This window comes from Paraburkholderia sp. FW306-2-2C-D06C, from assembly GCF_058781505.1.
In genome coordinates this window covers 1-47,177 of record NZ_JBYSWU010000065.1, presented here as the reverse complement: position 1 = coordinate 47,177, position 47,177 = coordinate 1, and the positions used below count along the sequence as shown (strand labels likewise).

General features: G+C 62.3%; 43 protein-coding genes and 3 pseudogenes. 18 read left to right on the top strand and 28 right to left on the bottom strand.

Annotated elements, in window-relative coordinates; all coding sequences use genetic code 11:
• Window positions 1-211 precede the first annotated feature (211 nt).
• The 15 genes from AC3WLT_RS32865 to flhD all read right to left on the bottom strand — a co-directional run bounded on the left by AC3WLT_RS32865 (window position 212) and on the right by flhD (window position 15,220).
• Complete coding sequence (locus AC3WLT_RS32865; RefSeq protein ID WP_492595782.1) at window positions 212-1,450, bottom strand: DUF3443 domain-containing protein; 1,239 nt, start codon at window positions 1,448-1,450, stop codon at window positions 212-214.
• A 15-nt stretch (window positions 1,451-1,465) separates the two neighbouring features.
• Entirely contained in the window at window positions 1,466-2,008 is a 543-nt protein-coding gene (locus AC3WLT_RS32860; RefSeq protein WP_492595781.1) for a DUF2844 domain-containing protein, read from the bottom strand.
• Between the two features lie 269 nt (window positions 2,009-2,277).
• Window positions 2,278-2,988, bottom strand: coding sequence for a protein phosphatase CheZ (gene cheZ, locus AC3WLT_RS32855; RefSeq protein ID WP_492595780.1), 711 nt, complete (start codon window positions 2,986-2,988; stop codon window positions 2,278-2,280).
• Between the two features lies 1 nt (window position 2,989).
• Window positions 2,990-3,385, bottom strand: a complete 396-nt coding sequence (cheY, locus tag AC3WLT_RS32850) for a chemotaxis response regulator CheY (protein WP_115101674.1) — start codon at window positions 3,383-3,385, stop codon at window positions 2,990-2,992.
• Between the two features lie 178 nt (window positions 3,386-3,563).
• The gene (locus AC3WLT_RS32845; protein ID WP_492595779.1) at window positions 3,564-4,655 is read right to left on the bottom strand and encodes a protein-glutamate methylesterase/protein-glutamine glutaminase; all 1,092 of its coding nucleotides are present in this window, start codon (window positions 4,653-4,655) and stop codon (window positions 3,564-3,566) included.
• 5 nt (window positions 4,656-4,660) lie between these two features.
• Window positions 4,661-5,515 carry a chemoreceptor glutamine deamidase CheD gene (gene cheD / locus AC3WLT_RS32840; RefSeq protein ID WP_492595778.1) on the bottom strand — a complete coding sequence of 285 codons (855 nt, stop codon included), beginning with the start codon at window positions 5,513-5,515 and terminating at the stop codon, window positions 4,661-4,663.
• Window positions 5,512-6,531 carry a CheR family methyltransferase gene (locus AC3WLT_RS32835; protein ID WP_492595777.1) on the bottom strand — a complete coding sequence of 340 codons (1,020 nt, stop codon included), beginning with the start codon at window positions 6,529-6,531 and terminating at the stop codon, window positions 5,512-5,514. Before AC3WLT_RS32835 ends, cheD begins: the two co-directional genes overlap by 4 nt.
• A gap of 208 nt (window positions 6,532-6,739) precedes the next feature.
• Window positions 6,740-8,629, bottom strand: coding sequence for a methyl-accepting chemotaxis protein (locus tag AC3WLT_RS32830; RefSeq protein ID WP_492595776.1), 1,890 nt, complete (start codon window positions 8,627-8,629; stop codon window positions 6,740-6,742).
• Between the two features lie 44 nt (window positions 8,630-8,673).
• Window positions 8,674-9,204, bottom strand: a complete 531-nt coding sequence (cheW, locus tag AC3WLT_RS32825; RefSeq protein ID WP_492595775.1) for a chemotaxis protein CheW — start codon at window positions 9,202-9,204, stop codon at window positions 8,674-8,676.
• Window positions 9,205-9,264: 60 nt separating this feature from the next.
• A complete protein-coding gene (gene cheA, locus AC3WLT_RS32820) occupies window positions 9,265-11,628 on the bottom strand; it encodes a chemotaxis protein CheA (RefSeq protein ID WP_492595774.1) in 2,364 nt (787 codons plus the stop codon).
• Window positions 11,629-11,726: 98 nt separating this feature from the next.
• Window positions 11,727-12,104 (bottom strand): response regulator, encoded by a 378-nt coding sequence (locus AC3WLT_RS32815; protein ID WP_492595773.1) that lies wholly within the window; start codon window positions 12,102-12,104, stop codon window positions 11,727-11,729.
• Between the two features lie 84 nt (window positions 12,105-12,188).
• Complete coding sequence (gene motB / locus AC3WLT_RS32810) at window positions 12,189-13,190, bottom strand: flagellar motor protein MotB (RefSeq protein ID WP_492595772.1); 1,002 nt, start codon at window positions 13,188-13,190, stop codon at window positions 12,189-12,191.
• Window positions 13,191-13,211: 21 nt separating this feature from the next.
• Window positions 13,212-14,072 (bottom strand): flagellar motor stator protein MotA, encoded by an 861-nt coding sequence (gene motA, locus AC3WLT_RS32805; RefSeq protein ID WP_310813552.1) that lies wholly within the window; start codon window positions 14,070-14,072, stop codon window positions 13,212-13,214.
• Window positions 14,073-14,287: 215 nt separating this feature from the next.
• Entirely contained in the window at window positions 14,288-14,848 is a 561-nt protein-coding gene (gene flhC, locus AC3WLT_RS32800; RefSeq protein WP_492595771.1) for a flagellar transcriptional regulator FlhC, read from the bottom strand.
• A 51-nt stretch (window positions 14,849-14,899) separates the two neighbouring features.
• Window positions 14,900-15,220 carry a flagellar transcriptional regulator FlhD gene (gene flhD / locus AC3WLT_RS32795; protein WP_492595770.1) on the bottom strand — a complete coding sequence of 107 codons (321 nt, stop codon included), beginning with the start codon at window positions 15,218-15,220 and terminating at the stop codon, window positions 14,900-14,902.
• Between the two features lie 727 nt (window positions 15,221-15,947).
• On the opposite strand from flhD, the gene AC3WLT_RS32790 reads away from it, so the two are divergent.
• Window positions 15,948-17,012 carry a glycosyltransferase family 4 protein gene (locus tag AC3WLT_RS32790; protein WP_492595769.1) on the top strand — a complete coding sequence of 355 codons (1,065 nt, stop codon included), beginning with the start codon at window positions 15,948-15,950 and terminating at the stop codon, window positions 17,010-17,012.
• Between the two features lie 19 nt (window positions 17,013-17,031).
• Here the strand turns inward: AC3WLT_RS32790 and AC3WLT_RS32785 are convergent, their stop codons facing one another.
• Both AC3WLT_RS32785 and AC3WLT_RS32780 read right to left on the bottom strand, forming a co-directional pair.
• On the bottom strand, window positions 17,032-17,292 hold the full coding sequence (locus AC3WLT_RS32785; protein ID WP_492595768.1) for a hypothetical protein: 261 nt from the start codon (window positions 17,290-17,292) through the stop codon (window positions 17,032-17,034).
• A gap of 28 nt (window positions 17,293-17,320) precedes the next feature.
• Complete coding sequence (locus AC3WLT_RS32780; protein ID WP_201643481.1) at window positions 17,321-17,623, bottom strand: H-NS histone family protein; 303 nt, start codon at window positions 17,621-17,623, stop codon at window positions 17,321-17,323.
• 291 nt (window positions 17,624-17,914) lie between these two features.
• Between AC3WLT_RS32780 and aqpZ the strand changes: the two genes are divergently transcribed.
• The 3 genes from aqpZ to AC3WLT_RS32765 all read left to right on the top strand — a co-directional run bounded on the left by aqpZ (window position 17,915) and on the right by AC3WLT_RS32765 (window position 19,728).
• On the top strand, window positions 17,915-18,655 hold the full coding sequence (aqpZ, locus tag AC3WLT_RS32775) for an aquaporin Z (protein WP_492595767.1): 741 nt from the start codon (window positions 17,915-17,917) through the stop codon (window positions 18,653-18,655).
• A gap of 145 nt (window positions 18,656-18,800) precedes the next feature.
• Window positions 18,801-19,508, top strand: coding sequence for a histidine phosphatase family protein (locus tag AC3WLT_RS32770; RefSeq protein ID WP_492595766.1), 708 nt, complete (start codon window positions 18,801-18,803; stop codon window positions 19,506-19,508).
• Between the two features lie 13 nt (window positions 19,509-19,521).
• Window positions 19,522-19,728, top strand: a complete 207-nt coding sequence (locus AC3WLT_RS32765; RefSeq protein WP_492595765.1) for a hypothetical protein — start codon at window positions 19,522-19,524, stop codon at window positions 19,726-19,728.
• 164 nt (window positions 19,729-19,892) lie between these two features.
• Here the strand turns inward: AC3WLT_RS32765 and AC3WLT_RS32760 are convergent, their stop codons facing one another.
• Window positions 19,893-20,714 carry a Cof-type HAD-IIB family hydrolase gene (locus AC3WLT_RS32760; RefSeq protein ID WP_492595764.1) on the bottom strand — a complete coding sequence of 274 codons (822 nt, stop codon included), beginning with the start codon at window positions 20,712-20,714 and terminating at the stop codon, window positions 19,893-19,895.
• A gap of 80 nt (window positions 20,715-20,794) precedes the next feature.
• Window positions 20,795-21,682 (bottom strand): glucosamine kinase nucleotide-binding domain-containing protein, encoded by an 888-nt coding sequence (locus AC3WLT_RS32755; protein ID WP_492595763.1) that lies wholly within the window; start codon window positions 21,680-21,682, stop codon window positions 20,795-20,797.
• A 140-nt stretch (window positions 21,683-21,822) separates the two neighbouring features.
• Here AC3WLT_RS32755 and AC3WLT_RS32750 point away from each other — a divergent pair, with 140 nt between their 5' ends.
• Entirely contained in the window at window positions 21,823-22,419 is a 597-nt protein-coding gene (locus AC3WLT_RS32750) for a DNA-3-methyladenine glycosylase I (RefSeq protein WP_492595762.1), read from the top strand.
• A 142-nt stretch (window positions 22,420-22,561) separates the two neighbouring features.
• Here the strand turns inward: AC3WLT_RS32750 and rpsU are convergent, their stop codons facing one another.
• Complete coding sequence (gene rpsU, locus AC3WLT_RS32745; RefSeq protein WP_006050883.1) at window positions 22,562-22,774, bottom strand: 30S ribosomal protein S21; 213 nt, start codon at window positions 22,772-22,774, stop codon at window positions 22,562-22,564.
• Window positions 22,775-23,132: 358 nt separating this feature from the next.
• The gene (locus AC3WLT_RS32740) at window positions 23,133-24,074 is read right to left on the bottom strand and encodes an aldo/keto reductase (protein ID WP_492595761.1); all 942 of its coding nucleotides are present in this window, start codon (window positions 24,072-24,074) and stop codon (window positions 23,133-23,135) included.
• Window positions 24,075-24,342: 268 nt separating this feature from the next.
• Here AC3WLT_RS32740 and AC3WLT_RS32735 point away from each other — a divergent pair, with 268 nt between their 5' ends.
• The 11 genes from AC3WLT_RS32735 to AC3WLT_RS32685 all read left to right on the top strand — a co-directional run bounded on the left by AC3WLT_RS32735 (window position 24,343) and on the right by AC3WLT_RS32685 (window position 37,011).
• The gene (locus AC3WLT_RS32735; RefSeq protein WP_492595760.1) at window positions 24,343-25,761 is read left to right on the top strand and encodes a flagellin N-terminal helical domain-containing protein; all 1,419 of its coding nucleotides are present in this window, start codon (window positions 24,343-24,345) and stop codon (window positions 25,759-25,761) included.
• Window positions 25,762-25,905: 144 nt separating this feature from the next.
• A complete protein-coding gene (fliD, locus tag AC3WLT_RS32730) occupies window positions 25,906-27,420 on the top strand; it encodes a flagellar filament capping protein FliD (RefSeq protein ID WP_492595759.1) in 1,515 nt (504 codons plus the stop codon).
• Window positions 27,421-27,440: 20 nt separating this feature from the next.
• Window positions 27,441-27,740, top strand: a complete 300-nt coding sequence (locus tag AC3WLT_RS32725) for a flagellar protein FliT (protein WP_492595758.1) — start codon at window positions 27,441-27,443, stop codon at window positions 27,738-27,740.
• Between the two features lie 314 nt (window positions 27,741-28,054).
• Window positions 28,055-30,466, top strand: a complete 2,412-nt coding sequence (locus AC3WLT_RS32720) for a tetratricopeptide repeat protein (protein ID WP_492595757.1) — start codon at window positions 28,055-28,057, stop codon at window positions 30,464-30,466.
• Window positions 30,467-30,493: 27 nt separating this feature from the next.
• Window positions 30,494-31,633: a dTDP-4-amino-4,6-dideoxy-D-glucose aminotransferase VioA gene (gene vioA, locus AC3WLT_RS32715; protein ID WP_492595756.1), complete on the top strand. Its 1,140-nt coding sequence runs from the start codon at window positions 30,494-30,496 to the stop codon at window positions 31,631-31,633.
• Between the two features lie 5 nt (window positions 31,634-31,638).
• A complete protein-coding gene (locus tag AC3WLT_RS32710; RefSeq protein WP_492595755.1) occupies window positions 31,639-32,337 on the top strand; it encodes a WbqC family protein in 699 nt (232 codons plus the stop codon).
• The gene (locus AC3WLT_RS32705) at window positions 32,334-33,311 is read left to right on the top strand and encodes a hypothetical protein (RefSeq protein ID WP_492595754.1); all 978 of its coding nucleotides are present in this window, start codon (window positions 32,334-32,336) and stop codon (window positions 33,309-33,311) included. The genes AC3WLT_RS32710 and AC3WLT_RS32705 overlap by 4 nt, the downstream gene beginning before the upstream one ends.
• Window positions 33,308-33,832 carry a GNAT family N-acetyltransferase gene (locus tag AC3WLT_RS32700; protein WP_492595753.1) on the top strand — a complete coding sequence of 175 codons (525 nt, stop codon included), beginning with the start codon at window positions 33,308-33,310 and terminating at the stop codon, window positions 33,830-33,832. Before AC3WLT_RS32705 ends, AC3WLT_RS32700 begins: the two co-directional genes overlap by 4 nt.
• Before the next feature lie 41 nt (window positions 33,833-33,873).
• The gene (locus AC3WLT_RS32695) at window positions 33,874-34,653 is read left to right on the top strand and encodes a phytanoyl-CoA dioxygenase family protein (RefSeq protein WP_492595752.1); all 780 of its coding nucleotides are present in this window, start codon (window positions 33,874-33,876) and stop codon (window positions 34,651-34,653) included.
• 4 nt (window positions 34,654-34,657) lie between these two features.
• Entirely contained in the window at window positions 34,658-35,392 is a 735-nt protein-coding gene (locus AC3WLT_RS32690) for a class I SAM-dependent methyltransferase (protein ID WP_492595751.1), read from the top strand.
• Window positions 35,393-35,949: 557 nt separating this feature from the next.
• Window positions 35,950-37,011, top strand: a complete 1,062-nt coding sequence (locus AC3WLT_RS32685) for an HAD family hydrolase (protein ID WP_492595750.1) — start codon at window positions 35,950-35,952, stop codon at window positions 37,009-37,011.
• A gap of 119 nt (window positions 37,012-37,130) precedes the next feature.
• Here AC3WLT_RS32685 and AC3WLT_RS32680 read toward each other — a convergent pair.
• The 4 genes and pseudogenes from AC3WLT_RS32680 to AC3WLT_RS32665 all read right to left on the bottom strand — a co-directional run.
• Window positions 37,131-37,214: pseudogene (locus tag AC3WLT_RS32680) on the bottom strand (DNA-binding response regulator); the annotation flags it as partial.
• Entirely contained in the window at window positions 37,199-38,674 is a 1,476-nt protein-coding gene (locus AC3WLT_RS32675; protein WP_492595783.1) for a PAS domain-containing sensor histidine kinase, read from the bottom strand. The gene AC3WLT_RS32675 and the pseudogene AC3WLT_RS32680, both read right to left, overlap by 16 nt.
• 288 nt (window positions 38,675-38,962) lie before the next feature.
• Window positions 38,963-39,313, bottom strand: a pseudogene (locus AC3WLT_RS32670) (hybrid sensor histidine kinase/response regulator); the annotation flags it as partial.
• Between the two features lie 527 nt (window positions 39,314-39,840).
• Complete coding sequence (locus tag AC3WLT_RS32665) at window positions 39,841-40,782, bottom strand: substrate-binding domain-containing protein (protein WP_492595749.1); 942 nt, start codon at window positions 40,780-40,782, stop codon at window positions 39,841-39,843.
• A gap of 176 nt (window positions 40,783-40,958) precedes the next feature.
• On the opposite strand from AC3WLT_RS32665, the pseudogene AC3WLT_RS32660 reads away from it, so the two are divergent.
• A pseudogene (locus tag AC3WLT_RS32660) lies at window positions 40,959-41,257 on the top strand (tyrosine-type recombinase/integrase); the annotation flags it as partial.
• Here the strand turns inward: AC3WLT_RS32660 and AC3WLT_RS32655 are convergent.
• From AC3WLT_RS32655 to AC3WLT_RS32645, 3 genes are all read right to left on the bottom strand, one after another.
• Window positions 41,138-41,998 (bottom strand): hypothetical protein, encoded by an 861-nt coding sequence (locus AC3WLT_RS32655; RefSeq protein WP_492595748.1) that lies wholly within the window; start codon window positions 41,996-41,998, stop codon window positions 41,138-41,140. The pseudogene AC3WLT_RS32660 and the gene AC3WLT_RS32655 sit on opposite strands and share 120 nt — an antisense overlap.
• Window positions 41,999-42,205: 207 nt before the next feature.
• Window positions 42,206-42,994, bottom strand: a complete 789-nt coding sequence (locus AC3WLT_RS32650) for a toll/interleukin-1 receptor domain-containing protein (RefSeq protein WP_492595747.1) — start codon at window positions 42,992-42,994, stop codon at window positions 42,206-42,208.
• 318 nt (window positions 42,995-43,312) lie between these two features.
• Window positions 43,313-45,025 carry a hypothetical protein gene (locus AC3WLT_RS32645; protein WP_492595746.1) on the bottom strand — a complete coding sequence of 571 codons (1,713 nt, stop codon included), beginning with the start codon at window positions 45,023-45,025 and terminating at the stop codon, window positions 43,313-43,315.
• 289 nt (window positions 45,026-45,314) lie between these two features.
• On the opposite strand from AC3WLT_RS32645, the gene AC3WLT_RS32640 reads away from it, so the two are divergent.
• Window positions 45,315-47,117, top strand: a complete 1,803-nt coding sequence (locus AC3WLT_RS32640) for an ATP-binding protein (RefSeq protein WP_492595745.1) — start codon at window positions 45,315-45,317, stop codon at window positions 47,115-47,117.
• Window positions 47,118-47,177: the final 60 nt, after the last annotated feature.

The window sequence follows — 47,177 nt, the reverse complement described above, 5'->3', positions numbered from 1 at the left end:
GGGAAAGGGGGGTATTTCGGGGGATGGGACAGGCGGTAGCGCGCCCGGGATTGCTTGCTGGAGAGGCGCGCGGGCGGCTCAGATGGGGCGGCGGCGGACCCGCAGCGACAGCGCGGCGCAGGAGAACCGGCTGCGGGCGCCCGCGCGGCTGCGCGCGAGTACCCGGCCGGTTGTCACTCTTGCGTCATGCGCGTCATGCGCGTCATGCGCGTCAAAACGCGACGTAAGGCGCCTGGCCGCCGCTCGCCGTCTGATCGATGCCGAAGTACACATGACGGCCATAGAAGAACGGCAAGCCGAGGTCGAAGCTGCTGCTGCTGCCGCTGAGCTGCCCCCCGGCCAAGTCGTTGAACGCGTAGTTGCTGCGGTTGCTGAACAGGGTGGCCGCGCTCAGGATGCCGATACTGGCGGTCGTTTTCGCGCCGTTCTGCCCGACCAGGCTGATCGAGCGCGTTTGCGCCGACGACGGGCAGTAAAAGGGCACGTAGGGGCTGCCGCATGGCGCGAGGGTATTGTCGGAGAAGAAGTAGCCGTTCGAGCCCGAGTCGAGAAACGCCTGCACCGTCGTGCCGTTGAAGACACTGTTGATCAGATCGCCGGAGGGATTGGTGGTGAAGGTCTGCGCGGCGCCCAGCGCATTGTTCGACTGCGTGCCGATACCGAACACCAGCGTGCCGGTCGCCGACGGCGCGCCGGTATCCGCCACCTGCGGCATCTGCACGATCACGCCGTTGTTGTCGGTGGCGAAGTGGGCGACCGGATTGGCGACCTGTTGCGCGAGCGTCACGGCGGTGGGCGTGCAGGACGTGCCACCCGGGCAGGCGAAGTAGTTGCTGCCCGCCGGGTTCGCGCAGGCGGCGCCGCAATCGTTGGGCGCCGTGCCGATGCCGAGGATGCCGTTGGCGCGGAGATCGCTGGCCGTGTTTTCCGCCACGCCGGAGCAGCCGGTCGCCGGCACCGTGCTCGCCGGCATGTCACCGACGATCTGCACTGGAATGCTCGTCGTGGTCGTCTCGCCGCCCATCGTCACGCTTGCGGTACGCACCGAGCCCCACATAAAGCCGTCGGCGAAATTCGCGCACTCGGCGAGCTGCGCGCCGCCTGTCACCGTGCTGACCGGCAACGCGCCAAGCACGGATGAGTTCAGCACCGAACTCACCACGCGCAAGCCGAACGAACCGGTGTCGACCTGGATGTTGTTGATGGTCTGGCAGTTGGTGGTCGAGCCGGGCGCGCACACCGTCACGCTGACCGTAGGAATGTTGATGACGCCGTTCACGCCGAAGCCGACCGTAATCGGCACCGTATTCGCGGTGGTCGCCGAGTTGGAGCTCGAACTGGAACTGCTGCCGCCGCCACCGCCGCAAGCGGCCAGAACCGACACCAGCGCCACGGCCGCGACGGCCTGGGTCCACGCCTTGAGCTTTATCGCAATATGCATGCTTCGCATCGTTCGTCCCCGCCCTTACTGGATGTCGGAACCGCTGACGCCGGCGGGCAGCGCCTGCGGCAACCACGCCTGACCGTTGAACGCGCCCATGTGGCCGCCGGAATGGACCACGAGGCTGCTCTGATCGACCGTCACCGGGCCGCGTCCGCCGCGCGCCGCGCGCACGGCCTTCACGCCGGCGACATATTGCGGAAAATAGCTGCCGAGCAGATCGCTCAGATCCGGCATTTGCGGGCCGCGCCACGCGAGGCCGAACACCGAGCCGTCCGCCGCCAGGTATTCGCGCACGACCGTGCCGTTGCCGAGCGTGGTTTCACGCACGGTATAGGACGCAGAGGCGGTTGTGGAGGAAGCGGCGCTGGATGCGGAATGCATCACGCTCTGCGCAGCCGTTGCCGCGCTGCTGGCGGGCTGCACGGTGCGGGAAGAAACCGACGCGTCCGCAGGCGGAGTCATCGGCGCGCCGCCCAGTCCCGCATGAGCGGACTGCACGGCTAACAGCGAACAGGGCAAGACAAGCGCGGTAACCCACCCAGCGCGGCGTATACGACTCGACATGACGAAGCTCCTCCCGAGCGGCTGTTGCTCGGTCCGCACGCCGTGCGAACCGGCCACAAGTCTGCAGATCAAACGGCACCGTTACGGCCGCACGATGGAAGGGTTCCTCACCGTGTCGCCGCCCGGCGCCGTTGCGCGCCGGAAAGCCGTGCCGCTGTTTGAGGTCGTAGTATGCCTGCGGTTGCGTCCCGGTAGGAAGCGGGCCACGCGGGCGCGCGGCTTGCTATGTATACAGTTTTGGCCCGCCGCCCTGGACGGCCGATCCTGCGTCAGAAGCCAAGGCTCGCCAGCAGATCGTCGACCTGCGACTGGTCCTGCACCACGTCCGTTTTGCCTTCCGGATTGATCTGCGGACCGTTCAGCAGATGTTCGGGGCTGCCGGTCGACGACGGCTCGGCCGCCAGCGCCGCCGCGGTCGCCGCGAACTGCTCGCGCCGCTCGAGCGCGATGTTCTCGACCAGCACGCCGAGCAATTGCTGCTCGATCAGGTACACGACGTCCGTGATCTTCTTGATGACCTGGCCGGTCAGATCCTGGAAGTCCTGCGCCAGCATGATTTCCATCAGCTGCGAATTGGTCGCGCTGGTGGCTTCCGGCACGCCGCGCAGAAACGCGCGCGTGTCGTTCATCAGCGCGCGCACTTCCTCGCGCTCGATCGGCGCCGCGTACCACTTGTCCCAGCGCGCATCGAGCTCGCCCGCATCCGTCTGCAACTGCTCCTGGATCGGCTTGGCGATGTCGATCGAGGAGAAGACGCGCTCGGCGGCCTGCTCGGTCATGTTCGCGATGTACTTCAGACGGTCGCGAGCATCGGGTACGGCTTCCGCCGCGCGCTCGACATGCTTGTCGAGCCCCAGCTCACGCATCGAGTCACGCAGCGTGCGCGTCAACTGGCCGATGCGGGCGAGGATGCGGTCGGACGCGAAGTCGCCGCTCTCGCTGCCCGCTTCGGCGCCTTGCGCGTTGGTCGGCAGATTCACATCAGCTCCCGGTCTTGGCCATCTTCTCGAGAATCTTGTTGAGCTTCTCGTCGAGCGTCGCGGCCGTGAACGGCTTGACGACATAGCCGCTCGCGCCGGCCTGGGCTGCCGCGATGATGTTTTCCTTCTTCGACTCGGCCGTCACCATCAGCACCGGCAGATGCGCGAGGCTGGCGTCGGCGCGGATTTCCTTGAGCATGGCCAGACCGTCGAGGTTCGGCATGTTCCAGTCGGAGATCACGAACTCATAGGCGCCGCTGCGCAAGCGCGCGAGACCGGCTGCGCCGTCTTCCGCTTCGTCGACGTTGCTGTAGCCCAGCTCTTTGAGCAGGTTGCGGACGATCCGGCGCATCGTCGGAAAATCGTCAACCACCAGAAATTTCATTCCCTTATCCATTTCATTCCCTTTGCTTGATCCATGATGCGGCGCATGTCCGCCTGTTCATTCCGATCCTGTCGACCGGAGTTAGCGCTTTAGCGCTTATGTCGATCCGGAGTTAGTGCTTCAGCACTTACTCCGGTCCCACGCAGAGCGCTCCGGTCCCATGCCTGACGCTCGCCGTCAGGCCCGCGCTTCATACCCGCTGAACGCGATCGCCCATTGACGACAGACGCGCCATCACGCGCCGGCTCATCTCCGGCAGCGAGGCGATCTCGTCGGCGGCGCCTAGCGCGATGGCTTCGCGCGGCATGCCGAAGACGATACAGCTCGCTTCGTCCTGCGCAAGGGTATACGCCCCCGCCTTTTTCATGTCCAGCAGGCCGGCGGCGCCGTCGCGCCCCATCCCGGTCAGGATCACCCCGACCGCATTCTTGCCCGCGTGCTGCGCGGCCGAACGGAACAGCACGTCGACCGACGGACGATGCCGGTTCACCGGCGGCTCGTCGGAAAGATGCGCAATATAGTTCGCGCCGCTGCGGGCAAGCAACAGGTGAGCGTGGCCGGGCGCGATATACGCATGTCCGGGCAGCACGCGTTCGCCGTGCTCTGCCTCTTTAACGGTAATCCGGCACAAACCATTAAGGCGTTGCGCAAAAGATTTTGTGAAACCCGGCGGCATGTGCTGCGCGATCAGCACGGCGGGTGCATCCGGCGGCAGCGGCACCAGCACCTCGCGGATCGCTTCGGTGCCGCCCGTCGACGCGCCGACGATGATCAGCTTCTCGGTACTGAGCAGCGGATTGTTGAAGAGCGGCGCGGCGGCAGCGGCAGGCGCATGCGCGGCATGGGCCGCCGCATGCTGCGCCGGCGCGGCCTGGCGCACCCGCGCGCGGGCCGCGGCGCGAATCTTGTCGGCGAGCTTTTCCGAGTAGTCGAGCATGCCGTCGCGAATGCCGACCTTCGGCTTGGTGACGAAATCGACCGCACCCAGTTCCAGCGCGCGCAGTGTGATTTCGTTGCCGCGCTCGGTCAGCGACGACACCATCACGACCGGCATCGGCCGCAGACGCATCAGCTTATCGAGGAAGTCGAGGCCGTCCATGCGCGGCATTTCGACGTCGAGCGTCAATACGTCCGGATTGTGTTGCTTGATGAGATCGCGCGCGACCAGCGGGTCGGGTGCGGTCGCCACGACGGTCATGTCCGGCTGGCCATTGATGATTTCCGTCATCAGGCTGCGGATCAGCGCCGAATCGTCGACGCACAATACTTTGATCTTTTGCACAGCGCTCACGCCTCCTCTGCGGTTCTGGCGTTGTTTGAATTAAGGGGGCGCGGGCTCGCGCCAAAGAGTTCGATGCGCGGCTTCGCTACGCCCGCGGTCGCACCGCTTCCCGCGAATGCTGCGGGGTTGCCGGCTGGCTTGCCGGCGGAGTTGCCAGCGAAGTTGCCAGCGGGGTTGCCAGCAGCGCCACCGGCATTCGAGCCGAACAGTTCGACCTTCGGCCTTGCAGCGGCCGGTGTCGAGAACAGCTCGACCCGCTTGCGCGCCGCGGCGAGCCGCTCGGCGCGCGCTTCGGCGCTTTGCCGCACCAGCGCCTGCTCGCGCTCGGCGACGCCCGCTTCCTGCTGCAGGCGGAGTTTCTTCACCATCACCTGGCCGGTACGCGGCATGAAGGCGACTTTGCGCGGGTGCGAGCCCTGCAAGTCCTCGGCGACGATGCGGATCTTTTCGAGCGCCAGGTAACGGCGCACGAATTCCGAATTACGGTCGCCGATGTTCATCGTCGTCATGCCGGCCAACACCGCGCCGCCGCCAAACACCTTGGCTTCGAAGCGCTCGCGCCGGCCGCCCGCCTTGATGAGTTCGTTGATCAGCACTTCCATCGCGTACGCGCCATAGCGCATCGAATCCGAAGCGGCTTGCGCGACGTCGGCGCCGTCGTCAGGCAGCATGAAGTGATTCATGCCGCCGATGCCCGCCGTGCGGTCCTGGATGCAGGCCGCGACACACGAACCCAGCACGGTGACCAGCACCATGTCTTCGCTGGTCGTATAAAACTCGTTCGGCAACAGCTTCACGCCGGGGCGTTGGAAGTGGTTGTCGAAGTACAGATTGGTGGCGATCGGCAGGGCGCTGCTCATACCGTCACCCCGCTAGCCGGCGTACTGCTGGAATGGCTCGGCAGACGAGACGGCGTGCGGACGGCGTCGCGCGTGAGCTCATAAACGGTCTGGCCGCGCAGCTTGAACGCCTGCGTCACGTACGTGAAGTTTTCCGAGTGGCCGGCAAACAGCAGACCGCCCGATTTCATCAACGGCTCGAAGCGCGCGAGTACCTGCGCCTGGGTCGGCTTGTCGAAATAGATCATCACGTTGCGGCAGAAGATCGCGTCGAACTGCGAGCGCAGCTGGTAATCGCGGTCGGTCAGGTTCAGCTGCTCGAAGCGCACCATCGCGCGCACTTCAGGGCGCACCTTCACCATGCCGGCGTGCGCGCCGGTGCCTTTCAGGAAGAAGCGCTTGAGCCGCTCCGGCGACAGATGCTTGACCTGGTCGAACTGGTACATGCCGGCTTCGGCTTTTGCCAGCACTTGCGTGTCGATGTCGGTGGCGAGCACGCTCGCCTGGCGCGCGCCGCTGTCGCCGAGGGCTTCGATCAGCGTCATCGCGATCGAATACGGCTCTTCACCGGTCGATGCCGCCGAGCACCACACCGAAACCGGCTGCGGCCGGCGCGGCACGAAGTCGGCGAGGATCGGAAAGTGATGCGCTTCGCGAAAGAATGCGGTCAGGTTGGTGGTCAGCGCGTTGGTGAACGCTTCCCACTCGGCCGGATCGTTTTCCGCTTCGAGCAGATCGAGATACTGCTTGAAGGTCTCGATGCCGCGCGCGCGCAGCCGGCGCGCCAGACGGCTGTACGCCATGTCGCGCTTGTGATCCGACAGCGAGATGCCCGCGCCGCGATGAATCAGTTCGCGGATACGAGCGAAATCCGCCGACGTGAATTCGAAATCCCGTCCTTGTTCGCCGGATCTGGCCGGGTCCACCCGCTCGGGACGTGCCGGTTGCGGAGGTGCCGGTTGCGGAGGTGCCGGTTGCGGACGTGCCGGTTGCGGACGTGCCGGTTGCGGACGTTGCTGTGCGCGCGTTGCCATCATCAAAGTTCCTGCCTGCGATACGAGCCATTCCGCTTTCCGCCCAAGGCGTTGCCTTTGGCGAACGGGATTGTGTTCGCGGGGTCGCGCCCGCCCGCGAGTTCCGCCCACCTGCAGTCGGCCCGCGACACGCTGTCCGAGCGTGCTTCGATGATTCGCCCCTCAGGGAGCGAGATGCCGAATGACTGCATGTCTGCCTGCCTGCTGTTTCCTAGAACGTTTCCCAGTCCGCATCCGAGCCCGCCTTGGCCGCGCTTGCAGCGGCCGGGCGTGCTGCGGATTCGGACGCGGCTCGCGCCGTCTTCGGCTTGAGCGCCGGCTCGACGCGTGCGGCGCCTGCATCATGGGCGGCCGAAGCCTGCGCCGCGCTGCTGGCTGCCTGGTGCGCTGCCTGGTGCGCCGCCTGGTGTGCTGCCTGGTGTGCTGCCTGGCGTGCCGCCGGTTGCGGCGAAGCCTTGGCTGCCGGCGCCGCCTTGACACCCGCGCTGCGCGCCGTGTGCGGACGCGCTGCCGCCGCTACGCCGTGAGTTGCCACGCGCGCCGGCCCGCCGGCCACTTTCCAGCCGTTCACCACGGCTTGCAGCTGACGCGTCTGGTCTTCGAGCGATGCCGCCGCAGCCGCCGCCTGTTCGACCAGCGCGGCGTTCTGCTGCGTGACTTCGTCCATCTGCACGACCGCGCGATTCACCTGTTCGATACCGCCCGACTGCTCTTCGGAAGCCGTGCTGATTTCGCCCATGATGTCGGTCACGCGGCGCACGGCCTGCACGATCTCGTCCATCGTGGTGCCGGCGCGGCCGACCAGCGCCGAGCCGCTTTGCACCTTGTCGACCGAGTCGCCGATCAGTTCCTTGATTTCCTTCGCGGCGCTGGCGCTGCGCTGCGCGAGGCTGCGCACTTCGCCGGCGACCACCGCGAAACCGCGGCCCTGTTCGCCTGCCCGCGCGGCTTCGACCGCCGCGTTCAGCGCGAGAATATTGGTCTGGAACGCAATCCCTTCGATCACGCCGATGATGTCGACGACCTTGTTCGAACTGGTCGCGATGTCCTGCATCGTCGTGACGACCTGGCTCACCACGTCGCCGCCGCGGGTCGCGATATCGGACGCGTTGACCGCCAGCTGGCTCGCCTGGCGCGCGTTCTCGGCGTTCTGCCGCACGGTGCCGGTCAGCTGCTCCATGCTCGACGCGGTTTCCTGCAGCGAAGCGGCTTGCTGTTCGGTGCGCTGCGACAGATCGGTGTTGCCCATTGCGATTTCGCGCGCGCCGGTGTCGATCGATTCGGTGCTGCTGTGAACCGCCTTCACCATCGTCGCCATGCTTTCCTGCATCCGCTTGATGCTGCTGAACAGCCGGCCGATTTCATTGCGGCTGAACACTTCGATCGTTTCGGACAGGTCGCCCGAAGCGATCCGTTCGAAGCAGGCGGTGGCGTCGGCGAGCGGCTGCACGATCAGGCCGCGCAGCGCGAAGCGGATGCCCACCACCAGCAGCAAGGCCAGCGCGGTGGTGGCGATGATCAGCGTCGTCATCAGCGAGATGTTCGATTGCGCGCCCGCCTGCTGGTCCATCGCGTGCTGCTGAAGTCCCTTGATGACGGCGGACGCGGCGATGTCGTACGCAACGAACAACGGGCTGATCTTCGTATCGGCAATCGCGTGATAGGCCGCCAGATCGTTCGCGCGCAACGCGGCGAACTCCGGATCCATGCCGTCGCGCATCAGCGTCGTGCGGCGCGTCGCCAGTTCGTCGAGCTGTGCCTGCTCGGCGCCGCTCTTGGGCGCGTCGAGATACGTCTGCCAGCTCTGGTTGCCCAGGCCGTACAGTTCCTGCGCACGATTGAGGACCTTCTTCGCCTGCTCGGTGTCGCCGGCGGTGCTCAACGAATTGAAGCGATCGAGCGATACGCGCGTGCGCAACAGGTACGCCGACGCCTCATCAAGCGCGTGAATCGCCACCAGATCGCCGCGCGCAATGCGATCGAGCGACTGGCTGGCGCGATTCAGCGCCGTCAGCCCGAGCGCGCCGACCGCCACGGTCAGCGCAACCAGAATGATCCCCACCAGCGTCAGCGACGTGCGAATCGACAACCTGCTCAGCATCTCAATGCTCCCTTATTCCAGTCCCTCGTTCGCGCAGCAACCGCTTAGCCGGCGAGCGTTTCGATCAGTGCCATTTCACGGCTGGTCATCAGCTTCTCGATGTCCATCAGGATCAGCATGCGGCCGTCGACAGTGCCCAGACCCGTGAGATATTCGGTCGTCAGGGTGGCGCCGAATTCCGGCGCCGGCATGATCTGGTCGGTGGCGAGGGTCAGCACGTCCGACACGCCGTCCACCACCATCCCGACCACGCGATGCGCGACGTTCAGGATGATCACCACCGTCTGATGGTCGTACTCGACGCGGCCCAGATGGAACTTGATGCGCATGTCGACGATCGGCACGATGATGCCGCGCAGATTGATCACGCCCTTGATGAACTCAGGCGCATTGGCGATGCGCGTGACGTTGTCGTAGCCGCGGATTTCCTGCACCTTGAGGATGTCGATGCCGTACTCTTCGGCGCCGAGCGTGAAGACGAGGAATTCCTGACCGCCGGCGTCGGCCTGCTGCGCGTCGCGGCGGCGATTCGTACCGTTCGCGACGCTCGAATTGATGGATTGGACTTCTGCCACGTTAGCCCCCAAACGGTTGGGATGAAATGCGTTGAGTAAGTGTTACGGGTGTCATGAATGTCACGCGAGGCTCATCGCGCCGTGCGCGTGGCGCGTCTCGCGGTTCAGCGCCGCCACGTCCACGATCAGCGCGACACTGCCGTCGCCGAGAATGGTCGCGGCGGAAATGCCATGCACCTTGCGATAGTTCGTTTCCAGATTCTTCACGACCACCTGCTGCTGGCCCACCAGCTCGTCGATCAGCATCGCAAAGCGGCGCCCTTCGGTTTGCATGATGGTGACGATGCCCTGGGTCGGCTCCCGCTTCGCGTCTTCGACCGAGAACACTTCGTGCAGCGCGACGAGCGGCAGATATTCGCCGCGCACGCGCACCACGCGTTCGCCGTTGGCCACCGTGTAGATGTCCTCGGCTTGCGGCTGCAGCGACTCCATCACGAAGTTCAGCGGCAGAATGAAGATCTCGTTGCCGACCTTCACCGACATGCCGTCGAGAATCGCCAGCGTGAGCGGCAAGACGATCCGCGTGGTGCTGCCCTTGCCCGCATGCGAGGTGATCTCGACGTGACCGCCCATCGACTGGATGTTGCGCTTCACCACGTCCATGCCGACGCCGCGGCCGGAGACGTCCGTGACCTGCTCCGCCGTCGAGAAGCCCGGCAGGAAGATCAGGTTCCAGACTTCGTCGTCGGTCATGCTTTCGCTGACCTGCATGCCTTGCTTGGCCGCCTTCGCGAGAATCTTGTCGCGGCGCAGACCGGCGCCGTCGTCGCTCACTTCGATGACGATGTTGCCGCCGTGATGCGCGGCCGAGAGCACCAGCTGGCCGGTTGAATCCTTGCCCGCCGCGCGCCGCGCTTGCACGGTTTCGATGCCGTGGTCGAGACTGTTGCGCACGAGGTGAGTCAACGGATCGATGATCCGTTCGATGAGGCTCTTGTCGAGTTCGGTCGCCTGACCGAAGGTGACGAGTTCGACCTCCTTGCCGAGTTTCGCCGCCAGATCGCGCACCAGACGCGGGAAGCGGCTGAACACGTAATCCATCGGCATCATGCGGATCGACATCACCGCTTCCTGCAGATCGCGCGCGTTGCGCTCGAGCTGCGCCATGCCGTTGAAGAGGCGATCGTGCAGGGCCGGGTCGAACGTGCTGGTGGTCTCGGCCAACATCGCCTGGGTGATCACCAGTTCGCCGACCAGGTTGATCAGCTGATCGACCTTTTCGACGCCGACGCGAATCGAACTGCCTTCCGCGCCGCCCGCTGCCGCGGCCGGACGCGCCTTGCGGTCCGGTTCGGCCGGAGCGGCTGCGGCGGGTGCCGGTGCGCTGCCCGCTGCCGGCGACGCTGCTGCCGTGCTAACTGCTGCAGCGCTGGACGCTGCTGCAGCGCCGGCTGCCGCGGCATCCGCGCGCGGCGCCGGCGCGTCGAACAGACCGTGCGTGGCGGCGTTGGCGGACGCAGCGACGCTGGCCGCCGGTGCTGCCTGCTCCGCATGGACTGCCGCTACTGCCTGTACTGCTTGCGCCGGCGTCGACTGCCCAGCGTCCGGCGTTCCAGGTTCGCCTTGCTGGGTGTCGCCGGCCGGCGCGGTACCGCGGCCGATCGAGATCTGACTTTCGTCGATCACGAAACAGCACACGGCAATGATGTCGTCGGAGGTCACGTCGGTCGCGAGCCACAGCGTCAGATCGCCGCCGCTCTTGACCTGCCCGACAATGTTCCCCAGGTTGCCGAGCTCTTCGGCCAGCAATTCCTGGTCCTTCTCACCTACGCCCCGTAGCGTAATTTTCAGATGGGGGCCGGCGCCTTCGCTTGCCTCGCCTGCCACGCCGGTTCCCGCGGCTTGCCCGGTCTGCGCCGGGTCGCCGTCACTCCATTCACCCGCCGCCTGCACCGCCTGTTCGACCACGTGCTCCGGCGGGGTGCCGCCTTGTACTGCCTGTGCTGCCTGTGCTGCCTGTGCTGCCTGCGCCGCCACTGCTGCCGGCGCGCTGACGGCCGCTGGCGCCGCTTCAGCCGGAGCGCCGCCGAGGCGGCTTTCCGCGTGCAACTGTTCGAGCTTCGCGCAGATCGCCTTGGCGACCGCCGCATCCGGTTCGGCGCTCGCGCGGTAATCGGCGAGCTGGCCCGACAACACGTCCTTGGTTTCGAGGAACGTGTCGATCATGTCCTTGCGCAGCACGAGTTCGTTATTGCGCGCGCGGTCGAGCAGCGATTCGAGAATGTGAGTGGTTTCCGTCAGCGCGGTAAAGCCGAACGTCGCCGCGCCGCCCTTGATCGAATGCGCCGCGCGGAAAATCGCCGCGAGGTCTTCGGGGTCCGGGTGTGCGATATCCAGATTGAGCAGCAACTGCTCCATCTGCGCGAGCAGTTCGTCCGCTTCGTCGAAGAACGTCTGATAGAACTGAGTGATGTCGAGTGTCATGCCTGGTTCACCGCGAGAGTTCCTGTCTAGGCTTGGGCTGCCGTGCCGCCGCGTCGAGAGCTTCTATAACTTGTGTAAAGGTGGCGCTCATTTGCCGTTCATGCCTGGTCCGGCTCGGCCAGCACCGCCACCAGTTCGGTCAACATGTCGGGGTCGAGCGGCTTTTCGATCCAGCCGGTCGCCCCCGCAGCCCGTGCCGCCGCCTTGAACGGCTCGCCCGATTCCGTCGTCAGGACGAGGATCGGCGTGGCCTGGTAGGCCGGGTTGCCGCGCAGTTCGGCGATCAGATCGAGGCCGGTCTTGCCCGGCATGTGCTGGTCGGTCAGCACGAGGTCGAACGGCATGGCGAGCGCGTTTTCGAGCCCTTCGTCGCCGTCCGCCGCGAGCGTCACTTCATAGCCCGCCGACGTCAGCGTGGCGGCGAGAATTTGCCGCATCGATGCCGAATCGTCGATTGCCAGAATGTGCCTGATCATGAAAACCTCGCTGCACTTACGCTATGGATCGCCGGGCCGTCCGCGCCGCTCGGGCGCGTGAACCGGCCAGGCGATCGCTGTCTGTTACTGGGCCGCCGTTGCCGGCGCCTTCGGTGCAACCGTCACCGGTTGCGCAAGCTTTTGCAGCAGCGGCCTGGAGCCGGCTGCGTCGTCCGACAAGGTGGTCGTGGTGGAGTCGTCATGGTCAAGCGCCTCCTCCGACTTCCTGTTCAGCACGATGATGCTGATGCGGCGGTTCTCCGGATCCATCGGGTCCGCCTTGTTCAGGTTCTGCGTCGACGCGAGGCCCAGCACGCGCATCACCTTCTGTTCGTCCATGCCGCCGGCGATCAGCTCGCGGCGCGACGCATTGGCGCGGTCCGCGGACAGTTCCCAGTTGCTGTATCCCTTCTCGCCGCCGGCGTACTGCGCGGCGTCCGTGTGGCCCTGCACGATGATGCGGTTCGGCACGTCGTTCAGCGTGTGGCCGATTTCGCGCAGGATGTCGCGCATGTACGGTTCCACCTGGTCTTTCGCGGTCGCGAACATCGGCCGCTTCTGCGAGTCGACGATTTCGATGCGCAAGCCGGTCAGCGTCGAATCGATGCGGATCTGCTGCTTGAACTGGCGCAGCACCGGATTCGCCTCGATCGCGGCCATCAGCTTGACCTGCAAGTCGTGCAGGCGGACCTGCTCGCGCCGCTCCAGCTCGCCCTTCAACTGCTTCATCGAGTCTTCGTTGTTATGCGACACGGTGCGCTCGGCGCGGCTGCTGGTGCCGTCCGTCGAGCGCGTCACGCCTTGCGCGTCGGTCGAGATGTCGCGACCGCCGCCCTTCAGAATGCTCGAATCCTCGGCGCTGCGATCGCCGCCCCACAGCGTGATCTTCAACGGCTGGTTGAAGTAATCGGCGATGCCCTTCAACTGCACGGTGGACGCCGAACTCAGCAGCCACATCAGCAGGAAGAACGCCATCATCGCGGTCATGAAGTCCGCATACGCGAGCTTCCACGCGCCGCCATGGTGGCCCTTCTTGGCCGGTGCGGAGCGCTTGACGATAATGGCGCGGTCTTTGTCCTTGCTCATCGAATCGGTTCCCGGCGCCCGTTACTTGGCTTTCACGCGGCGCACGTGCTCTTCCAGTTCGGCGAACGACGGGCGTTCGGTCGAGAAGAGCACCTTGCGGCCGAATTCGACGGCGATTGCCGGCGCGTAGCCGTTCAGGCTCGCGAGAATCGTCACCTTGATGCACTGGAACATCTTGGTCGACTCGGTCACGCGCTGTTCGGCGACGCTCGCGAGCGGCCCGATCAGCCCGTACGAAAGCAGAATCCCGAGGAAGGTGCCGACCAGCGCCTGGGCGATCATCTCGCCGAGAACCGCGGGCGGCTTGTCGGCGGAGGCCATGGTGTGCACCACGCCCATCACCGCGGCGACGATCCCGAACGCCGGCATCGCGTCGCCGACCTTGGTCAGGGCGTGCGCCGGCGCTTCGCCTTCCTGGTGATGCGTCTCGATCTCCTCGTCCATCAGGCTTTCGATCTCGAACGCGTTCATGTTGCCGCCCACCATCAAACGCAGGTAGTCGGTCAGAAACTCGATGATGTGCTTGTCGGCGAGGATCTTCGGATATTGGGTGAAGATCGGGCTCTTCGACGGATCGTCGATATCGGCTTCCAGCGTCAGCGTGCCTTCCTTGCGCGCCTTGGCCAGCAGGACGTAGAGGAGCGCCATCAGCTCCATGTAGACGTCCTTGTTGTACTTCGCGCCCTTGAACAGGGTCGGAATGACGCGCAGCGTCGCTTTGATCGTCTTCATCCCGTTGCCGAGAATGAACGCGCCGACGCCGGCGCCGACGATCATCAGCACTTCGACGGGCTGCAGCAGCGCGCCGAGATGGCCGCCTTCCAGCGCATAACCGCCGAAGACAGACAACAGCGTCACGAGTGTTCCCACGAAAATCAGCACTGCCGAGCCCTCACAAAGAAGCGACGGTGACCGTCGTTAATCTGGTTTACGGCAACGGAGCAGAAAACTTTGACGGAAAAGCGGCGTGTCGCGGCGGTGTAAACCAGAGGCGCGTCAAACCGGAGCGGCGCCGCGCGAGCGGGCTGCGAAACGCGCCGGGCGGCGCTACGCTTGCTGGGCGCGGGTTGACGCCAGGTTGACGGCCGGCGCGCCGCTTAAACCGCGAGGGCGGCCAGGCTCTCGCGGGCCCGGGCGTCGGCGAATTTCTTTGTCTTACCGGCGCGCGAGGGCGGCTGGCACAGCCCACAGACGAACGCGTGCTGCGGATCGTGCGCATGCGCGACGAAATGGCCGCCGCAACGGCAGCAGGGGGTCATTTGCAGCATCCTGGAGTCGAAAAAGCGCACCAGCGTCCAGGCGCGCGTGAGACTGAGCACGGGCTCATCGTCGTGCAACTGGACATGTTCCAGGTAGAGCCGGTAGCTCTTCACGATCGACTGGATCGTCAGGCAGCCGCCGTGGCCGGCCATGAAACGGTAGATGTTGTAGAACAGCGAGGAGTGAAAGTTCGGCTGCCAGGTCATGAACCAGTCGGTCGAAAACGGCAGCATGCCCTTGGGCGGCGACACCCCTTTCAGTTCCTTGTACAGCTTGATGAGCCGGTCGCGCGACAGACTGGTTTCTGCTTCCAGCAGTTGCAGGCGCGCGCCGAGTTCGATCAGCTCGATCGCCAGGGTGATTTCCCTGACTTCGAGCACCACGCTTTTATATGCCATCCGTTTGCTTGTCCCATGTCCTGATTGTTTTATTTGAGCTACAACCTGCCATCAGCCGAGTTGTTCGACTGGCTGGCTGGCCATCAGGATCGCGGAATGCGCCTGAGCCACGGCGCTGGATTTGCCTTTGTCGGCGAGAGCGGACAGAACCGCATGGTCATCGAAACGGAAACGGCACAACACCTGATTGGACGCCGCCAGCTTGACGGTCTGCGCCAACGACAGACTGGCGAGCACATCGGCTAACTGGTCCGAAATCCCCATGCGGAACATGCCCATCGGCTTGTCTTCGCGCAAAAGGCGCTGCGCGAGCAGGAGATAAGACAGGTTTACTTCTCTGATCTCATTGAGCATTTCGCTTGTCGCGCTCATGATTCCCCCGGGGTGTATCTGGCTGGTCAGGCCGTTGCGGAAACGTTTGCTCGAACGCGCGCACTTAAACCGCACGAATCGGCTCGTTTCTGGTCTTGCGAGCATTGTGTCGAAAGGGGGAGCGGACGAAAATCGGACAGACACCCTGTCTGTTTGACGGATTAATCCGTGATTGATGTAGGAATTTTTCCTACAAGAGGCCGATCCGACAGGAAAAGGAGATGACGAAGAAGCGCGTACCTGGCAAATTTTGATGCGCTTTGGATGCTTTTTCGCCCGGTGTGAACCGAATGGTGAGTCAGCAAGGATGCATGGCTCGCACCGTGCAACGGTGAGAAAGAATTATAAGACGTTTTCACTTCTGTGCAACGCGCCTCGTGCAGGCGCCGCTTTCCAGCCCGCCGGACCCACTTCCGCCGCTCCCTGAAGCGTTTGTGAAGCGTTTGCTTACCCGGCCCGTCTCGCTTCCCGGCTATCGGGACAGCCATCCCGCCGACCTGTAACGCATCATGTTTCGCGCTGTAACAACCGCGGTAACAACATTAAGCGTTTGAAAAATAACTCGAATTGACGCGGTCAATCCCGATAATGTGCCTCAGGGATTACCCGATGCAGGTTCGGAGTCCCCCCGGGCGGCGGCTTACCGCGCCCAACCGTCCGCCAGGCATTCGCTCCTCGCTCCATTCGAGCGCCGTCGTGCGAAGCCGTTCTGAATAGGAGAAAACGCATGCGAATCGCACAAATTGCGCCGTTGTACGAAGCCGTCCCGCCGAAACTTTACGGCGGCACCGAACGTGTCGTGTCTTACCTGACCGAAGCGCTGGTCGACCTCGGCCACGACGTGACGCTGTTCGCGAGCGGCGATTCGGTCACGTCCGCCAACCTCGACGCCTGCTGGCCGCGAGCGCTGCGCCTCGACCCCACGATTCGCGACGCGCTGGCGCCGCATGTCCTGATGATGGAAAAAGTGCGCAAGGTCGCGCATGAGTTCGACGTGCTGCATTTCCATCTCGACTACATGCCGTTCCCGCTGTTCACGACGATGGACACGCCGTTCGTGACCACGCTGCACGGCCGCCTGGACCTGCCGGAGCTTCAGCCGGTGTTCGACGCCTTCTCCCACGTGCCAGTGGTGTCGATTTCCGACTCGCAGCGCGTGCCGCTGCCGCAGGCGAACTGGCTGAACACGATCTATCACGGCCTGCCGGCCCCGTTGCTCACGCCGCAAACGCACAAGAAGCCGGAATATCTGGCGTTCCTCGGCCGGATCTGTCCTGAGAAACGCGTCGATACAGCTATCAGGATCGCTGCGCAAAGCGGTCTGCCGCTGAAGATCGCCGCCAAGGTGGACAAGGTCGACCAGGAATACTTCAAGACGGAAATCGAGCCGCTGCTGTCGCAGGCGCACGTGGAATTCGTCGGCGAAATCAACGAGGCGCAGAAACCCGAGTTTCTGTCGGGCGCCAAGGCGCTGTTGTTCCCGATCGACTGGTCGGAGCCGTTCGGCCTCGTGATGATCGAATCGATGGCCTGCGGCACGCCGGTGATCGCGTTCAACCGCGGCTCGGTGCCGGAAGTGATCGACCACGGCGTGACCGGCTATATCGTCGAAGACGTGCAAGGCGCGGTGGCCGCGCTCCAACGTCTGGACGAGCTGTCGCGCACCGAGATCCGGGCGCAGTTCGAGCGCCGCTTCAGCTCGAAAACGATGGCGCAGAATTATGTCGACGGCTATTCGGCACTGATCGAAGCCACTCGCCGACCGGTGCTGCGCCAGGTCGCAGTGGGCTGATTGACGCGCGATAGACGCGCTAAGCGGCTGAGACGCTTTTTGCACTCCGCCGCTTAGGCCCGCTTCCATCGCGTTCCGATTGCACGACTCCCATGTCTTTGATGAGTAAGATTGCCATGTGAATCGTTTGCGCGAGCGGATAGGTCAGAGTTAACCCGCTTCTTCTACGGAAAAAGCCGCCCTCGAAGGCGGCTTTTTTAATGGCTGCGTGGATGCGCTTCCACACAGGAATTACCGCGAAGCCAATAAACGGCCAAGTGAAGCGCCAATCGACCTTCAACTGGCTTTCGAGACCACCCGTTCCTCGTTCAAGCCGCGCCGATCAAAAAGCGTTCGCGATTCTTGCCGGCAATCCACTTCGGCGGCTTGCCGCGTCCGCTCCACGTATTGCCCGACTTCGGGTCCTGATACTTGGCCGGCAACGGCGCCTTCTTGGGCGGGCGTCCGCGTTTGGCGGCGACCGCGAAGCCGAGGTCTTGCGCTGTTAGACCATATTCGGCGATCTTTTGGCGGATGTCGGCGACCACGTTGTCGATTTCAGTACGCCGGGCTTCTTCTGCTTGTGCCTGCAATTTGGCGATCTGCGCCTTGAGGTCTGCATATTGAGACATTTCGGTTCTCCCTTTTTCTAGAACTCATTCGCTCGCAGACTAACTGCAATTATAAAAATTCGCAATGGCCAATAATACCGATTTAGGCAGATATCCTCTGATAATTATTAAGCGTCGATGAATTGTTAAATGACGTCTTTATCGTTGAAATAAAAGGTAAAGCTGACCCACATTGACAATCCTTGACATTCGATTTGCCAGCCTTTGTCTAGAATTGCGCGCTCGAAGGTATGCATCTGTGCGTAGTCATGCATGCTGCCCAGAGCGTCAATCTTATTAGGATTACCAATCATGAAGCTGTCAAAGCGCCTCGCTGCCGAGCTGTTCGGCACCTTCTGGCTCGTGCTCGGGGGTTGCGGCAGCGCCGTCCTCGCCGCCAATTTCGCCGGCCCGGTCCACGGGCTCGGCATCGGCTTCGTGGGCGTCTCGCTCGCATTTGGCCTGACCGTCCTGACGATGGCTTACGCGATCGGCCACATCTCCGGCTGCCACCTGAATCCGGCGGTGAGCGTCGGCCTGACCGTTGCCGGCCGCTTTCCGGCGCGCGATCTGATGCCTTACATCGTCGCGCAGGTAATCGGCGCGGTGCTGGGAGCGCTGGTGCTCTCCTTGATCGCATCCGGCAAGCCGGGCTTCGACCTCGTCGCGAGCGGTTTCGCCAGCAACGGCTATGGCGAACGCTCGCCGGGTCATTACTCGCTCGCCGCCGCGTTCATTTGCGAAGCGGTGATGACCGGCTTCTTCCTGTTCGTCATCCTCGGTGCAACCGATAAGCGCGCGCCGGCCGGTTTCGCGCCGATCGCCATCGGCCTGTGCCTCACGTTGATTCACCTGATCTCGATTCCGGTCACGAACACGTCGGTCAACCCGGCGCGCTCGACCGGCCCGGCTCTGTTCGTCGGCGGCGCGGCGCTGGATCAGTTGTGGATGTTCTGGGTCGCGCCGATCATTGGCGCAGTGATCGCAGGCGTACTGTATCCGCTGCTCGCCGAAAGCCCGCGCGCCGATTCGAAGGAATTGGCTCTCGATTGACAGGCGCGTGCGCTGATCATTGCAATGACGCGGGCGCTACGGCGCCCGTTCTGTTCTGGTGCGAATGAAGCGAGCCGCTCAGTGGCCGCGAACCGCCGCTGCTAGAATCGTGCGACTTTCCCCCAGGCTCGCACAGGTGCTACCGATGAACCGTTTCCGCGGATTCCTGCATGGCGTCGTCCTTTCCGTCGGCGGCATGTGTATCAGCGCATTGGCACCGCCCGCCGCGCACGCAGCCGACGGCAATAGGGAAACACTCGTGTTCGTACGCCACGGCGAGAAACCCGCGCAGGGCTTCGGCCAACTCAATTGCCAGGGGCTCAATCGTGCGCTTGCGCTGCCGGCGGTGATCGCGGCCAAGTTCGGCAAGCCCGACGCGATCTACGCCCCCGATCCCAGCCAGCAAAAGGACGACGGCGGTCATTCTTATTATTATGTTCGCCCCCTGGCGACCATCGAGCCGACCGCCATCCAGTTCCAGATGCCGGTGCAAACGCCGTACGGCTTCGCTCAGATCGACCAGCTCGGCACGGCGCTCGTCAATCCCGCCAATCGCGACAAGCTGATTGTCGTGGCGTGGGAACACAAGCTGATCGTGAAGTTGCTGCGCCAGATGCTGAGCGCGCACGGCGGGAATGCCGCCGACGTCCCCGATTGGCAAAGCAACGACTTCGACAGTATTTATGTCGTCCGCCTCGACTGGCAAAACGGCACGCCGCGCGCCAGCTTCAAACATGACCGCGAGGGACTGGACGGCCGCGCCGCCGATTGTCCTTGTGCGGCGCTGCCGGGCGCGCCGTCGGCGGCCGCCGCGGGCACGTCCGCCGGCACGTCCGCCGGCACGGCAGATTAATCGGGCAATACAGATGTTAGGCGCGATTACGAGCGCCGGAGGCTGGTTTGCGCCACGCCTCGCGGCGGGTCGGGACCGCGACTATTACCGCGGCGACTATCGGCATGATCGTGGCGGCGACCGCAACGACCGCCGCTGGGGCCACTGGGGCTACTGGAGCCACGACGACCATGGCGACCACGGCGACCACGGCGATCGCCGCGGCGGATGGCACGGCTAATCCGGCTAGCCTCAAGGCTAGCCGCAACGCACGGCGCTGGGTAGCGCGCAGGTCGCGCTGATGTAGCGATTGACTAGCCTCGGGCAGCCCGCAACGCGGTCTTCAACCAAAGGCTCAACCGAACTGGCCCGCGTCCGCGAACTCGGATTCGGGCCGGTCCCGTTTCAGGACATCAGTTCGTCGTCGAGCGAGAAGAGTTTGCGCAGATGATGCGCGACGCCTGCGTCGAAGTTATTGCCGATTCGCGGCACGTTCGGCAAGCGCGTGATGAGGTCGGGATTGGCGTTGTTCATCATGAACGGATGGCCGGCTGTTTCCAGCAGGTCGATATCGTTCATGTTGTCGCCAAACGCCACGCAGCGCGACGCGCTGACGCCCAGGCGTTCGAGCACGACCTGCAAGGCGCGTCCTTTCGAGACGTTCGACGTCATCACTTCCAGGCAATCCGGCAGCGAATAGGTGACATAGAGTGCGTCGCCGAATTCGCGCGCCAGGTTTGCCGCGACCTGCGCGAGATCGGCGGGCTCACCGATATACAGGGCTTTGGCAATGTCCGTGCCGTCGTGCCCGGGCAGATCGGTCACCTCGTAGGTGAAGCCGGAATCCTGATGAAACTTCAACAGGTCCGGCGCATCGCGGTCGATCAGCCACGCCTGGTCGGCGAACAGGTTGACGATCACGCGGCCATGCTCGCCGGCGATGTCCGGCTGCACCAGACGCTGCACGATGGCTGGAGGCAGATCGTCCGCATGGATCACCGTGTTGTCCGGCGCGTGGATGCGTGCGCCGTTCGACGTAATCAGATAGGGGCTGATGCCCAGCAAGTCGCGAATGCCCGCCACGTCGCGGTAATGGCGGCCAGTGGCGATCACGAAGTGCAACCCATCGCGTTCCAGTTTGCGCACAGTGGCGATCGTGAACGGGTCCACCTGGTGATCGGCGTTGAGCAGCGTGCCGTCGAGGTCCGTGGCGATGACTTTATACATGGTGTGAACAGCCGGGCAGCGTCAAAGAACGCATTTTACCGTTGCCCGCCGCATCCGCAGGGCGCATGCCGGCCGGCCCGCTATTCCGTGCCGGCGATGCGCGCGGCTTCGCGTTGCGCCAGCTGCAATCCGCCGTGCGCCGAATCGGCTAGCGGCTCACGCAAGCGGGCCTGATAGACCTGCGGCACATACTCGCGCAACGCCGCGCCGAGGCCGCCGCACAGCGCGACCGGCAGGCTCGCCGAGGGATCGAGCGCCGCAATCATCTTGCCCACTTCCACGCCGGCCTCACCGAGCAAACGCGCCGCAAACGGATGCGCGCGATGCGCGATGACAATCGGCGCGAGCCGCGCATAGGCGGTCTGGTTCGCCTCGCAAAGCCACACGACGAGAGCGTCGCGGTCGTGCGCGCCGGTGTGTGTTAGAAGCGCCTGCGCCAGATCGTCGTAGGGCGCCCGTCCATCGAGCGCCTGCTGCGCGTACACAATGACCCGCAGGCCGAGCCAGGCGCCGCTCGCCTCGTCGCCCGACGGATAACCGTAGCCGCTGGCGATGCGGCATGCGCCGTCGGCGTCGAGCGCCGCGGCCACGCTGCCGGTGCCGAGCGCGACGATCACGCCGTGCGCACCACCGTGCGCGCCGAGCAGCGTGGTGTAGGCATCGCTTTCAACGGCGAGTCCGGCCACCCCAGGCGCCAACGCGCGAAATGCCGCCAACCAGTCGCGATTATTCACGCCTGCGAGCCCGCAACCGAGCACACAGCGCGACCAGTCCAGCGTCAGCCCAGCGCGTGCAAACGCTTCGCCGCAGCCCGCCTGAATGGCCTGCCATGCGCGTTCGACGCCAAGGCCCAAGCCTGACGGCCCACTCCCCGCTTGTGCCAGTTCGCGGCCTTGCGCGTCGCCGAGCACGACGCGCGTGCCGCTGCCGCCGCCGTCAATGCCGAGCAGAAAGAAATCTGTAGTCATTGAATCAAGTGAGTTCAGGTGGGGAATAACGCATAGCGTGGCAGGTCGGTTTCAATTCGGCAATCGGCCGAATGGCCAGCTTGCGGCGCGCACGCGTTCCGCTATGCTGGCAGGCGACATGACAACGCAGGAGCGCGACCGTGACACCGCGATGCAACTGGGTATCGAGCGAAGCGCTCGCACACTACCACGACACCGAATGGGGCGTGCCCTCGCGCGACGACCAGCATCTGTTCGAGATGCTGGTGCTGGAAGGCGCCCAGGCCGGCCTGTCGTGGTCGACGATTCTCAACAAGCGGGCCGGCTACCGCCGCGCATTCGCCGACTTCGACATCGATAAAGTAGCGCGCTTCACGCCCACGCATGTCGATGCGCTTGTGCTGGACGAAAGTATCGTGCGTCACCGCGGCAAGATCGAAGCCGCGATCAATAACGCACGCGCCGTGCAGCAGATTCAGGCCGAGCACGGCTCGCTTGCCAACTTCGTGTGGTCGTTCGTTGATCAGACGCCAATCCAGAACGATTGGGCGTCGTACAAGCAGGCGCCGGCATCGACGGAGGTCTCGGACGCGCTCAGCAAGGCGCTGAAGCGCTACGGCTGCAAATTCGTCGGCACGACGATCTGCTACGCGTTCATGCAGGCGGTCGGCATGGTCAACGATCACGAAGCGAGTTGCATGTGCCGCGCGCGATGCGCGGCGCTCGGCAAGAAGGGACGCAATCGCAAAGCCGGCTGAGGCGGCAACGCACCGAGCAAACCCGTCACACCATAACGGGCCGTGCGCCCCGCCTCGCATCCAATCCGCGCCCCAAAAGCAAAACGGCGATGTGGCTTCTTGCGAAGCTCACACCGCCGTTTGGCCGTGCGGAAAAGCGTGCTTAGTGCAGCTTTTTCGGCAGCATCTGGCTGCGCAGGCGCTTGTGCAGGCGCTTCACAGCAGCAGCCTTCTTGCGCTTACGTGCCGTGGTCGGCTTTTCGTACGATTGGCGCTCACGCAGTTCAGCGATCAGGCCGTTCTTTTCGATTGCGCGACGAAAGCGGCGAATCGCCACTTCGAACGGCTCGTTTTCCTTCAGAAGAATCGTCGTCATGTAATTCCTAACTCAATCACTTGATACGGGTTAATTGCGTGGCGGGAAACCGCTCACGCGCCGGCCCTCCGGTCGTTTCGATTCATGGCCAGTAACAGGCAAACGCGGGAAGAACCCGGCCAAACCACGAATGAAACGAGAGGCAATGCGGCCACGGAGGCCGGAAAAGAGAGGTGGAGAGTTCACCGCGGAACGCGGACAGACGTAATGCAAATGCCGCGTCTGCTGCCGTTTCGCCAACCTTTCATCAATGAAAAACATTGACGAAACAGGCAAAGATCTCAATTCACTCCCGATGATATCAGGAAACTCTCCATCCTACCAGGGGTTTAGCGATTGCGCCAGGTCAGTTGCAGGATCAGGCGCTCGCCTCATTCAGTTCGCGGATATCGGCGCCGGTCAGCATCAGATGGACTGCCGCGGCGAGGCTGTCGAGCTGCTCGACCGAGGTGGCGCTGGCAATTGGGGCTGTAACGCTCGGGCGCGCGATCAGCCAGGCCAATGCGACCGTGGCCGGCGTGCTGCCGTGCCGCTCGGCGACCCGGTCGAGCGCGCCCAGAATCCGCAAGCCGCGTTCGTTCAGGTACTTCTCGACCCGGCTGCCGCGCGCCTTGCCAGCCAGATCCGCCGGCGAGCGGTACTTGCCCGACAGAAAGCCGCTCGCAAGACTGTAGTACACCACCACACCGAGCCGATTGGCGACCGCTACCGGCTCGATTTCGCTTTCATATTCCGCGCGGTCGTACAGGTTGTATTCCGGCTGCAGCAGTTGATATTCGGGCAGGCCGTGCCGGCGGGACACGGCGAGCGCTTCCTCCACCCGTGCGCCGCTGTAGTTCGACGCACCGATCACCCGCACCTTGCCCACATCGATCAGCTTTTGATAAGCGCCGAGCGTCTCGGTCAGCGGCGTTTCAGTGTCGTCGTCGTGGGAGAAATAGACGTCGAGGTAATCGGTTTGCAGGCGCCGCAGCGAATCTTCGACAGCCGCCTGGATGTTGGCCGCCGACAAGCCCTTGCGCTGCGGATGTTTGGAGACCTTGGTGGCGAGCACGATCTTGTCGCGCTTGCCGCTTCGCCGAAACCATTTGCCGATGATGGTTTCCGACTCGCCGCCCTGGTTGCCCGGCACCCATGCGGAATAGACATCGGCGGTATCGATAAAGTCGAGACCGGCATCGACAAAGGCATCCAGAATTGAAAACGAGGTGGCTTCATCGGCGGTCCAGCCGAATACATTGCCGCCGAACATAAGCGGCGCGACCTCCAATTCGGAACGTCCAATCCTGCGCTTTTGCATGATTTCTCCTGGGTTTGTCGCGAGAGAAAAAGAGAATACGCCGTCTTTTCAATACCTGCAGCGCATCTGCCGGGCAAGGCTGCACGCGGCTTCCAGAGGCACAGTGCCCCAGCCGGCCTGGAAAACAATTGGGTTGCGATTGAACAAAGTCCCTCAAGTTTTTTTAAGCCGGGCCGTCAACCTTCACTGAGGCGGCCAGCAATGAACGAGTGCTTTCCGCCGATGCCAATGTGGCGTATGGGCTCAAGGCTTATTTAGGAGATTTTCCATGCTCGGAATCAATAGCAACATCAACTCGCTGGTTGCACAGCAAAATCTTAGTGGCTCGCAAAGCGCCCTTTCGCAAGCCATCACCCGCCTGTCGTCGGGCAAGCGCATCAACAGCGCGGCTGACGATGCAGCAGGTCTGGCCATCGCGACCGGCATGCAAACGCAGATCAACGGCCTGAACCAGGGCGTGTCGAACGCGAACGACGGCGTTTCGATGGTGCAAACGGCATCGAGCGGTCTCGCGGAGATCACGTCGAGCCTGCAACGTATCCGCCAACTGGCTGTGCAGGCATCGAGCGGCTCGCTGACGGCGAGCAACCAGGCTGCACTGCAACAGGAAGTTTCGCAGCGGATCGCTGAAGTGAACCGTATCGCATCGCAAACGACGTACAACGGCAAGAACATCCTCGACGGCTCGGCCGGCGTGGTCAACTTCCAGGTCGGCGCGAACGTCGGCCAGTCGATGAGCCTGGACCTGTCGCAAAGCCTGTCGGCAGCGTCGCTTGGCGGCGGCTTCGCGCAGTCGGGCAACGTGCTCGGCACGTTCACCGGCCTGAGCCTGACGGCTACCGGCTCGGCAACTGCAGCTGGCGCAACGCCGGCGATCACGGCGATCAACGTTCTGGCCGACGGCAAGGGCGGCTTCACGTACACCGATCAGAACAATCAGGCAATCTCGTCGACGGCTTCTGCCGCGCTGTTCAAGACCGCGGCGGGCGCCGGCGGCGCACTGACGCTGTCCGCAGTGGCCGGTAGCGCGCTCGATCCGGCAACGCAAATTGCCGCAATCTCGGCCGCTAACACGAACGCGCCGACAGCTACGGGCATCGTGCTCGGCACGGTTCAGGGCATCAACGTCGCCGCCACGAACGGCGCCAACGTCGCCCCGGGCACCGCCGGCTCGATCACGTCGGTCACGGTCAAGTCGAACGGCAGCGGCGGTTACACGTTCTCCGACCAGAACGGCAACGCACTGACCGCAGCAACCCAGGCTGCACTGTTCGCAACCGGCGCGGGTGCAGGTTCGAACGGACAAACGCTTGCTGTGGGCACTACGCCGGCGACCAGCCAGTTCGCCACCGTCGACAACAACAACCAGCTCACCACGGTTGCGAACGTCAATGTCAGCTCGGTCACCAGCGCGAACCAGGGGATCGAATCGATCGACAACGCGCTGGCAACACTGAACACCATCCAGGCTCAACTGGGTGCCGTGCAGAACCGCTTCACGGCAATCGCCACGGGCCAGCAAGCTCAGTCGACCGACCTGTCGCAAGCACAATCGCAAATCCAGGACGCCAACTTCGCGCAAGAAACGGCCAACCTGAGCAAGGCGCAAGTGCTGCAACAAGCTGGCATTTCGGTTCTGGCGCAGGCAAACTCGCTGCCGCAGCAAGTCCTGAAGCTCCTGCAATAAGGGCTTCACGCTGTAACCGCGTACGCACTGCGCGCCATGCGCGGTGCGTACGCGGCAGTTTCGATTCAACGGGAGGCTTGCCTCCCGCAGTGCATTTGAAAACGACGCAAGCCCAACAGATTCACCGACGCACGGAGCAACCGCATGTCAACGATCTCGACCGCCACCTCGTCTACCGCGAGTACGACCGCGAGCGCCAACACCGCGCTTCAGCAAGCCGCACAGTCCATCATCAGCGGCTCGACCGGTAATTCGACGATGGATGTGTCGTCGCTCGTGACGGCGCTCGTCAATGCGAAGACGGCCGGCCAGTCTGCGGCCCTCACCACGCAGAAAACCTCGGACAACACGCAACTGTCGGCCATCGGCACGCTGAAAGCGGCGCTGACCGCGTTGCAAGCCGGTCTGACGTCGTTGTCGGACGGCACGACGCTCTCCAAGTTCAGTGCGACGGCAAGCGGCACCGGAATCACCGCAACGGCCGGCACGGGCGCGGTGGCGGGCAGCTATTCGGTCAACGTGACACAAATCGCGACGGCGCAATCGCTGACGTCCGGCGCGTTTAGCGCAACGCAGACGCTCGGCACCGGCACGCTGACGGTGTCGGTCGGCGGCAAGTCGATGAGCGTCGCGGTCAACTCGACCAACAACACGCTGAGCGGCATTGCCGCAGCGATCAATTCAGCGAGCGGCAACCCGGGCGTGACTGCCACGATCGTCACCGGTACCGGCGGCGCGCACCTTGTATTGAACTCGGCGACGACGGGCGCCGCGAACACAATCAGCGTGTCGGTCAGCAACCTGAGCAACGACAACGGACTGTCCAGCCTCGGCGTGACATCGACGGCCGGCACGGGCAGCGGCGCCTCGACCATCACGTCCTCCGGCAGCATCGCCTGGACGCAAAGCACGGCCGCCCAGAATGCGGCGTTCACGATCGGCAGCGTCGCCGCGACCAGCGCGAGCAATTCGGTCACCGGCGCGATCGCCGGCGTGACGCTCAACCTGTCGGCCGCGTCAGTCAGCGCTGCGCAAACGCTGACCGTGGCGCAGGACACCGCTTCGCAGTCGACCGCGATCACGAACTTCGTCAACCTTTACAACACGCTCGTGACAACGATGGGCACGCTGACTTCGTTTGACAGCACGCAGTCGGCGAGCGCACAAGGGCCGCTGCTGGGCGACCCTACGTTGAACGCGATCAAGAACACCCTTAGCACGATCGTCAGCGGCGGCGTCGGCACCGGAACGTCGCGCACCGGCCTCGCCTCGATCGGCATCACGCTGCAAGCGGACGGCACGCTGCAAACGGACTCGACAACGCTGAACAGCGCATTGCAGAACAATGCCTCGACGGTTGCTTCACTGTTCAATTCAACCACCGGCGTCGCGGCGCAGCTGAACAACAGCATCACGTCGTTCGTCCAGACGGGCGGCGTTATCGATACGCGTACGACTGCGCTCAACAACGATCTGAAGAGCATCGCCACCCAGCAGACCACGCTGACCGACTACATCACGCAGTTGACGAACCAGTATCAGGCTCAATTCACCGCCTTGAACACGCTGATGGCGACGATGAACAACAACTCCCAGTATCTGACGCAGTTGTTCGGTGGCACGAACAGCCAGGGCTCGCTGTCCGCCAACAAGGCCTGATCGACGGGGAATGACCAGACGTGAACCAGACCACACTGATTGAACGCCTGCTGTCGCTCACGCACGCGATCGAAGACGCGGCGGCGCTGGCCGACTGGCCCGAGGCCGCGCGCCTGACCGAGGAACGCTCGCCGCTGCTCGTATCGCTGACCGCGGAGCAGGATCCAGCCGCGCTCGAAATGATCCGCCTGATTCAGGCGATCGATGCGGCCGTTCTCGCCAATGCGCAAACAACCCAGGTCGAATTGCAGACCGAGTACCGCGCGGCGATGACACGCGCGGACGCGGCCGGCCAGTATCAGCAGGTCGCGCAATTCTGAATACGGCAGGGGGCCTGCACGATGCCCCTGCCAGAACGAATAACCAGAACAACACGCTGAAGTCAGGGCGCGCTCGTTCACCTCAGGCCCGCCTCGCGCGGGCTTTTTTTTGCGCGCCGAACCAACCGCCTTCACGGCTAATAGACCTTCTGAGGCCTGCCGCAAAGACTGGCCGGCCTGCGTAGCCGCGCCGCCGCGTCTCGCAGAGCGCCGATCTTGCAAACAGGCATGGCTTTACGGCTCATCTCGCCAATTCAGGCGCGCTTGACGCCCCGCATAATTCTGATCAGATCGCCAATCCTGATTCGACGCCCATGACTCCTTCGCCAGTAATGCCCGTAGACGCCGCTTCGCCCGATGAGCTCCAGCTCGAGCAGGACCTGCAGACGGTCATGCAGGCCGCGATCGCGGAGCATCAAAATGGCGCGCTCGAGAACGCGGAAACGCTCTATCGAGCCATTCTGGAGGTTCGCCCGCACCATGGCGACGCCAACTACAACCTCGGGTTGCTTTCGATGCAAAGGGGGCAATTCGAGGCCGCGATACCGCATCTGGAAGCGGCAGTGGGCGTGAATCCGGACCAGGGGCAATACTGGGGAAGCTATATCGACGCATTGCGGCGAGCAGGACAAACAAGTGCCGCATGGTTGATGCTGGAGATGGCTCAGCAGCGCGGCCTGAGAGGTTCGGCTGTGGATGCGCTGGTCTACCTGATGACCCAGACCGCGGCGGAAACGCCGCCCACGCCACCGTCCGCTTCCATCGGTCCGATCACGGAGCAAGCTCAGCCCTTCGACGCCGGCACCTCACACCATCCCGAATCGACACCGGTTTCCGCAAAAAAACCGAACAGGCAGAAGGCCGCCGGCAGGGCCATGAGTAACAACGCGCCAAGTCCACGACAAATGAAAGAAGTCGTGGTGCTGTTCAACAACGGACGCGTTGCCGAGGCGGCCACCGTCGCGCAATCGCTCACGCAACGCTTTCCTGCGCATCCGATGGGCTGGCGGGTACTGGGCATTGCAATGCATGCCCTGGGGCGTTACGACGACGCCATCGAACCACTGAGAAAGGCGATCGAACTCGTCGCCGACGACATCCAGGCGGGAGGCGTGCTCGCCGATATTCTGAGAATGAAAGGCGCGTTCGACGAGAGTGAAGCCCTGTCCAGACGGCTTCTCGTATTGAATCCGGATTTCGCTGAAGCGCACCGGGTGCTCGGCATGCTCCTCCAGGCACAAGGCCGGCTCGGGGAAGCAGAAGCCAGTTGCCGCCGCGCGATAGAACTTCGGCCTGACATCAGTGAGACGCACAACACGCTAGGCACGGTGCACCTCGATCAGGGGCGCACCCTGGATGCGGAAGCCTGCTTCCGACGCGCGTTGGAAATCCAGCCTGACAATGCGTTTGCGCACCACAACATACTTTTTTGCCTGAGTCACAACCGCGAGATCGACCCACCAGCGCTGTTCGCCCAGCATTGCCGTTTCGGGCAACAGTGTGAAGCGCCGTTGCGCCCGCTCTGGCCTCAACACACCAACCTGCGCGATCCGGCGCGCCGGTTGCGGATCGGCATCGTCTCCGCCGACCTGTTCCATCATGCCGTCTCGACCTTCGTCGAACCCGTGTTCGCTCACCTCGCGGGCAACGAAAATCTGTCGCTGCATGTCTATTACAACTTCACCCGCGAAGATCAGATCACGCAACGCCTGCGCGGATACGTTTCGACGTGGCAATCGGTATGGGGGATGAGTGACGCGGCGTTGGCGGAAAGAATTCGCGCGGACGGCATCGATATCCTGATCGATCTTTCCGGGCATACCGCGCGCAACCGCCTGCTGACGTTTGCCCGCAAGCCCGCGCCCATTCAGGCAAGCTGGATCGGCTACCCCGGCACCACCGGCCTGGAGGCAATCGACTACTACCTGGCGGACCGGTTCGTGGTGCCCGCCGAATTCGAAGACCAGTTCACCGAGAAGATCGCCCGTTTGCCCGCCGTCGCGCCTTTCCAGCCGCCGGCCATGTCGCCGCCGATCAACCTGCTTCCGGCGCTTCGCAACGGCTACATGACCTTCGGCAGCTTCAACCGCCTGAACAAGCTTCACCCGGATGTGATCGCGCTGTGGGCAAAACTGCTACGGGCGCTGCCTGATGCCCGGATGCTGGTCGGCGGCATGCCCGAGGACGGCAGCGACGGCGGCCTCGCCGACTGGTTCGCCGCCGAGGGCATTGCGCGCCATCGGCTCGATTTCCGGCCCCGAACCGCGCTGGCCGCGTACATGCAGCAGCACCATCACGCGGATCTCTGTCTGGATACCTTTCCCTACGCGGGGAGCACGACCACCCTGCACGCGTTGTGGATGGGTTTGCCCACGATTACGCTGCCTGGTTCGACCGCAGCCGGCCGCGGCGGCCCCATGTCGCTCGCACAGGTCGGACTCGATGCCTTCATCGCGCGGGACAAGGATGATTTCGTTCAGAAAGGCTTGTATTGGGCGGCCAACCTTTCCGAACTCGCGGAGTTGCGGACCGGGTTACGCGAGCGTTGCGCACAGTCGGCCATGTTCCAGCCGGCGACTATTGCCGCCGGGCTCGCGGATGCGCTACGGGTGATGTGGCAACGCTGGTGTGCGGGCGAGCCTCCCGTTTCATTCGACGCGCCCCTTCCCGGGCACCTCGCCGGTACACGCGAAGCACAACCGGTCGCCGCAACGGACGACGCCTGACAGGCACATCAAGACACCGAGGAAAGCATGAGCGCTACCGTCCGCATGATCCAGCCGCAACCGGATGAAAAGATCTACGTCACCCAGCCGCATCTTGCGCCGCTGCGCGAATTCATCCCCTATCTGGAAAAAATCTGGGACAGCAAGATACTGACCAACGGCGGTCCGTTTCACCAGCAGCTCGAAAAAGCGTTGTGTGAATATCTCGGTGTGCAGCATCTCGCCCTGTTCGCCAACGGCACGCTTGCACTCGTCACTGCGCTGCAGGCGCTGCGCATCACGGGAGAGGTGATCACCACGCCGTATTCCTTTGTTGCGACCGCCCATTCATTGCTGTGGAACGGGATCAAACCGGTCTTTGTGGACATCGACCCGGACACGCTCAATCTCGACCCCGTGAAAATCGAAGCGGCGATCACGCCCCAGACCACAGCCATCATGCCGGTTCACTGCTATGGCCATCCGTGCGATGTCGACGCCATTCAGAAGATTGCCGACAACTACAACCTGAGGGTGATCTACGACGCGGCTCACGCATTCGGCGTGCAGACCGGGGCAGGCAGCGTGCTCCAGCATGGCGATCTATCCGTACTCAGCTTCCACGCCACCAAGGTCTTCAATACCTTTGAAGGTGGCGCCATCATTTGCCCCGACGCGAAAGCCAAGCAGCGGATCGATCACCTGAAAAACTTCGGTTTTGTCGACGAAGTCACCGTCGTCGCGCCCGGGATCAACGGCAAGATGAGCGAGATCAATGCGGCGTTCGGCATGCTGCAGCTGCAGCACATTGACGAAGCGCTGGCCCGCCGCAAGGAAATCGACGCGATGTACCGCGAACTGCTGCGCGGCGTACGGGGCATCCGCTGCCTGCAAGGGGCCGGCGAGACGGTGGAGAACCACGCCTACTTCCCGATCCTGGTGGAGGCCGACTATCCGATCAGCCGCGACGCACTCTATCAAAAGTTTCGCGACCACGACATCTATGCGCGCCGCTATTTCTACCCGCTGATCTCGGACTTTCCGATCTATCGCGGCCTGCCGTCCGCGCGCCACGAAAATCTGCCGGTCGCGCGTGCCACCGCGCAACAGGTATTGTGTCTGCCGATTTTCCCGGCGCTGACGAACAGCATGCTCGATCGCATCGTCGGACTCATCGCAGATTGCTGAACGTCATGAAGCTCGCGATCATGCAGCCCTATCTGTTTCCGTATATCGGATATTTCCAGCTGGCGGCCGCAGTCGACAAGTTCGTCTTTTACGACGACGTGAACTTTATCAAGAACGGTTGGATCAACCGCAACCGGATGCTGCTGGGCGACCAGGTTCGCTACCTGACGGTGCCGCTTGCGGGCGCGAGCCCGTTGCTGAAGATCAACGACGTGCTGATCCAGCCGCGCGAGCACTGGCTGCGCAAGCTGCTCGAATCGATTCGCCACGCTTACGGGAAAGCGCCCCAGTATCCGCAGATCAGCGAACTGACCGGGCGGATCCTGTCCGCGCCCGTCGAGCATATTTCGCTGCTGGCGTCGCATACCGTCGTTGAGATCTGCAGATACCTGGAGATCGACACCGAGTTCGTCGCCTCGTCGGCAAAGTACGGCAATGCGCAGCTCAAAGGAGCGGATCGGGTTATCGACACTTGTGCGAAAGAGCACGCTCGCATCTACGTGAACCTGCCAGGCGGCCGGGCGCTTTACGACAGCAAGGCATTTTCCTCCTGCGGCGTGGAGCTCGCTTTCATCGAACCGAACCTCAGCCCCTATCCGCAGTTCGACGATACGTTTCATCCTGCTTTATCGATTCTCGATGTGCTGATGTTCAACAGCAAAGATAGCGTGAGAGACATGCTTTGCGTAGAGGTGAGTGCATGAACCCAGGCGAGCCGCGCGCAGTCGGCGGATATTTCGAGCTGGAGCTGCCGCAGGTCGGGTCCATTCTCCATGAAGACGCGCTGCGTTTTCAGTCATCGCGGGCCGCATTTTTAGCGCTGCTTCGCACGTTGCGCCCGGCTGCCGTCTGGATGCCCTGGTACATTTGCGATGCCATAGTCGAGCCGCTGCGGATGACCGGAACGCCAATCAAACGCTACCGGCTCGCCCCGGAGCTGCGCGTGCAATCCGTCGACCTCGCGCAGGGCGAGTGGCTTTTCTACGTGAACTACTTCGGCTTGTGCGATCGCCAGGTCGACGAAGTGCTCAACCGGTTTCCGCGCGAGCGCGTCGTGATCGACAATGCCCAGGCGATGTTCGCGCAACCCCGCGATTGCCTCGCCACGCTGTACTCGCCGCGCAAATTCGTCGGTGTGCCGGACGGTGGCTACCTCGTTACGCAGCAGCAGGTGGAGATGCCAAGGGACACCGACCACGCATCGTTGCAGCGCTGCGGGCATCTTCTCGGCCGACTCGCGCGAGATGCGGAATCGGGCTACGCCGACTATACGGCAGCGGAAGAAAGCCTGAAGCATCAGGAGCCGTTACGGATGTCGCGCCTGACTGAGCGCATCCTCACCAGCATCGACTACGATGCCGTGCGCGCACGGCGAATCGCGAATTTTGCTTTTTTGCACGAGAAGCTGCAGCGCCACAATCGCTTCACCCTCGACTATCGCGACGATGCGGTGCCGCTCTGCTACCCGTATTTCGGCGCGCCGTTGGGACTGCGCGAAGAACTCCGCGCGCAACGCGTCTACACGCCCGGCTACTGGCCGGACGTCGCGACCACCGACGGGGTGCCGGAGTTCGAGCGGGATCTCCCGGCCTCGGCGCTGTTTCTCCCGTGCGATCAACGACTCTCGCGCGACGATCTGGCGCCGATCGCGCAACGCTTACTGGACCGACTCGCATGATCAACGATGAGATATTCCTGCGCGAGATCGAACGCGGCGATCTTCCGACCATCAACGCGTGGCGCACCGATCAGGCGCTAGTCAGCCTGCTGGGCGGCGCCTTCCGCCATGTAGGCCCCGAGATCGACAGCAAATGGTTCGACAGCTACCTCAGCGCCCGCGCGAACAACGTTCGTCTCGCGGTGTGTCTCGCGTCGACGCGCGAGCTGGTTGGCGTTACGTACCTATTGGGGATCGACTGGTTGAACCGCTGCGCGGAGTTCTCGATCCAGATCGGCGCGGAGTCGGCGCGCGGCCGGGGGATCGGCGAGGCCGCCACGCGCTTGACGCTCGAGCATGCGTTCAGCGATCTCAATCTGCACCGCCTTTCGTTGACCGTGCTGGTCTCCAATGATCGTGCCGTCGCGCTCTATGAAAAAGTGGGCTTTCGCGCCGAGGGTCTGCTGCGCGAGGCGGTCTTCAAGGGCGGCCGCTATCTCGACGTCATTCCGATGGCTATGCTCGCCGCAGATCGGTCTTGATCCACTCAATTTCGCCTGTTGTCTCCGCCCCACTCGTGAATATGACTGACGCTCAACACGACGCTGCGCTTGCGACGGCCGGCTGGACCGTCGTGCCCCGGTTGATTCGCACCGGCTTACTCGATTCGCTGGTAAAGGCGCTCACGCCTTCGCTTGCGCTGCGCGACGCTATTCGCCTGCGCAACGGCGTGCTGGAAAACAGCGCCGGCACCTTGCATCATCTGTTGATGGATGACGACTGTTACGTTGAACTGCTAGCGGAACTCTCGATTCTCGAGCCGGTTTTCAAAAGATATTTCAACGGTAACTTTGTCCTCAATTCGTACGGCGGCGTCATCAACGAGCGCGACTCACGCTCGTACGTGCAGAACGTGCATCGCGATATCCGTTTCGGCTCCGACACGCGGCGCTTCATGCTGAATGCGCTGGTGATGCTCGACGATTTCACGCTGGACAATGGCGCGACGCACATCCTTTCGCACTCGCAAAACACGCAGCAACAGCCCGCCGACGAAGCGTTCTACGCACAGGCCTCGCGTGCGACCGGCGAGCGCGGCTCGGTCCTGCTGTTCGATTCGCGGATGTGGCACGCAACCGGACGCAACGCCACCGACGCGCCGAGACGTGCGTTGACGTTGACCTTCACCAGCCCCTTCTTCAAACCCCAGCTCGACTACGCGCGGCTGTTCGGCTATCGCAATCTCGACCGGTGTAACGCATGGATGCGTCAGGTCCTGGGGTTCAACGCCCGGGTTCCTGAATCGCTCGATGAGTTTTACGTTCCGGTCGAGCAGCGTTTCTATCAGCGTGGACAGGATTGATGACATGAACAGAGACTACAACGCGGAAGCGAAAGATCATCCCGAACATCGCTACGCTTACGACTTCGACTATCTGATGCATGAGTACATGCTTCGGACATTTGCGCCGTTCCTCGCCACGGGCAACGCGCTCGAACTGGGATGCTTCGAGGGCAATTACACGCGCCTGCTCGCCCAGCGCTTCGACGCACTCGAAGTCGTCGAGGCATCGGCAGACTGCATCGCGGTGGCGTCGAAGAAGATGCAAGCCGCGGTCAAATTTCACCACTCGACGTTCGAGACGTTCGAGCCGATGCAGCGCTACGACAACATTTTCCTGATCCATACGCTCGAACACCTCGATCATCCGGTCGACGTGCTGAGCCGGATCGGCAGCTGGCTGTCCGAGGGTGGGCGCCTGTTCGTAGCGGCGCCGAATGCGCGGGCTGGATCGCGGCAGATCGCCGTCCATATGGGGCTGATCGATCATCCCGCGGCCGTGACGGCTGCGGAAGCAGCACACGGTCATCGCGTGACCTACTCGATTGACACGCTGCGGGCCGACTTGCGCGCGGCAAAGCTGCGCCCGGTCACGGAAGGCGGGATCTTTTTCAAAGGCCTTGCCAACTTCCAGATCGACGCAGCGTTGCAGGCCAGCATCATATCCAAAGCGTATCTGGACGGCTGTTATGAGTTGGGGCGCGTCTACCCCGACTTGTGCTCCAGCGTGTACGCAATCTGCGAGCGCGGTCACGGCTGATTGCTCGCTGCTGAATGCCGCGTCGTCCGTGGACGCGACATTCACCCTGCGGCACGCCTTCGCGAGTCGTTGTCGTGCGCCGCAGATTGCGGCGCCGTGTCACCCTCACCGCCGGAACCGCCCTCCACCGCCACCCCGCGAACCTGTGCGCTGAAACTCCCCGCTCGCCCGCGCATTCCCCAGATCATGCCCCTGCCTGAGCGAATGCCGGCGACGACACCACCGCGGCAGCATATAACGCCGCCGGCCGAACCACGCATCTGTTAGCCATTCGCTTGCCTGGTCTACGGGCTTTTCTTATAGGCGAACGCATTCCTTTGCACGATGTAAATAAAACCAATGAAATGGCATTCGTATTATTCCAATTGCATTTTTTCCGTTTGTTTGAGCAACCGATCGACCCATTCATTAAAAACGTCATAACCTTATATGGCGACGCTAATGCCCGGCATTAAAGATAGCGTTCGAAAAAACAACAACAGGGCTGCAACAACCGCCGCGCACCATTAGACTGGCGCTCGTTTTCAGTCCGATCTACCGCTATTGATGAGGCCTCCATGATTCGCACGATGCACCGGTACTGCGTTGCTTTGACCATTGTGGTTCTTTCAGCTTGCACCAGTCTGCCGCGCCAGGACGCGGGCGAATTGTCGGCAAATGCGACGACGGCCGCCGCGCTCGCTTCATGGAACGACACCGCAACCAGGCGCTCGATCGTCGATTTCGTCACGCTGGTGACGACGCCCGAATCGAAAGACTTCATCGCGCGGACCGACCGGATCGCCGTATTCGATAACGACGGCACGCTGTGGCCCGAGCAGCCCGCGTCGATACAAATGGTGTTCGCGCTGCAACGCGTGAAGACCGTCGCCGGGCGGCATCCGGAGTGGAAACGGCAGGAGCCGTTCCGCTCGATTCTGAAAGGCAATCTGAAAAGCATCGCGGCGAGCGGCGACACGGGCTCGATGAAATTGCTGGCAGCCGCGCACGCCGGCATGACCAGCGATCAATTCGCTGCGCTCGTGCACGAATGGTTCGACACCGCGAGCGATCCGCGCTTTAACCGTCCGTACACCAGCCTTGCGTATCAGCCGATGCTCGAGTTGCTCGGCTATCTGCGCGCCAACGGCTTCAAGACCTATCTGGTCACCAGCGGCGACGTCGAGTTCGCCCGCGACATGGCGAAGCGTGCGTATGACATTCCGCCCGAGCAGGTGATCGGCAGCACCGTCAAGTACAAGTACAGCCAGACCAACGGCGCGGCGTCGCTGACTCGCCTCGCGCAGGTCGACAACCTGGTCGACGGCGCGGCCAAGCCGCTCGCTATCGACCGCGTGATCGGACGGCGTCCGGTGATCGCGTTCGGCAACGCGGACGGCGACGTGCCGATGCTCGAATGGACCTCGGCGGGCGACGGCCCACGCCTGGCCGCGCTGCTGCATCACACGGACGGGGAACGGGAATATGCGTACGACCGCGCGTCGAAAAGCGGCAAGCTCGACAAGGGTCTGGACGAAGCCAACGCGAAAGGCTGGCTCGTGATCGATATGAAGGACGACTGGCGTGCGGTGTTCAAACCGGATGCTGCGACGACGGCGGCGGCTGCGCCGGTGAACTAGGCCGGGAGCTTCCGCACAACGGAAGCTGCGCGAAACCTCCCGTCAGCGATGCCATTTTCGACTTCATGCTTGCCATGAGGGGCGTGCGGAAATGGCGGCGACTCTTGCACCGGAGGCCTGACGACATCCGTTGTCGTCGCGACGGTCTGCTTCAGGCCGTCCCGCACGATCGCGTGGTCGTCTGCAATCAGAATCCTGAGCATCTTTGTGGTTCGTCGCAAAGCGGGACGTGAATCGAAATCACCGTGCCCGTGTCGGGCGCGCTTTCGATCTGCAGCGTTGCCCCGATTAGCCGGGCGCGCTCCCTCATCCCGAGCAATCCATAGGAGTATCCCTTCGCCGCGGCGGCCGCGTCAAAGCCGCAACCGTCGTCGCTGACGTGGAGGTCAAGCGCCGTGTGGCCGCCCGTCAACGTCACGTCTGCCCGCGACGCCCCGGCGTGACGCGCGACATTCGTCAGCGACGCCTGCACGATACGGAATACGGCCGTCGCGTGCGCATCCGGCAAAACGGGTTCATCACCATTAATCCGCAACTGACAGGGAATGCCGTTGCGTCGACCGAAGTCTTCGACTAGCCACTCGAGCGCCGACACGATCCCGAAGTTCAGCGCTGCGGGCCGCAGATGGTTCGCCACATTGCGCACCATCCAGATCGTCTTTTCAACGAGCTCACGCATGTCGTCGGTCTTTTTCAAAGCGTCCGGATCGCCGGAAAGCCGCATCTTGAGCAACGATACATCCATCTTCAGCGCAGTCAGTAACTGGCCCAGCTCATCATGAATTTCCATGGCGATGCGCTTTCTTTCGTCTTCCCGAATCGCCTCCATGTAGGCGGACACCTCGCGCAACTGTTCGCGCGACTCGAATAGCTCCTGCTCGATGAGCTTGCGTCCTGTGATGTCGTTCAGGCCGACGTAGATTGCCGGTGCATCGTCATACGTGGCGACTCGCGCCATCGCCATGGCCCAGAACGTAGTGCCGTCCGGTCTGCGGAAATGGACCTCAGTGTTGCGAAAACTCCCCTCCTGGCGCAAATGCTCTACCAGCCTGTCGCGCTCCGTGGCATCCACATAGAGGTCAACGATGTTGCTGATTCCGTGGTTGCGAGGATCGAGTCCGAACAGCGCGCGCAACGGCTCATTCGCGTAAAAAATTTTGCCGTATGGCATCGAGACAATGCACAGCGGCACCGGGCTCGTCTCGACAATGGCGCGAAAGCGCGCCTCGCTCGACTGCAGTCGCGCTTCGATCCGCCTACGCTCCTCGACCTCGGACCGTAGGCTCGCATTCGCTCGCGCGAGTTCCTCTTCCACCTTCTTGCGTTCGGTGACGTCGCGGGCAATGCCGGCGGTGCCCGCCAGTTGTCCATGTCCGTCGGCGAAAGGTGTCTTGATCGTCTCCACCCACCTCCGGCGACCGTCCGCCTCGACATGGTTTTCTTCGATCCGTTTGCGGCACCCCGAGGCCATCACCTCGACATCGGCGGTGCGGTATGCCATTGCGTTTTCAAGCGAGTGCAAGTCGAAGTCGGTCTTGCCGACCATGTCAGCCGGTTCAGCGTAGCCTAAGGCGCGCACCAACGCCCGGTTGACCGCCACATATCGGCCGTCAGTGTCTTTTACCCAGGCGAGGTCCGGAATGTTGTCGAGGATCGCCGCCATCTGCGCGTTCGCACTGCGGAGTTCGGCAGCATGCTGATCGAGTCCCTCGAACATTACGTTGAGGGCATCGACCAGTTGATCCAGTTCGTCGGGTTTCCGCCGTGTCCGGCGCAACCGCAATGGCGCCATGGCGATGCCCGGTGTGCGTCCGCGCAGCGTCGCAGCAATATCGACAAGATGGCGCGTCGCGAGCCTGTGAACCATAAACAGGATGAACAGCGCGACCAGAAACGTTTTCGCCGCGTTGCTCACGAGGATCACCAACGCCTGGCGCAACAGATCGCGATAGATGTCAGTCAAACTACCCTCAAGATGCAGGATCCCGATCTGGCGCCGGTCGTTGTCACAGCAATAAACGGGAAACTCCCTGACGACTACGTTTTCGACCTGTACAGAACCTCGGGAAACCGTCAGTGGGTGCGCGACCTGCGTTTCGCGGACTTCGGCATAACGGATCAGGGGCAGATGCAGCATTCCGTCGAGCTGATCCTCCAGCCGTTTGCTATCGAGAGCCCACAGCGCGTTGCCCAGACCACGCGCATAGCCTTCCTCAATTTCGTTGAAGCGGTTCTGCAAACCTGAGACCTCGGCCTGGTAACTTAGCAAGAGCTGAACGACGGTCACCACCAGCGTCACCATCGTACTGAACAGCAATACACGGCCGAGCAGGGCGACAGCAATTCCCCCTCGTGGCGCGCTGAAAGGGTTAGGCAACGAGCCTGTACGGGCAGCTAGCAAGGTCAACTCCAGGTGAGACTGTCATCGTGACTTTAACTTCGATTCGGAAGGTACGGGTCACCGGCGTGATCGGTATCCGGAAGCAGATAGCGCGTATGCGATGTCGAATTACACGGGTAGGAGATGCGGCATATGAGAGCCGTGCGAGTGTCTGGCGAGATGCTGTCTGCCGTGGTGCTGGTCGCTGCGGGTACCGCATCGGTATCGATAGACGGAATCGGTGGCAGCGCGCTCCTGCCTATATCCGCCCATCCTTCCCGGCCGCTCGTTCCGGTGCCGGACGTGCGGGTCGATCACGAAGGTACTGGCGAAAATCCAAGTTCACTATTGCTACCGGCAACGTCGTTCCTGACCGCTCCGCTGGAATCGGCGAGGCGTAACAGGCCGGGCGATCCGGAGCGGTCGTGCGAGAAACTGCTCTGGAGCGTCTACTGGATGTAGTTTGCCAACACCGCACGGATAGCCGGATCATTCATGTTGTTCGGCGTCACCGTCACCACGTCGACCAATACTTTCGAGCGGGGCGGATGGCCCTGCAAGGCCCCAACCAATGTTTCAACCGCCAGATAACCCATGCGGTAAGGGTCCTGCACCACATCGGCATAAACGACCCCATGCTTGAGCCCATCCAGGAATTCCGGGCGCCAGTCGAACACGACCAGGCGCGGGCGATCGCCGACGGCCTTGGCTTCAATAACTCGCAGGGCGGCATAGGCAATCGGCTCAGCCGGTGCGAAAACAGCATCGAGGTGACCTTCATAGGCGTTCAAGGCCTTGGCGATCAATCCCTCCGCCTCACGGGGGCGGTATCCTACATAGGTATCGACAACCACATCCCATCCCGCCTCCCGCGCCACGCTCAGAAACCCGTTTTCGCGCTCTGTTGTGGAACTGATGTTCGGTGCGAGTCGCAGCACGGCTACCTTTGCCCCCCTCCGCAGGACCGGCACAAGACTGAGCGCCGCCTTTTTTCCCGCGCTCAAATTGTCGGTGCTGACGGTAGATATAGCGTTGTAATCGCTGCTGCTCCGGTCTACCAGCACTGTGGGAACCGCGATCGAAACCGGCGTTGTCACATGTTCCAACGGCTCGGGCGCCAACAGGATACCGGCCACCCCACTGCGCACCTCGTAGTCGATTATCCGTAGCTGGATATTGGGTTGCGTGCCAAGCGAGGCACCGTCTGAAGGGTTGCGCATCACCAGTTCGACATGCTCGTCTTCGGCGGCCTGTTTGATCCCCTTTGTCATCGCCTGCCAGAAAACAAGCGACGATCCGCCCAGTACGACGCCGAGCCTGACGGCATACGCGCTCGGCAACGCTCCGGCCAATGCGGCAAACAGCATAACGAGCGCAAGGACCCTACGCATCGTGGACTCCGACGACGCCCGGGACGCGGCCCTCGCCAGTCTGGGGACACACGCGAGAGCCTGCGGCGCCGCCGCCATTTTGCCTTGATAATCTCACGTCACCCTCCTCACGCCAGTTTGGCACAACTTTCCACACGCGATATTGCGTCAATCGGAAGCGGCTGTCGCCCCTGCAGCCCGAGCACGTCGAAAGCGTGTTCGTGTACCGTGGCAGACCGGTCTACCAGACCGTTACTGCGGCGTGGAAAAGGCGCTTAAGCGGGCCGGTATCCGTGATTTCCGCTGGCACGATCTGCGCCACACGTGGGCGAGCTGGCACGTGCAGCGTGGCACGCCGCCACAGGTGCTAAAGGAGTTAGGCGGATGGGAAACGCTGGAAATGGTGCAACGCTACGCGCACCTGTCGGCCGATCACCTGGCGCACTGGGTACAGTCGCACACCACCGCCGACAGCCCAAAGCTGGCGATGAGCTAACTGTATTTTCACTGTACCGGGAGTAAACGATGAAGCAGCAGAGAAACCGCTGAAAGCCTTACGGCTATTGGTGCGCCCGGCTGGGATCGAAAAAAGCGGCTGAAGGCGCGCCAGATAAGGCATTAAAGGCACCCACCTTCTTAGGGGTACGACTTGGGCCTCGTTCTTAAGTCGCTTGAACGTGTCCGTCGCATCCTTTTTGTCCACCGGGTGAGCGAGGCCGGTCGTCACGTTCACCCGCGTGTGCATGTCATTAAGCGCATCGAGCACCGCCGGTTGCATCGCCGGCGCGGCGAATTGCCAAGTGGACGGTCCCCATGTCGTAGGCTGCCACGTCGACATCCACTCCTTCCCCTCTCCCTCGCTCCACGGGAGATAGGCAATCGCTGACGCATTAACGGTGTCATCAACCTTTCCAATTCCGTCTGGCGACAGATGCATTCCGAGCAAAAGCCCATGATTCGGCGCGGCCGAGATACGGCCCGGATAGGCAAGCGTGATCGAGATGCTCGATCCCGTAATCAAGACGCTGTTGCCCGCGTGCAGTGATTTGGCAGCAGCCTGGCCCAGCACATCGGCGACGGTACCACCGAGAAAACGCCCCTTTTCGGGGACAACGAGGACAATTTGATGGATATCGTTTGCTTTGCAATACTTAGTGGCTTCGCCCAAAGCGAGCTTCACGTTCGCGATACTACCGCCAACGTTTTCAATCAAAAATCGAGGCGTGCTGGCAGACATGCGACTTCCTTTGTTCAGGTACTCGATCGAGGACAAGGGTTCCGGTTAGTAAGTCAACCGACGGCGAGATTATTTGCAATTGCGATCAAGCAACATTGCGCCTGTCGCGACTTTCCGCGATATTAACGACGAGACCGTCCGAGTGCCAAGAGGCATCAAATTCGCTCCTGAAGCCTCTTGGGAAGAAAACTGGATCAGGTTATATCGTTAGGCGGGCGGAGTGCGAAACGAAAATGGAATGTAGCGCCATTCGGTCGGCGATTTCTTGTGAAGTACACCCTTAACGCGGACGGGTTGCCCGTTACGTGACTGTATGCTTGCTGTAACAGGAAAAGCCGGAGTGGTGCCGCGATCCACGCCAATTAGAATTCCATTGATGACGGAACCGTCGCTCATGGCTACGTTTGAATTAAAGCCACTTATGCACATCGTGTCCGACGTGCAAGTGAACGTCACGTCTTCCTGGCTATTCTCAACGACGATCACGTAGTGTGACATTGGTTCAAGGAAATGTGCCGCCTGGCACTCTACGACAATGCTGCCGTCTTTCTCGTATGCATGGGCCCGCACGTTATGGAATTCCTGCGGACCGGCCTTGAACGTGTTTTGTCCTTTGGCGACTTCCAAGACCTGCCTCAGCGCCACATCCAAGCCTTGTCCGAACAAATCAATGTAGAGGGTCTGCAGGAGGATCGGCGGCATCATGCAGTCGTCGATCTTCAACGGCACAATCTTTGTTTTTCCTTGCGTCGCCTTAATAACGGCATTCTGCCACTCCAATTCGACCATTTTGCTTGCTAGGCTATTCTTTGAAACGAAGAACAAGAAAAGCTCACAATTCGCTAAGCCTTCGTTCATCCGTGCAACTATTCCATCTCCGGGTTGAATTGCCCAGGAATCGTAAAAAATCTCATCTTCTGGAAAAATTTGACGGAGTTTTAGTGCAAATTGTTCAACAATTGGCTTGTCTTTATAATTGTGCGAAAGAAAAATCAATTGGGTCTCCCAGCGCTTTTTTCAGGTTCGAATTAAGTCCGCTAAACATCAAACGAAAATTCGGCACAATGAGGCCGGCAGCGGAACTGCCATGCTAAGTGATGCGACTAACGACGTCCACTAGGAAGGGGCCGTTGGCCGCTCCAGAGCCGACGTTAAAATGTCGCTTTGAACGTTACGACGAAGGTCGCTTAGTGGCCGGAATGCGTCAGACGTAGCGGGCACTTCTCGACCCTCTGCAGTCGTTCGCCGAATCGATTTCGACACCGCAAGGCGGCCGTTCGACGAAGCCTCTTCTGAGTGGGTAGTGCTTCCTGCTCATGGATTCAGATCACCCGCTCCGAGGGCGAGCAGAATTACGTCGAAGCTTTTGTCGCATTGACCGGCAAGATCCTTGAAGTGAGCCCTTAGGGTCCCATGCGTGGCACGCGCCTGCCGCTCTTCCTTGTCCTTCTCCTCGACGGAACTGTGTGCCTTCAGGATGCTGCGTAGAGCGTGCAGCCTACTAAGCGGCGAGAGGAATGCCTTGGCATCGTCGACTGTTTTCCCTGAGGCAACAAGGATTTCTGAGATCACGCGCAGGGAGGCCCAATTTGCGTCTGCTTTCTTCCCCCTAGTTTCAAGCAGCTTTCGCAAAGGTTTGAGCTGAAATCCCTCAACGAGCAACTGGTCGAAGGCCATGATTTCGTTTGCCCATTCAAGGGTCGAATCCGTGGCCGGGTAGCGCGCAGCATCCATGTGCGCTTCGCCTCTTGGCTGCCACCAGTCAGGTGGCGCGGCATTGAGCTTCCCGATTTTGTACTTCAAGAGATGAAGCGGGTCGTATTCGGAACTGAACTCGCCGAGGATGTCGTTTTCGTGTGCCCGCTTCGAGATTGTTCCCTTCGGCCACTCGTTGAAAGATTGCCAGTAGCGCTGCTCTTCGATGGGGAGGCGGGCCAGGTCGCCGATATAGGCATGCACCTGTCCGGCTTCGTTGATGTCGTAGCTCTTGAGATACCACGCGTTGCGGCAACTGATGGACCGGTCATCGAGGTTGTATTTCTCGGGGTCAGCCTTGAAGCGGTGCAAGACATCAGGGCGGAAAAATGCCGGTGAAATCTCCCAGGGCAGGTCCGATTTCTGGAAGTAGTTCGAGAGGAACTCCGGCGCACACGACCTTTCGACTTCGACGTTGTTCTTGCGGTCGAATATCTTGAACGTCGCATATTCCTTTGTCCTCGTTGGGTTCGATTCCTCTTTCCATTCATCGATGAGTTGCTGCAGCGGAATGGTCGAGCGGACGATCATCCGGCCGTTGACGTAGCTGGCATTTCCAATGCTGCCACCGTGATAGAACAGGTCGGGGGCCTTGCTGTCGATGCGCGGATGATCCCCCCACCCATTGAACCCTCCAGATTTGAAGCGGGTGAAGTCGAAAAAGTAGACCAAGGCCATGTCCACGAGAGTCATGTATATGGAGAGATCCTTGGCTAGGATCGTGACCGCGGTGAGGCTTTTCCGTCCCGGGCTTAGCTCGGTGCGTATCACACGAATAACATCCTCGATATCCCCGCGCTCATCCAGCCGGCAGTACGCGTTGCGTTCGGGCAGGAAATGCAGGTCAAGCGCATGCACGAGCTTTTGGCTCAGTTCGACCGGGCTTTCGCCCTTTTGCACGCCATCAAATGAGCGGCGGAAGATGAGCTTTTCACCACCCGCCAGCGATTTTCCTGAGCGCAACGGCGCTTCGAGGTAGACGCGGTGGCCTTCGCCGCCGCCGTAACTTTTTTGGATGACCCAACTCTCATCTGTCTGCACGAAGGCGAACATGAGGTCTTCCTGGTCCGCAGGCGTGACCTGCTTCAGTGGCGCGAGCACGGCATGAACGAGCGTTGCCGGACCACTGGCGTAGATCACAATCTCCTCACCCTCCACGTTCTCCGTCAAGAATGCGACAGAGTCTTCGGCCGCGATCAGCCACTCTGCTTCACCGGTGGCTGGCGCTTGGGAGATGGCCTTCAGGGCTGCGATGTTGAATCGTCGCGTCATAACGCGCCTCCATTCTGATTTTGCACTTGTAGCCTACCGTAAAGCCGGCGCTGGCTTCCGGCAGTTTGTGGCCGCACTCCGCCCGACGCCGCTGTCTCCGGCGGACGGCACGCGTCGCCCCCTTGCAGCCATTCGGGCTTTGGCTGTCAACGTCTACTTCGCAGCGACTGCCGGCCTTTCTCGCCAAAAATCCACGGGCAGCTGATCATCGCCATCCGGTCATTCGCTAGCCACTCGGCGCATCTTGCTTAATGGCCGGTATCATGGCGGCCTGAAGGCGAGCCCGTTCATGTCTGAAGATATCAAGAACACCGCGATCACTGCTGCTGGCTACATCTACCAAAACCGGCAAGGCCTCAGGGTCCTGTGCGACTGGCTTGACGCGCCGTCTCGCTACACCCGAGTGAAATTTGAGTGCGACGACGAGGCCGTTGCGCCGACGGGGCTAGATGACATCGTCGTCGAGCGTGCAGACGGGCTGCTCGACCTTCAACAGGTCAAGTTCACGCCGGCCCCAGACGCGAATCTGCTCTGCTGGGATTGGATGCTCGAGAAGACGGGCAAGACGGCGCGAGCGCGGTCAATGCTGCGCAAATGGTTCGACGCCTTCAAGGCGCTGGACCCGGCCCGGACTGGCGAGCTCACCTTGACGACCAATCGCCGGCCGGATGCCGATATCGAAGCCTGCCTGAACGGCGGCAAGATTTCCTTCGCCAAGATCCCCGAGCCTAAGCGTTCTGAGGTCATCGCTGAGCTTGGTGGCGAGCCAGACTGTGAGGCGTTTTTCAGCCAACTGCACATTCTTCACAGCGACAAGGGGTTTGAAACGCTGGAGCAAGAGGTCGATGCGCGACTTCGCAAGCACGGCACTCTTGAGGGCATTGCCACCCTCAAGAACGCAGCGTTGAACTGGGCGACGCGGAAGAACTTCCCGCCCCCGGACGGTTGGATTGCTCTGGAACAGGTCCGCATCATTCTGCGGTCGACGCCGCCGGCACCATTGCCCGAGGACTTCGTTGTCCCCCTTGGCTACGAGGTACCCGACGAGACATTCCATCGGGAGTTCGTCCGGGACGCTATCGCCGCCACCGGGCGGACGATCGTGCTCACAGGGCCGCCTGGCCGTGGAAAGAGCACCTACCTGAGCGCGCTGTGCGACACGCTCGCCGAGCGAGGCATTCCCACGGTCCGCCATCACTACTTCCTCTCGACGACGGAGCGGGGGCGTGATCGGGTCAACAGCTACGTGGTCGAGCAGTCCATCGAGGCGCAGGTCAAGCGGTTTCATCCCGATGTCATAGCACCATCTGGAAGCCTGCGCGCGCTCCTCGAAGCGTGCGCTTCCCACTACAAGGCGCTGGGCAAGCCGTTCGTACTCGTCCTGGACGGACTGGACCACGTCTGGCGCGTCAACGCTACGGACAAGCGGCCACTAGACGACGTGTTCTCCCAAGTGATCCCACGCCCGGACAACATGGTGCTGCTCGTCGGCACTCAACCTGTGGACGACGCCCAGTTGCCCACGGACCTGCTTGCCATCGTGCCAAAGGCCGAGTGGCGCACGCTGCCGGCGATGTCGGAGAACGCAGTCCTGTCTTACCTCCGCAGGGCGGTTCAGGGGGAAGGCTTACCACTGGCTTCGAGGGCGAGGATGAGGCGGCAAGGCAGCTGCAGGAGGCTGCAACCGCGCTCCGCACGAAGACCAACGGCCATCCTCTGCACGTCATCTATGCCAGAGTTTGTGGACTTCCATGAACTGTTCGAGTTGCTTAAGACGGTGGAGTTCAGGCGTTTCAGGCAAAGCCATGATGAGAGCTCTGCAGCCGAGGATTTCCGGAGCGCGCTGCATCGCATTGCCTGCGACATCCGGCTGGGCAGCATCCTGTCGGACCACTTCGACGCGGTGGCTCTGACCGAAGAAACCATGGCGGCGGCCAGACAGTGCGCCTGGTTTGACAGCGAGTCCTTCCGCACTCAGTACGCGGCCGGATTGCTGACGAAGATGAGCGACGAAGCAGCGGTGGCGTTCGTTCAGTCCCAGCGTGTCCTGCTTGATGCAGAGATTCGCCAGGAGACTAGTGTCCTGAGTTAGAAGTTCGTTGAATCAATCTTCCGCTCTATCCGAAATGACGAAATGCTGATTAAAAAGCCG

Excerpts from the sequence above, each read along its gene's own strand:
- AC3WLT_RS32865 (WP_492595782.1), bottom strand. The coding sequence starts at position 1,450 with ATGCGAAGCATGCATATTGCGATAAAGCTCAAGGCGTGGACCCAGGCC.
- AC3WLT_RS32690 (WP_492595751.1), top strand. The coding sequence starts at position 34,658 with ATGAACAGAGACTACAACGCGGAAGCGAAAGATCATCCCGAACATCGC.
- AC3WLT_RS32675 (WP_492595783.1), bottom strand. The coding sequence starts at position 38,674 with ATGGCGGCGATCCTCGACAACATTCCGGACCTCGCCTGGGTAAAAGAC.
- vioA (WP_492595756.1), top strand. The coding sequence starts at position 30,494 with ATGAGCGCTACCGTCCGCATGATCCAGCCGCAACCGGATGAAAAGATC.
- AC3WLT_RS32685 (WP_492595750.1), top strand. The coding sequence starts at position 35,950 with ATGATTCGCACGATGCACCGGTACTGCGTTGCTTTGACCATTGTGGTT.
- AC3WLT_RS32815 (WP_492595773.1), bottom strand. The coding sequence starts at position 12,104 with ATGATCAGGCACATTCTGGCAATCGACGATTCGGCATCGATGCGGCAA.
- AC3WLT_RS32755 (WP_492595763.1), bottom strand. The coding sequence starts at position 21,682 with ATGACTACAGATTTCTTTCTGCTCGGCATTGACGGCGGCGGCAGCGGC.
- cheD (WP_492595778.1), bottom strand. The coding sequence starts at position 5,515 with ATGAGCAGCGCCCTGCCGATCGCCACCAATCTGTACTTCGACAACCAC.
- AC3WLT_RS32830 (WP_492595776.1), bottom strand. The coding sequence starts at position 8,629 with ATGCTGAGCAGGTTGTCGATTCGCACGTCGCTGACGCTGGTGGGGATC.
- AC3WLT_RS32695 (WP_492595752.1), top strand. The coding sequence starts at position 33,874 with ATGACTGACGCTCAACACGACGCTGCGCTTGCGACGGCCGGCTGGACC.
- cheY (WP_115101674.1), bottom strand. The coding sequence starts at position 3,385 with ATGGATAAGGGAATGAAATTTCTGGTGGTTGACGATTTTCCGACGATG.
- flhC (WP_492595771.1), bottom strand. The coding sequence starts at position 14,848 with ATGGCATATAAAAGCGTGGTGCTCGAAGTCAGGGAAATCACCCTGGCG.
- AC3WLT_RS32790 (WP_492595769.1), top strand. The coding sequence starts at position 15,948 with ATGCGAATCGCACAAATTGCGCCGTTGTACGAAGCCGTCCCGCCGAAA.
- AC3WLT_RS32765 (WP_492595765.1), top strand. The coding sequence starts at position 19,522 with ATGTTAGGCGCGATTACGAGCGCCGGAGGCTGGTTTGCGCCACGCCTC.
- motB (WP_492595772.1), bottom strand. The coding sequence starts at position 13,190 with ATGAGCAAGGACAAAGACCGCGCCATTATCGTCAAGCGCTCCGCACCG.
- cheA (WP_492595774.1), bottom strand. The coding sequence starts at position 11,628 with ATGACACTCGACATCACTCAGTTCTATCAGACGTTCTTCGACGAAGCG.
- AC3WLT_RS32665 (WP_492595749.1), bottom strand. The coding sequence starts at position 40,782 with ATGCGTAGGGTCCTTGCGCTCGTTATGCTGTTTGCCGCATTGGCCGGA.
- AC3WLT_RS32710 (WP_492595755.1), top strand. The coding sequence starts at position 31,639 with ATGAAGCTCGCGATCATGCAGCCCTATCTGTTTCCGTATATCGGATAT.
- AC3WLT_RS32640 (WP_492595745.1), top strand. The coding sequence starts at position 45,315 with ATGTCTGAAGATATCAAGAACACCGCGATCACTGCTGCTGGCTACATC.
- AC3WLT_RS32735 (WP_492595760.1), top strand. The coding sequence starts at position 24,343 with ATGCTCGGAATCAATAGCAACATCAACTCGCTGGTTGCACAGCAAAAT.
- AC3WLT_RS32760 (WP_492595764.1), bottom strand. The coding sequence starts at position 20,714 with ATGTATAAAGTCATCGCCACGGACCTCGACGGCACGCTGCTCAACGCC.
- AC3WLT_RS32740 (WP_492595761.1), bottom strand. The coding sequence starts at position 24,074 with ATGCAAAAGCGCAGGATTGGACGTTCCGAATTGGAGGTCGCGCCGCTT.
- AC3WLT_RS32860 (WP_492595781.1), bottom strand. The coding sequence starts at position 2,008 with ATGTCGAGTCGTATACGCCGCGCTGGGTGGGTTACCGCGCTTGTCTTG.
- rpsU (WP_006050883.1), bottom strand. The coding sequence starts at position 22,774 with ATGACGACGATTCTTCTGAAGGAAAACGAGCCGTTCGAAGTGGCGATT.
- flhD (WP_492595770.1), bottom strand. The coding sequence starts at position 15,220 with ATGAGCGCGACAAGCGAAATGCTCAATGAGATCAGAGAAGTAAACCTG.
- fliD (WP_492595759.1), top strand. The coding sequence starts at position 25,906 with ATGTCAACGATCTCGACCGCCACCTCGTCTACCGCGAGTACGACCGCG.
- AC3WLT_RS32770 (WP_492595766.1), top strand. The coding sequence starts at position 18,801 with ATGAACCGTTTCCGCGGATTCCTGCATGGCGTCGTCCTTTCCGTCGGC.
- AC3WLT_RS32835 (WP_492595777.1), bottom strand. The coding sequence starts at position 6,531 with ATGATGGCAACGCGCGCACAGCAACGTCCGCAACCGGCACGTCCGCAA.
- AC3WLT_RS32700 (WP_492595753.1), top strand. The coding sequence starts at position 33,308 with ATGATCAACGATGAGATATTCCTGCGCGAGATCGAACGCGGCGATCTT.
- AC3WLT_RS32645 (WP_492595746.1), bottom strand. The coding sequence starts at position 45,025 with ATGACGCGACGATTCAACATCGCAGCCCTGAAGGCCATCTCCCAAGCG.
- AC3WLT_RS32780 (WP_201643481.1), bottom strand. The coding sequence starts at position 17,623 with ATGTCTCAATATGCAGACCTCAAGGCGCAGATCGCCAAATTGCAGGCA.
- AC3WLT_RS32655 (WP_492595748.1), bottom strand. The coding sequence starts at position 41,998 with ATGTCTGCCAGCACGCCTCGATTTTTGATTGAAAACGTTGGCGGTAGT.
- aqpZ (WP_492595767.1), top strand. The coding sequence starts at position 17,915 with ATGAAGCTGTCAAAGCGCCTCGCTGCCGAGCTGTTCGGCACCTTCTGG.
- AC3WLT_RS32705 (WP_492595754.1), top strand. The coding sequence starts at position 32,334 with ATGAACCCAGGCGAGCCGCGCGCAGTCGGCGGATATTTCGAGCTGGAG.
- AC3WLT_RS32720 (WP_492595757.1), top strand. The coding sequence starts at position 28,055 with ATGACTCCTTCGCCAGTAATGCCCGTAGACGCCGCTTCGCCCGATGAG.